The organism is Arthrobacter sp. zg-Y1110, from assembly GCF_025244865.1.
Classification (GTDB): domain Bacteria; phylum Actinomycetota; class Actinomycetes; order Actinomycetales; family Micrococcaceae; genus Arthrobacter_B.
The window spans coordinates 2735935-2793605 of sequence record NZ_CP104272.1 but is presented as its reverse complement, the minus strand read 5'-3'; the positions used below and the strand labels follow the sequence as shown (position 1 = coordinate 2793605).

Below are 57671 nucleotides of genomic sequence, written 5' to 3'. Positions count from 1 at the left end.
CCGGGTTCTGGGCCCTCGACCGCCCCCTCAACGACGCCGACGGCGGGCCCGGCCTGGTTCCGGCGGATATCGTGCCGGCGCTCCGCAGCGCTGACGAGGTCGAGGAGCTGCGCAACGACGCCGGTGGTTTCGATATCACCGCCACCATCGTGCACCCCGGAGGCATCGCTGAGCTGTATTACGGGCAGATCAAGGGACCGCAGATCCAGTTGAGCACCGATGTGGTGATGCGCGGCGTGAACTCCAAGGAATACTCCGCAGCCACCCGGATCTACGGACTGGTCAACGGCGACCTTTACTGGCGCTGGGACGTTGCCTCCGAGGGCGAGGCCCTGAAGGCCCATGCCTCGGCCATCCTGAACAAGACCTCCTAAAACAAAACCGGCAAAGCCGGCCGGAGGAATAGGCCCGAGCCGCTAGGACGTTGCACCTGATATGACGTATTCCAGCCCCCTGCTTTCCCGCCACGGCGCCGTTGAAGCCGGCGGACTCGACGCCGGTACGGCCTCGCACTACGGCGATCCGCTCCGTGAACAGCGCGACCTTGCACGCGGCAGCGCCGTCGTCGACCTTTCCTTCCGCGGCGTGGTCACCGTGTCCGGCCCCGACCGCCTCAGCTGGCTGAACACGCTGTCCTCCCAGCAGGTGGCGGATCTTCAGCCAGGCGTGAGCTCGGAGCTGCTGCTGCTCAGCGTGCAGGGTCGGATCGACTATGACGCGCGGATCATCGACGACGGCGCCACGTCCTGGCTGCTCGTCGAATCCGCTGAAGCGCCGGGCCTGACCGAGTGGCTGCAGCGCATGAAGTTCATGCTCCGGGTCGAAATCGCAGACGTCACGGACCAGTGGGCCGTGGCCGGTGCGACGGTTGAGGTGCCGCAGTGGGAGCAGTACCTGCGGTGGACCGATCCCTGGCCGCACATTGGTGCCGGCGGGTTTGCCTACACCGCCGTGCCGGAAGAGGCCCACCCCGGGCTGGAGCGGCCCTGGTACGAGTACCTGATTCCGCGGGCGGAGTTCGAGGCCGCAATGGACGCTTCCGGGCGCACCCTGGCCGGCTCCATGGCTTCCGAGGCACTGCGCATCGCCGCCTGGCGCCCACGGCTGGGAGCGGAGACGGACGAGAAAACCATCCCGCACGAGCTGGACCTGATCCGCACCGCCGTGCACCTGGCCAAGGGCTGCTACAAAGGCCAGGAAACCGTGGCGCGGGTACACAACCTGGGCCACCCGCCCCGCCGGCTGGTCTTCCTGCAGCTGGACGGTTCGCAGCACACCCTTCCGGCCGCCGGCAGCCCGGTTCTGCTGGGGGAGCGGCAGATCGGCACGCTGACCTCGGTTGGTGCCCACTACGAAATGGGCCCCGTGGGCCTGGCAGTGGTGAAGCGGTCCGTGGATCCGTCCGTGCAGCTGGTAGTGAACGACGACGGAGAGCTCTACGCCGCCGCGCAGGAACCCATCGTGGCGCCGGATGCGGGAGCCGTGGTGGGACGCGCCTCGGGCTTCCTGAAGGCACCGCGGCGCTGACCGCAAGCTTCTTTTCCGCAAAAATGACAGCCAGAAAAATCAATACCCCCAGGAGCACCATGAGCACCCCCGAATCCCGCCCCCAAATCGATGATGATGTTATCGAGCTCGCAGGCTTGGTTTTCGATGCTGCGCGTGCCGGCGATACCGAAGGGATCCGCCGCTACCTCGACGCCGGCGTGCCCGTGAACCTGACGAACGGCTCGGGAGACAACCTGCTGATGCTGGCCTCGTACCACGGCCACGCGGAGCTGACCGCCCTGCTGGTGGAACGGGGTGCGGATGTCAACACGCAGAATGACCGCGGCCAGACACCGCTTGCCGGTGCCGCGTTCAAGGGGTACGTGGAGATCTTCCGCATCCTGGCGGAAGCCGGTGCGGATCCCGATGCGGGATCGCCCACCGGGCGGGACACTGCCGGGTTCTTCAAGCGGCAGGAAATGCTGGACCTGCTCGGTTAGCGCGGGTGCGTCGCGCCTAGGCGTTCAGAGCCACGGAGGTGCGGCTGCCGGCGGGGATGAAACCGGAGCCCACTGCGGTCCTGGCGGCGCCTACGTTGTCCAGCCGGGCCCGCCACTGCGGGATCAAGCCGCCTGCCATGGCATCCTCGAGGGCCACCGAACTGATGTAGCTGCCCAGCCCGCGCAACCGGTGGCCCGGGGCGGTCAGAACGCTCATGTCCGCCAGGATTCCGTCGGTGATGCTGTATCCCGCACCTGCCACGGGACGCGGTTCGTCCTGGGTGTCATCCACCAGGACAAAGACTTCTTCCTTCTCCGCCAGGCCGGCCTCCGCCACGTCGTCCGGAGGGCAGAGCCGTTCGAGGGCGACGGCGAGGGCCGGTTCGTTGCTGACGGCAAGCTCGTCGAGCGGAATGACGCTCGGGAAAGCGTCAGCGAAAAACAGCTGCTCCGCGCCCAGGACCCGTCCGCCGTGTTCCATGGACATCTGGATCAGCCCTGAGTTGCGGGTCAGCTGCGCAGCGCTTTGGGTCCGGGCGCGGTCGGCAGCCCATTCGGGGCCGCTGAAAACCTCGGCGCCGAAAAGGCGCAGGAAGCATGCTGTGTCGGCCTGGTCCTGAACGCTGTAGATGCGTTCGCCGGTGTCCGTCTCCGCCAGGGCATTATCTGCCAAGCCCAGATGGCGGGACCAGGCCAGCTGGATAATCGCGATGGTTCCCGAGTCCAGATTCATGGTTTTCAACCTACACCGGGACAGTTGCGGCGACACAAACGCCTTGCCGCCGCAAACGGAATCCTCAGCAAATGCACAGGAACTCCCGAACCGGCAGCGGCTAGCCGAACCGGCAGCGCCTAACCGAACAGGATGGCGGCCTCGTCGTAGCGGTGCTCGGGGACCGTTTTGAGATTGCCGAGGGCCTTTTCGAAGCCCACGTGCACAATGTCCGTACCGTGCAGCGACACCATGGTTCCCCACAGGCTGTCCACCACCGAATCCACTGCAGCCATACCCAGTCGGGTGGCAAGGACCCGGTCGTAGGCCGTAGGTACACCGCCGCGCTGGATGTGGCCAAGAACCGTGGCACGGGTTTCAATGCCGGTCCGCGCTTCGATTTCCGGCGCCAGCAGTTCTCCGATGCCGCCAAGCCGCGGGCGGCCGAAACTGTCGAGGCCCCGCTCCGAGTGCGGCGTTTCCATATCAGTGGTGACGAAACCTTCGGCAACAACCACCAACGGGGCACGGCCGCGGTCTCGGGCATCGCTGACCCACTGGGCAATCTGGTCGATGCTGACCGGGTGCTCGGGAATCAGGATGGCGTGGGCACCGGCTGCCATGCCGGAGTGCAGGGCAATCCAGCCCACGTGCCGGCCCATGACTTCGGCCACCATGCAGCGGTGGTGGGATTCGCCGGTGGTCCGCAGGCGGTCGCAGGCCTCGGTGGCAATTTCCACTGCGGTATCGAACCCGAAGGTGTAATCGGTGGCGTCGAGATCGTTGTCCACGGTCTTGGGCACGCCGACAATTTTCAGGCCGGCGTCCGTGAGCCGCTGGGCGGCTGCGAGGGTGCCTTCACCGCCGATGGCGATAACGGCGTCGATCCCGAGGCGTTCCAGCGTGGCCTTGATCTTCTCCGGCCCGCCGTTCGGACCTTCAAACGGGTTGGTGCGGGACGTCCCGAGGATCGTCCCGCCCTGCTTGGAGATGCCGCGGACGCGGGAGCGGGGCAGGTCCATGATGTCGCCGTCGACCACCCCGCGCCAGCCGTCACGGAAACCAACGAACTCGATGTCCTCGTATTCCTTGATGCCTTTGAGGACGGCACCGCGGATCACGGCGTTCAGCCCGGGGCAGTCCCCTCCGCTGGTGAGGATACCGATCTTCATGTCATTACCCCTGGATCTGCTGGCTGTGGTTATGTCCTGGCTTTGATTCTAGCCAGCAGACCGGTGGAGGACTAAGCGCGGGGGCTCACCAGGCGTTGCAGGATGATGGTTCCATCCGTCTTCGGCAGCAGCAGCCATGCCACGACGTACGTGCCCAGGCCTACAAACGGCAGCAGGAAACTGAGGAGGACGCCGATCCGGACCAGGGAAACATCCCACCCGTAGGTGGCCGCGATGCCGGCGCAGACTCCGCCGACCCAGCCTCTCTGCCTTTTGATGGGGGAGGAGCGCACGATGCTGAAGAACTTTTCCATGTACTAAGCCTTATCTGATGGTGTCGAAATAGGGAAATAGGGGTGCCGGACCGGTCCGCCGATACGGTGACCGGGATCCGCCGTCAGCGGGATCGGCTCCGCTGAAGGCCGGAAAGGAACCCGCCCAGCAGGAGGGCCAGTCCCGCACCAAGGGTGAGGCAGAGGACCAGCAGGACAGGATCCACCGACAGGTTCACGGTGTTCACCAGCAGCAGGAGGACGGCGAGGACGGTCAGGACCAGGCCCCACACCACCGTGCCTACCTGCAGTGCGCGGGGCGGGACGGCAGCCGGGTTGTCATCGGTCTCCACCGCCGGTGCAGCGGAGCCGCGGGACTCCGCCGGGTCTGTTTCGGGACTGCGGGGACCCGGGTCCGGTGCCGACGGGCGGTCCGGGGCTTCGTAGCTTCCGGGTCCGTACTGGCGTCCCAGATAATCCCTCTCGTTGTCCTGTTCCATGGCTAGAGATCGCTTTCTTCAGTCGTGACGAGTACGTTGCCCGCGAGTCCGCGGACATCAATGGTGATCCGGTCTCCGTCGGCGCCGTCGTTGAGCGTGCGCTCGTCGGATGGCTGCCACAGTCCGCTGTATTCCTGCCGGTCCGACCCGTCGTTGACCTCGACATTTCCCGCAGCCATGCCGAACTTGATGGTTACCGGCGCGTCCTCGGGAACGAGGATGGCGAGGTTCCCTGCGGCGACGCTGGCCGGGACCTCGAAGTTCCCCGAAGTCTCGGTCTCGCGCAGGTCGACTGTGCCGTTGGCGGCGATCACGGTGTAGCCGCCGCCCGCCTGGGCAGCGTCCCGGGGCACCCAGTCCGCATTGCTGGCCACCAGCAGGTTGTCGTTGACCATGCTGCCCTGGGTCAGGAGGGAGGCGACGAGTGCCGCCACCGCCGCCGTGCCGATCCCGCCGGAGTGCCTGCCGACTACGCCCAGGATCACGATGCCGAGGCCCAGGACCGCAGCGGCGGCCGCCAAGGCAACGGAGACCGGTGCGCCGAGGGAAAGGACGTTGAGGTAATCCATGGCGAGGACGGTTCCGCCTGCGAGCAGGGCGGCACCGAACAGAGCCGCTGCGAAGGACCCGGGGGCTCCCGGGACGCGCTTTGCCTTGCATTCCGCGTTCCGCTGCGTTTCGGCTGCCGGTGAAGGCACCGGTCCGGACGGAACGGCAAACCCGCGGAGCGGTACGGCAGTGAAGGGAGCTGTGCCGCCGGCAGGTGCAGAACCGGCAGGGTCGGTGCCGGTGGCGGCCATGCCGGGTTTGGCAAGCGATACGGGCTTCCCGGGACCGGCTTCCGGCGCGTTGGCTCCGGCACCGGCGGGAGGAGCGAAGGCGACGGTGCTGTCCGGGTCCCCGGACGCATCCGCAGCGGCCCCATGGCCGGAAAGGTGGAACCGGCCCTTGCCCGTGGAGAACCAGTAAACGGCGGCCACACCCGCGCCGATCCAGAACAGTGTCCAGACGACGGCGCCGAACCAGCCGTCCGCGCCGAGGAAGGAAGCACCGGGACCGCCCATTCCGAGGATGGCGAAAATGAGTGCTCCGGTCATGCCGGATGTCCAGTCGCCGCGGATCGCCTCTTCGAGATGGATCCTGCCGTCCGGTTCCGGGAGCAGTGCCCAGGCGACTCCGTAAACCAGCAACCCGATGCCAAAAGCGCCGAGGACTACGAACAGGCCGCGGACAAGCACGGGGTCCAGCCCGGTGCGTGCCGCGATCCCGGTCGCGACACCGCCGAACCAGCGGTCGCCGCCGCGCGGGAGGCCGAGGGAGCGGATCCAGTTAAAGAAACCGCTGTGCAATCCGCCGGATGACGGTGCGCCGGGTCCTCCCGCAGCGGTCGCACCGGTGCTCGTGGAACCGTTGCCTGCCGCATGGCTGCCTGCAGGGGCCGGCGGGTGCTCAGCGGAAGGTCGCGCTGCGGGGCCGTGGGCCCCGGAATCAGGGGATGGGGAAGGGTTCATGCCTCCAGTCTTCTCCGGCTGCAGCGATACTGCATCAGGGACTACCCTGACCCGCCCCTGAACGGCCCCTGAAGAAAAGGGATTATTGCCGTCAGGGCCGGTGCCCGGCGGCTTCCCCGTGTTTGGATAGGTCCATGAGAGAACCCCTGGTGCGTCCCCGCGAACGGATCATTGCCGGCGTCTGCGCCGGGCTGGCCGCACACTTGGGCTGGCCCGTGAAGCTGACCCGGATCATCATGGCCGTGCTGGTGCTTGGCGCTGGAAGCGGCTTCATCCTCTACGGGTGGCTGTGGATCATGGTTCCGACCCAGGAGGAGCAGGAGAAGAAGGAACAGGTATCCGCCAACCCGCGCAGCATCGCCGAGAACTATGCAAGGCAGCTTCGGGAAGGTGCGGTCCCCGCCCCGCAGCCGGGTAAGACCGGGCACCGGGAGGTGGCGGCAGGCCTTGCCCTGCTGCTGGTGGCAGCTGCCTTTATTGCCCAGCGGTTGGGTGCCAACCTGAACTGGGGCTTGTTTATTCCGGTCGCGGCCATTGCCGGCGGTGCGGTGCTGGCATGGATGCAGCTGGACGAGAGCCGGCGGGCCGGGCTGATGAACAGTGCCGGAGCCGACCGGGCCTCGGGCATGATCCGCTTGGCGGCGGGCCTCCTGCTGGTGGTCGCCGGGGTGCTGGTGGTGGTCTCGGGTGCGGTGAGCTGGGATGTCCTGATGTCGGGGCTGTTGGCGTCCGCTGCCGTGCTGGCCGGCGTGGCACTGGTGTTCACTCCGTGGGCGATAAAGCACTGGCGGGACCTGGAAGCCGAGCGGTCGGGACGGATTCGGCAGACCGAGCGGGCCGAAATTGCGGCCCACCTGCACGATTCGGTGCTGCAGACCCTGGCCCTGATCCAGAAGCGCGCCGGCTCCGAGCAGGACGTCATCCGGCTTGCCCGCGCCCAGGAAAGGGAGCTGAGGCAATGGTTGTATTCCGACCGTGCCCGGGCCGAAGACCACCTCGTGGAATGCATGCGCCGGATTGCAGCAGAAATCGAGGACGCCTACGGCCACCCGATTGAACTGGTGGCAGTCTCGGATGCCGCACTGGATGAGCGGACCGAAGCCCTGGCCTCCGCTACGCGGGCTGCCATGCTGAACGCCGCCCAGCATGCCGGCGGCACGGTTTCGGTCTATGTTGAATGCAGGCCGGAGCAGCTCGAAGTCTTCGTGCGGGACCGCGGCTCCGGATTCGACCTGGACGCTGTGCCTGCCGACCGGATCGGCGTGCGCGGATCCATCATCGGACGGATGCAGCGTGCAGGTGGCAGTGCGGCCATCCGCAGCACCGCCGACGGCACCGAGGTCCGGCTGGTGCTGCCGCTGCCGAAAGGCACGGAAAACGGTTCCCGTGACGACGCGCCCGGCGCGGCGAACAGCACGGGTAACAGCAGCACGGGCAACGGCAGCACGGCCGACGCCGGTGCAACACAGAAGAGCCCCTCGACGGACAACCGCGTATCAAGCAACGGAGCACAACCTAAATGACGGTCCACCCCTCGCCGCCGATCGACGTCGTCGTGGTTGATGACCATGCCATCTTCCGCTCCGGCCTCCGCGCAGACCTCGACGCCCGCATCAACGTGGTGGCGGAAGCGGACAGCGTCGAAACCGCGATCGCAGCGATCACGGCCCGGCGTCCCGCCGTCGTCCTCCTCGATGTCCACCTGCCCGGCGGCAACGGCGGCGGAGGAGCGGAAGTGCTGGCGGGGTGCGCCGGGCTGCTCGGGGTGACCCGCTTCCTGGCGCTGAGCGTCTCCGATGCCGCCGAAGACGTGGTCACGGTCATCCGGGCCGGGGCCCGCGGTTACGTCACTAAGACCATTTCGGGACCGGAGATTTCCGACGCCGTCCTGCGGGTGGCCGGCGGCGACGCGGTGTTCTCGCCGCGCCTGGCGGGATTCGTGCTGGACGCCTTCGGCACGGCGAGCGTGGCCGCAGTGGATGACGAACTGGACCGCCTCTCGGCCCGTGAGCTCGAGGTCATGCGGCTGATCGCCCGCGGCTACAGCTACAAGGAGGTGGCCCGCGAGCTGTTCATTTCCGTGAAGACGGTGGAAACCCACGTCTCCTCGGTGCTGCGCAAGCTCCAGCTCTCCTCACGCCACGAGCTCACCCGCTGGGCCGCGGACCGCCGGCTGCTCTAGCAGTCCTTACCGGCCCTTGCCGAGGAAGTCCTGCAGGCGCTCCATCCCGGTGGCGAGGTCTTCGTCGCCCAGGGCATAGGAGAGGCGGAGGTAGCCCGAGGGGCCGAACGCTTCACCCGGAACCACGGCAACCTCAACGGTGTCCAGGATCAGTGCCGCGAGCTCGGCGGACGTCTGCGGCCGGACCGGGCCTTCCTTGCCCGGGAACTCGCGCCCAAGCAGGCCGCGGACGTCTGCATACGCGTAGAACGCGCCTTCGGGCATGGGGCATTCGACGCCGTCGATGGCGTTGAGGGCCGACACCATGGTGCGGCGGCGGCGGTCAAAGGCCTGCTTCATTTCATCCACGGCCGTAAGCGGTCCGGACACAGCGGCCAGGGCGGCCATCTGCGACACGTTGGACACGTTGGAGGACAGGTGGGACTGCAGGTTGGTGGCGGCCTTGATGACGTCAGCGGCGGCAATCATCCAGCCGACCCGCCAGCCGGTCATGGCGTAGGTCTTGGCGACGCCGTTCAGCACCACAACCTTGTCGCCCAGCTCAGGGGCCGCGGTGGCGATCGAGGTGAAGGGCACGCCGTCGTACGTCAGGTGCTCGTAGATTTCATCCGTGATGACCCACAGCCCGTGCTCTGCCGCCCAGCGGCCGATTTCGGCGACCTGCTCCGGGGGGTATACGGCGCCGGTGGGGTTGGACGGGGAAACGAAGAGCAGGACCTTGGTGGCCCCGGTGCGGGCGGCCTCAAGCTGCTCGACGCTCACCAGGTAGCCCTGCTCCGGGCCGGCAAAAACCTCTACCGGGACACCGCCGGCGAGCCGGATGGCCTCCGGGTACGTGGTCCAGTACGGGGTGGGAACCAGGACTTCGTCACCCGGGTTCAGCAGCGTCGCGAAGGATTCGTAGACGGCCTGCTTGCCGCCGTTGGTCACCAGGACCTGGGCGGGGTCTACGGCGTAGCCGGAGTCCCGCAGGGTCTTGGCAGCAATCGCCTTCTTGAGCTCAGGGAGCCCGCCGGCGGGGGAGTAGCGGTGGAAACGCGGCTGGCGGGCGGCGTCGACGGCGGCGTCGACAATGTAGTCCGGGGTGGGGAAATCCGGTTCGCCCGCGCCGAAACCGATCACCGGGCGCCCGGCGGCCTTTAATGCCTTGGCCTTGGCGTCCACTGCGAGGGTTGCGGACTCGGCAATGGAAGCGATGCGCTCTGAAATACGGCCGGTTGAAGACATGGGATTCCCGTCTGGTGTGTGGCGGCGGCTAACGTTTGCCGCGTCGGTCCTGCCGGACGACGGCGGCGTTCCCCAGTTTAGGCGCTTGGAATCCCCGCTGCAGGTCAGGACGGCACGCGGCGGACAGGCCCCGGTTCGACGGGACGGCAAAGTTTGCGTAGACTGGTTCTTCGGTGGTTGAGCACACCACGCTGCTTTGTGCCTTTCGATCGGGGAAATAGTCTCCGGTTCGTTACGGCTACAATGGTGGCGGTAGGGTGAGTTTTCCTCCATAGGGTAGTGGCGCAATTGGTAGCGCAGCGGTCTCCAAAACCGCAGGTTGCAGGTTCGAGTCCTGTCTGCCCTGCGCAGAACTGTCATTTCCGGCAGCTCAGCAGTCCTTCATGGAATGAGCAGTCCCAGCGCTTGCTGTGATTGTGAACCGACACAGATGAGTGAGGCGAAGGTGACCGAGACAGCTGCCAGCAGCTCCAAGGGACACCCCTCCAGCGGGCCCAAGAAGCGCGGGTTCTTCGCCGGTATAGCTCTCTTCCTGCGCCAGGTGATTGCCGAGCTGAAAAAGGTGGTCACCCCCACCCGCAAGGAACTGCTGAGGTACACGCTCGTTGTCCTCGCATTCGTGATGGTGATGATGCTTATCGTTACGGCTCTCGACTTTGCCTTTGGCAGGGGCGCACTGTGGATCTTCGGCTCGGGCGGCGGCGAAAGCTAGCCAGAGACCTAAGGTTCCGCCCGCTGGGCGTGGAACCGGAGACCATGAGCTAGTGACAAACCCGATAGTGCTCTGAAGAAGAAAGCAGGAATCTACGTGTCCGAGCAAGAACTCGAATCACAGATCAATGACAACGCTGATCTGGATACCGAGGATCAGATGACCGCAGCCGACGTCGACGAGGCGCCCGCTGCTGTTGATGCTTCGGCAGACGAAGAAAACGCAGCCGAAGAGGCTGCCGATTCCGCAGAAGACGCTGAGCCCGAGGAAGATCCGGCTGTTGCCTTCAAGGCCAAGCTGCGCCGCCAGGAGGGTGACTGGTACGTCATCCACTCCTACGCCGGCTACGAAAACCGCGTGAAGTCCAACCTTGAGACCCGCATCCAGACGCTGGACATGGAAGAGGACATCTTCGAAATCCAGGTCCCGATGGAAGAAGTCGTCGAGATCAAGAACACCACGCGGAAGATCGTCAACCGCGTCCGCATTCCCGGCTACGTCCTGGTGCGCATGAACCTCACCGATGAGTCCTGGGGCGTTGTCCGGCACACCCCCGGCGTGACCGGCTTCGTGGGCAATGCACACAACCCGACTCCGCTGAGCCTGTCCGAGGTGTACTCGATGCTCGAGCACACGATCGTTTCCCCGAAGACCGAGGCCGGCAAGCCTGCACAGCAGCAGTCTTCCAACATTGCCGTTGACTTCGAGATCGGCGAGCCCGTAACGGTCAACGAAGGCCCGTTCGAGACGCTCCAGGCCACCATCTCGGAGATCAAGCCCGAGTCCCAGCAGCTGGTGGTCCTCGTGACCATCTTCGAGCGCGAGACGCCTGTGACCCTCGGCTTCGGCCAGGTCACGAAGCTCCAGTAGCTATCAGATTTCGCTGTCCGCAGGTCCGCTTTAACCTGCAGGCAGCGTCCGGCCGCCAAGCCATGGCGGCCACCGCCCCGGACGGACGCTCCTGTCCTTCGGGAACATAATTTAGAGAAGGACCCTTTCATGGCCCCCAAGAAAAAGGTCACCGGCCTCATCAAGCTGCAGATCAACGCAGGTGCCGCCAACCCGGCTCCTCCGATTGGTCCGGCACTTGGCCAGCACGGTGTCAACATCATGGAATTCTGCAAGGCGTACAACGCTGCAACGGAATCCCAGCGCGGCAACGTTATCCCGGTGGAAATCACCGTCTACGAAGACCGTTCCTTCACCTTCATCACGAAGACTCCTCCGGCTGCACAGCTGATCAAGAAGGCTGCCGGTGTCGCCAAGGGTTCCGCAACCCCGCACACCACCAAGGTTGCCAACCTGACCCAGGCACAGGTCGAAGAGATCGCCACCATGAAGATGGAAGACCTCAACGCCAACGATGTCCAGGCAGCTGCCAAGATCATCGCCGGCACCGCCCGTTCGATGGGCATCACGGTACAGGGCTAAGTCCCCGTACTCGTTTCACATTCACATAACTGCCGCCGACCCTAACGGGCGACGGCGCGTGGCAGGGCCCGGCGCGGTCCGACAGACCACAACTGCACAAGGAGAAAAAGCAGATGGCAAAGCGCAGCAAAGCATATGAAGCAGCTGCAGCCAAGATCGATGCGGACAAGCTGTACGCACCGGTCGAGGCTGTAGAGCTGGCGAAGGACACCAATCCTTCCAAGTTCGACGCAACCGTTGAGGTGGCTTTCCGCCTGGGCGTTGACCCCCGTAAGGCTGACCAGATGGTCCGCGGCACGGTCAACCTGCCCCACGGCACCGGCAAGACGGCCCGCGTCCTCGTTTTCGCGACCGGCGAGAAGGCTGAAGCAGCAATCGCTGCCGGCGCCGACTTCGTTGGTTCCGATGACATGATCGAAAAGGTTGCAGCAGGCTGGACCGACTTCGACGCCGCAGTGGCTACCCCGGACATGATGGGCAAGGTCGGCCGCCTGGGCCGCGTGCTCGGCCCGCGTAACCTCATGCCGAACCCGAAGACCGGCACGGTTACCCCGAACGTGGCCAAGGCCGTTACGGACATCAAGGGTGGCAAGATCGACTTCCGCGTCGACAAGCACTCCAACCTGCACTTCATCATCGGCAAGGTGTCCTTCGACGCCCAGAAGCTGGCTGAGAACTACGCAGCAGCTCTGGAAGAGGTCCTTCGCCTCAAGCCGTCGGCAGCCAAGGGCCGCTACATCTCCAAGGCGACCGTGTCCACCACGTTCGGACCGAGCATCAGCGTTGACCCGAACGTCACCAAGGTTCTCGCCGACGCATAGTCAGCAGTAGTACCTGGGGATACCTCCCCGAAGAGCGGCCGCAGCCTTTGCTGCGGCCGCTCTTTTGTGTCCGGCCGCTGTGCATCCCGCTTCGGCTTTTGAAGCTCGGCGTCCGTGCGGCAGGATGTGTGCCATGACTCAACTGCCCGTGTCCATCGAGCCGATTGCCGTACCGTCCGGCCTGGACGCACCGGGGGCCGCGGATTTCATCGCCGTTGCCGAGCTCCTGAATGCCCAGCTGCGTGAGTTCTGGGGCAATGACGACTTTTACGGCCCGCCGCAGGCGCAGCTTGCCGGCCGTCGCAGTACTCCGACCCGGCGGCGGGAGCTCCTGGTCGCCCGGGCCGGGGCTGACATCGTGGGAGTGGCCCAGATAAACCTCCCGTTGACGGACAACCTGCACAGTGGAACGGTCAACGTTGTGGTTGCACCTTCCGCCCGGCGCCGCGGCGTTGGAACGCAGCTCTACGCCGCGGCGGAGCAACTGGCGGCGGCGGACAACCGGCGCATGCTCATGGCGGAGACGGACCATTTGCCCTCCGGTGAGACGTCGGACCCGATCGCCCATACCCCGTCGCTGGTCCCGCAGGACGCCGCCGCCTTGTTCGCTTCCGCGTTGGGCTTCCGGCTGGAACTGGTGGACCGCGTCAGCCGGCTGGAGCTGGGAAGCGCTGCAGATGATGAAGCCGTGCTGGAGCAGGCGAGGGCCGTAGCCGGATCGGACTACGAACTCGTCTTCTGGAGCGGGGCCTGCCCTCCGGACCTGGTGGATGCCTACGCGCTTCTGCGGCAGAAGATGAGCATCGATGCGCCGATGGGAGGACTGGACCTGGCGGAGGAAGTATGGAACGAAGCACGGGTACGGGAGGCCGAGGCACAGGCCCGCGACATGGACGCCGAGGTCCTGGTCAGTGCCGCACGGCAGGTCGCGACAGGCGAACTTGCCGGGCATACCGTCCTGGAAATCTTCCGCAACAACCCTGCCGTGGTTTATCAGGACGACACCCTGGTGCTGGAAAGCCACCGGGGAAATCGCCTGGGCATGCTGCTCAAGGCCGCGAACCTGGTACGGCTCCGGCAGATGGTGCCCGAAGCACGCCGGGTCTACACCTGGAATGCCGAGGAGAACCGGTACATGCTCTCCATTAACGAGCGGCTTGGCTTCCGGCCCATCGGCTACTCCGGGGAGTGGCAAAAGGAGCTGTCCGCCGAATGACATTCGGGTGGCAGCTGAGTCCGGCCTCTGCCGGATGATGCCGCCGGCCCCCGGGATTTGTTCCCCGTCGCAATCTCCCGTACTCTGGAACTACCAAAGACCGTCGGTCGATGTGCATTCAATCCCACCGTAAGGCTGAACCTTCAGCCCGCCACGTGTGGAACCCGGTTGGACAAACATCCGAAAGTCCCTTGATAGGGCGGCCTGCGCAGGTGAACGAACTGCACTCCGGAACACGTGTCCGTAGAGTGAAGCCCCGTGCATCTGCCCGGGGCGTTTTTTATGTTCGGGACCCGATCCACCGGCACTATTTCCCCGGAAGGAGGGTTATGGCAACGCCAACAAAGGTGTCAGCAGTCGAGGAAATCACCACCGATTTCAAGGAATCGACCGCTGCTGTCCTAACCGAATACCGCGGGCTCACCGTTGCACAGCTCAAGGAGCTGCGTCGTTCGCTCGGCCAGGACACCAAGTACTCGGTCGTAAAGAACACCCTGACTGGCATTGCAGCCAAGGAAGCCGGCATCGACGCGTTCGAAGGCCAGCTTGCCGGACCTACTGCAATTGCCTTCATCAAGGGTGACGCAGTTGCAGCTGCAAAGAGCCTGACGGATTTTGCCAAGACCAACCCGCAGCTCATCATCAAGACCGGTGTCTTCGAGGGCAATGCCCTGGATGCCTCCGGTGTAGCCGCACTGGCTGCCCTTGAGTCCCGTGAGTTCCAGCTTGCACGCGTCGCCGGTGTCCTCAAGGCACCGATGTCCATGCTCGCCCGCACGGCTGATGCACTGCGCATGAAGCTTGAAGAGGAAAGCGGCGCCCCCGCTGCCTCCGCTGCAGAAGAGGCTCCGGCCGCTGCAGAAGAAGCTCCGGCAGCAGAAGCAGCCACCGAAGAGTAATTCCTCTTCTCCATCAATCTCCGGTGCCTGCGTGCACCAACTATAGGAAGGACGCCACACCATGGCGAAGCTCACCAACGAAGAGCTCATTGAAGCTTTCAAGGAACTGTCCATCATCGAGCTCTCCGATTTCGTGAAGCTCTTCGAGGAGACGTTCGACGTCACCGCTGCTGCTGTTGCAGTTGCCGGCCCCGCTGCCGGTGCCGCTGAAGCCGCTGAAGAGAAGACCGAATTCGACGTCATCCTCGAAGCTGCCGGCGACAAGAAGATCGCAGTGATCAAGGAAGTTCGCTCCCTGACCTCGCTGGGTCTGAAGGAAGCCAAGGACCTGGTTGACAGCGCTCCGAAGGCCGTCCTCGAAGGCGCCAACAAGGAAGCCGCTGACAAGGCCAAGGAAGCTCTCGAAGCTGCCGGCGCCACCGTCACCGTCAAGTAGTTTTTACTGCCTCACAGCATAAAAACGCTTAGCAGAAGGCCCCGTTCCGAAAGGAACGGGGCCTTCTGTTTTGATTTCGGGGCGGTCACTCCGGGGCAGCTGCTCCGGGGCGGTTATGCCTCTTCGCGGTAAAGCAGCAGCGCCTCGCCCTGCCCGCCGCCGCCGCAGAGCGCGACGCCGGCCCGGCCGGATCCGCGCCGGGCAAGCTCATGCGCTGCCGTGAGGGCCAGCCGGGCGCCCGAGGCGCCGATCGGATGCCCGAGTGCGATCGCTCCGCCGTGCAGGTTGCACTGTTCAAGGTCCATCCCCAGTTCGTTGAGGGACTGGACCGCCACGGCACCGAAGGCCTCGTTGATCTCGATGAAGTCCAGGTCCGAGGTGCTCCAGCCGGCCCGCCCGAGCGCGGCGAAGAGGGCATTGGAGGGCTGGGAATGCAGCGTGTTGTCCGGGCCCGCGACCTGGCCGGGAAGCCCGACGGCGGCGAGGACATTCAATCCGTTGGCTTCGGCGTAGTCCCGGGTCGTGATGATCAGTGCTGCCGCACCGTCGGACAGGGGAGAGGAGTTGCCTGCCGTGATGGTTCCTTCGGAATCGAACGCCGGACGAAGGCCCGCCAGCGTATCCACGGTGGTGTTGGGCCGCACGCCTTCGTCCGAGGTAAGGACCAGGGGCTCTCCGCGGCGCTGCGGCACCGTCACGGGAACGATTTCCGCGTCGAAGATCCCGGAGGCCATGGCGGCTGCCGCACGCCGGTGCGAGGCAGCGGCTACTTCGTCCTGCTCCAGGCGCTTGATGGCCAGCTTCGTGTTTCCCCGCTCGGTGGAAATGCCCATGGAATCGTTGTCGAAGGCATCAGTGAGGCCGTCGTGTGCCACCGAATCCAGTGCGGAAATGTTGCCGTAGTTCCAGCCCTGCCGGGAACCGGGAAGCAGGTGTGGTCCGCGGGTCATGGATTCCTGGCCGCCGGCCACCACCACGGTGGCCTCGCCGCCGCGGATCAGCCGAGCGGCATCAATCACCGCAGCCAGGCCGGACAGGCAGACCTTGTTGACGGTGACCGCCGGGACGTCCCAGCCGATGCCGGCCTTGATGGAGGCCTGGCGGGCGGGGTTCTGCCCGCAGCCGGCCTGCACCACATGCCCCATGATGACGGAGTCGACAGCCGCGGCATCAACGCCGGCTTTGTCCAGCGCGCCCTTGATGGCAAACGCGCCGAGCTCGACGGCCGTGAAGGCGGACAGCTGGCCGTTCAGGCGGCCCTGGGGCGTACGTGCGCCCCCGACAATAACCACTTCGGGAACGGCGGCGCCCTCGCGGGCTGCGGAGGTGCTTGTGGGTGCGTTAGTCACTCGTGCATCGCTTTCGTCGGTGTATTCGTCATTGAAGACAGGGATAAGGCTACGCCACCCCGGCGCGCCGGGGGAGAGCGCCGTCACAGGGGTCCGCGGCACTGCACACCATGCGGGCACGCATAAAAGCGCCGTTGTGCGGTAAGGTATCTGTATCCGATGCGTGAACGGTGCGCCGGTGCAGCCTGTAGCTCCCCCTCGATTCCGGGATTAGTCTCAGATGAGTCAGCCGGAAATTCGATCCCCGGAACATCCTTTCGGAGGGGTTGAGCGAAGCAGGGTTCAGATACCGGGTAGACTTGTCTGCCCATAATGCCCTATAGTGGATATTTGCTTCCTCCTGTTAACCTTCAGCCTTCATATAGCGGTGGGCTTCGTTCCGTGCCGGGCAGTATCCGCAACCTGTGGATAGGCCCCATGCCGGACACTGGGACGCACACGGACTCGGTCCGCATCGTGCAGGGGAGGAGGCGTGAAACACGCCTGAAGGTCTGTGGAAGGATCCCTCTTGGTCGCCTCGAGCACCTCTAATAACGAAACCGCTACTAATCCGGAGAACGCAGCTTCCCGGATTTCATTCGCAAAGATTCACGAACCGCTTGACGTTCCCAATCTTCTTGCCCTGCAGACGGACAGCTTTGACTGGCTCGTCGGCAACGAGCGCTGGAAGGCGCGCGTTGAAAAGGCGCGGGAGACCGGCGAACAGGGTATTGCCACCACTTCCGGCCTGGCTGACATCTTCGAGGAAATCTCCCCGATTGAAGACTTCCAGGGCACCATGTCCCTGAGCTTCTCGGAGCCGGAGTTTGCCGACCCGAAGTACACCATGGCGGAGTGCAAGGACCGGGACGCTACGTACTCGGCCCCGTTGTACGTTAAAGCCGAATTCATGAACAACAACACGGGTGAAATCAAGCAGCAGACCGTGTTCATGGGCGACTTCCCCCTCATGACCAACAAGGGAACGTTCGTCATCAACGGCACCGAGCGTGTTGTTGTTTCCCAGCTGGTCCGTTCCCCGGGCGCATACTTCGAGCGCACCGCGGACAAGACCAGTGACAAGGACATCTACACCGCGAAGATCATTCCTTCCCGCGGTGCATGGTTTGAACTTGAGATCGACAAGCGTGACCAGGTGGGCGTCCGCCTGGACCGCAAGCGCAAGCAGTCCGTCACCGTGCTGCTCAAGGCACTGGGCTGGACCGAAGGCCAGATCCTCGAGACCTTCGGCGAGTACGACTCCATTCGGGCCACCCTGGAAAAGGACCCGACGGAAACCCGCGAAGATGCCCTGCTGGACATCTACCGCAAGCTCCGTCCGGGCGAGCCGCCCACGGTCGAGGCTGCCCAGACCCTGCTGGACAACCTGTACTTCAACCCGAAGCGTTACGATCTGGCCAAGGTTGGCCGTTACAAGATCAACCGCAAGCTGGGCATCGACAAGCCTCTGACGGATTCCGATGCTTCGGTACTGAACAATGACGACATCGTCGCCATGATCAAGTTCCTCGTAGCACTGCACGCCGGCGAGAAGACGGTTCCGGGCAAGCGCAACGGCGACGACGTCGACATCCGCGTTGAGGTCGACGACATCGACCACTTCGGCAACCGCCGCATCCGCGCCGTCGGCGAACTGATCGAAAACCAGATCCGCACGGGCCTGTCCCGTATGGAGCGCGTAGTCCGCGAACGGATGACCACCCAGGACGTCGAGGCCATCACGCCGCAGACCCTGATCAACATCCGTCCCGTTGTTGCTGCAATCAAGGAGTTCTTCGGAACCTCCCAGCTCTCGCAGTTCATGGACCAGAACAACCCGCTTGCCGGCCTGACGCACAAGCGCCGCCTGTCCGCGCTGGGCCCGGGCGGTTTGTCCCGTGACCGCGCAGGCATGGAAGTCCGAGATGTGCACCCGTCCCACTACGGACGTATGTGCCCCATCGAAACCCCTGAAGGCCCGAACATCGGCCTGATCGGTTCGCTGGCTTCCTACGGCCGCATCAACGCGTTCGGCTTCATCGAAACCCCGTACCGCAAGGTCGAGGAAGGCGTAGTCACCGACAAGGTTGACTACCTGACCGCCGATGACGAAGTTGAGCGCACCATTGCCCAGGCAAACGCTCCGCTGCGCGCCGACCAGCACTTCGCCGAGGACCTCGTCCTTGTCCGTGCCCGCGGCGGCTCCGGTGAGCCCGTCCTCGTTGAGCCCAACGAGGTCGAGTACATGGACGTCTCCCCGCGCCAGATGGTGTCGGTGGCTACGGCCCTGATTCCGTTCCTCGAGCATGACGATGCCAACCGCGCCCTTATGGGTGCGAACATGCAGCGCCAGGCTGTGCCGCTGCTCCGTTCCGAGCGTCCCGTCGTGGGCACCGGCATGGAGAAGTACACCGCCGTTGACGCCGGCGACTCCGTGACCGCCAAGAAACCCGGTGTTGTCACCGAGGTTTCCGCTGACCTCGTCACCGTCATGAACGACGACGGCACCGAGACCAGCTACCCGATCATGAAGTTCGAGCGCTCCAACCAGGGCAACGCCTACAACCAGCGCGTGCTGGTCTCCGAAGGTGCCCGGGTTGAGGTCAACAGCATCATCGCCGACGGTCCCGCAACGGACCAGGGTGAACTGGCCCTTGGTAAGAACCTGCTCGTGGCATTCATGTCATGGGAAGGCCACAACTACGAAGATGCCATCATCCTGTCCCAGCGCATGGTCTCCGACGATGTCCTGACCTCCATCCACATTGAGGAGCACGAGGTTGACGCCCGCGACACCAAGCTTGGTGCCGAGGAAATCACCCGCGACATCCCCAACGTCTCCGAAGAGGTGCTCTCGCAGCTCGACGAGCGCGGCATCATCCACATCGGTGCCGAGGTTGAAGCCGGCGACATCCTGGTTGGCCGCGTCACCCCGAAGGGCGAAACGGAACTGACCCCGGAGGAGCGCCTGCTGCGCGCAATCTTCGGCGAGAAGAGCCGCGAAGTCCGCGACACGTCCCTGAAGGTGCCCCACGGCGAGTCCGGCACCGTCATCGGCGTCCGCATCTTCGACCGTGACAACGACGACGAGCTGCCCCCGGGCGTCAACCAGCTGGTCCGCGTCTACGTGGCCCACAAGCGCAAGATCACCGACGGTGACAAGCTGGCCGGCCGCCACGGCAACAAGGGCGTCATCTCCAAGATCCTCCCGATCGAAGACATGCCGTTCATGGAAGACGGAACCCCCGTCGACATCATCCTGAACCCGCTGGGTGTTCCGGGCCGAATGAACGTCGGACAGGTCCTGGAAATCCACCTGGGCTGGGCTGCCAAGCAGGGCTGGAAGATCGAAGGCGAGCCGGACTGGGTCAAGGACCTGCCGAACCTGCCCCGTGAGACCGGTCCCACCACTGTCGCCACCCCGGTGTTCGACGGCGCCAGCGAGGACGAGATCACCAACCTGCTCGACTCCACCAACGTGACCCGTGACGGCAACCGCCTGATCGGTGCATCGGGCAAGGCCCGGATGTACGACGGCCGCTCCGGCCAGCCGTTCCCGGACCCGATCTCGGTCGGCTACATGTACATCCTGAAGCTGCACCACCTGGTGGACGACAAGATCCACGCACGCTCCACCGGTCCGTACTCCATGATCACGCAGCAGCCGCTGGGTGGTAAGGCACAGTTCGGCGGACAGCGCTTCGGTGAAATGGAAGTCTGGGCCCTGGAAGCGTACGGCGCCGCCTACACGCTGCAGGAACTGCTCACGATCAAGTCCGATGACATCCATGGCCGCGTGAAGGTCTACGAAGCCATCGTCAAGGGTGAGAACATCCCGGAGCCCGGCGTTCCGGAATCGTTCAAGGTCCTGATCAAGGAAATGCAGTCGCTCTGCCTGAATGTGGAAGTCCTCTCCACCGAAGGCAACACGATTGAAATGCGTGACTCGGATGAAGAAGTCTTCCGGGCCGCGGAGGAACTGGGTATCGATCTGTCCCGCGCAGAGCCCAGCTCCGTCGAAGAGGTTTAGCAGTATCACCGTCCCGGCTGGCGCCGGGACGGTCCGGAACGGCGGCAACGAAATTCCGCGGCTCGCAGAGCTCGCAACGGAATATTAAAGCCGCCTAACCCGGACCGCCTGGCGCCAGTGGGATGGTCACCTAGAGCTCTTTCCGTACCCCGAGACATTCAGATTTAGAGAACAAGAGAGAACAGGGACCCATGTCCAACGATTCCACGTTCGGCCTCATGCGAATCGGCCTTGCCACCGCGGATGAAATCCGCGGCTGGTCATACGGCGAAGTCAAGAAGCCGGAAACCATCAACTACCGAACCCTGAAGCCGGAGAAGGACGGTCTTTTCTGCGAAAAGATCTTCGGTCCTTCCCGCGACTGGGAATGCTACTGCGGTAAGTACAAGCGCGTCCGCTTCAAGGGCATCATCTGTGAGCGCTGCGGCGTCGAGGTCACCCGTGCCAAGGTGCGCCGCGAACGCATGGGCCACATTGAGCTCGCCGCTCCGGTCACCCACATCTGGTACTTCAAGGGTGTTCCGTCCCGCCTGGGCTACCTGCTGGACCTGGCACCGAAGGACCTTGAGAAGGTCATCTACTTCGCTGCCTATATGATCACCTCGGTGGACGAAGAGAACCGCCACGCGGAACTGCCGAACCTGCAGGCCGAGCACGACGTGGAGCGCAAGCACCTCGTCGACCAGCGCGACTCCGACATTGCCGCGATCGCCAAGGACCTGGAAGGCGAGCTTGCCCGCCTCGAGGGCGAAGGCGCCAAGGCTGCCGATAAGAAGAAGGCACGCGACTCCGCCGACCGCCAGATGGCCAAGGTCCGCCGCGACGCCGACAACAACATCGAGCGCCTCGAGCAGGTCTGGGACCGGTTCAAGAACCTCAAGGTCGGCGACCTGGAGGGCGACGAAGGCCTCTACCGCGAACTGCGTGACCGTTACGGTCTGTACTTCGAAGGCTCCATGGGTGCCGAAGCCATCAAGAAGCGTCTTGAAGACTTCGACATGCAGGCCGAGTCCGAGAACCTGCGCGACATCATCCAGAACGGCAAGGGCCAGCGCAAGACGCGTGCCCTGAAGCGCCTGAAGGTTGTCAACGCGTTCCTGACCACCACGAACAGCCCGCTGGGCATGGTCCTGGACGCCGTTCCGGTTATCCCGCCGGAACTGCGCCCGATGGTCCAGCTCGACGGCGGCCGCTTCGCGACGTCGGACCTTAACGACCTGTACCGCCGCGTGATCAACCGCAACAACCGCCTGAAGCGCCTGCTGGATCTCGGTGCCCCCGAGATCATCGTGAACAACGAAAAGCGGATGCTCCAGGAAGCTGTTGACTCCCTGTTCGACAACGGCCGCCGCGGCCGTCCGGTCACCGGACCGGGCAACCGTCCGCTGAAGTCGCTGTCCGACATGCTCAAGGGCAAGCAGGGCCGCTTCCGCCAGAACCTGCTGGGTAAGCGCGTTGACTACTCCGGCCGTTCCGTTATCGTCGTTGGCCCGCAGCTGAAGCTGCACCAGTGCGGCCTGCCGAAGCAGATGGCACTGGAGCTCTTCAAGCCGTTCGTGATGAAGCGCCTGGTTGACCTCAACCACGCCCAGAACATCAAGAGCGCCAAGCGCATGGTCGAGCGTTTCCGTCCGCAGGTCTGGGACGTACTGGAAGAGATCATCACCGAACACCCGGTGCTGCTCAACCGTGCACCCACCCTGCACCGCCTCGGCATCCAGGCCTTCGAGCCGCAGCTCGTTGAAGGTAAGGCCCTTCAGCTGCACCCGCTGGTCTGCGGCGCCTTCAACGCTGACTTCGACGGCGACCAGATGGCAGTCCACCTGCCGCTGAGCCCCGAAGCCCAGGCTGAAGCACGCATCCTGATGCTGTCCTCGAACAACATCCTGAAGCCGTCCGACGGCCGCCCGGTCACCCTGCCCTCGCAGGATATGATCATCGGCCTGCACCACCTGACCACGAAGCGGAACGGTGCTGCCGGTGAAGGCCGCGTGTTCGGTTCCATGGCCGAAGCCATCATGGCCTTCGACATGGGCGAGCTGCACCTGAACGCACTGGTGAAGATGCGCGTGGACGGCTTCGTCCCCAGCGCAGGCCAGCCGGCACCGGAAGGTTGGGAAGAGGGCACTCCTGCCCTCATCGAAACCTCCCTCGGCCAGGTCATCTTCAACCAGACGCTGCCCGCGGACTACCCGTGGGTGAAGGAAGTTGCCGATAAGGGCCAGCTCTCCGCGATCGTCAACGATCTGGCTGAGCGCTACCCGAAGGTCGTCACGGCTGCAACGCTGGACAACCTGAAGGACGCCGGTTTCTACTGGGCCACCCGCTCGGGCGTTACCGTTGCCATCTCCGATATCGCGGCTCCGATCGACAAGCCCGCCATTATGGAAGGCTACGAAGCGCAGGCTGCCAAGGTTGAAAGCCAGTACGGCAAGGGCCTGATCGCTGAAGACGAGCGCCGCCAGGAACTGATCGACATCTGGAACAAGGCCACCAACGAGGTTGCTGCTGCAATGCGGGCGAACATGCCCGAGTTCAACAACATCAACCGCATGGTGTCCTCCGGTGCCCGTGGTAACTGGCTGCAGGTCCGCCAGATTGCCGGTATCCGTGGCCTGGTGGCCAACCCTAAGGGCGAGATCATCCCGCGCCCGATCAAGTCCTCCTACCGTGAGGGCCTGTCGGTGCTGGAATACTTCATCGCCACCCACGGTGCCCGTAAGGGTCTCGCCGATACCGCTCTGCGTACCGCCAACTCGGGTTACCTGACCCGTCGTCTGGTGGACGTTTCCCAGGACGTCATTGTCCGCGAGGAAGACTGCGGCACCGAGCGCGGCCTGAACGTAACCATCGCGGTTCCGGACTCCAACGGTGAACTGCAGCTGCACGAAGAGGTCGAGAACTCGGCGTACGCCCGTACGCTGGCCACCGACGTCACCGATGCACAGGGCAACGTCCTGGCCAAGGGCGGCGACGATGTGGGCGACGTCCTCATCGCCAAGCTGTTCGAAGCCGGCGTCACCGACATCAAGGTCCGCTCCGTACTCACCTGTGAGTCCGCCGTCGGTACCTGTGCACTTTGCTACGGCCGCTCCCTGGCCACGGGTAAGACCGTGGACATCGGCGAGGCCGTGGGCATCATTGCCGCACAGTCCATTGGTGAGCCGGGTACCCAGCTGACCATGCGTACCTTCCACACCGGTGGTGTTGCTTCCGCTGAGGACATCACCCAGGGTCTGCCCCGTATCCAGGAGCTCTTCGAAGCACGTACGCCTAAGGGTGTTGCTCCGATCTCCGAGACCGCGGGTCGGGTCACGCTGGAAGAGACCGACCGCCAGATGCGTCTGGTTGTCACTCCCGACGACGGCTCCGAGGAAATCGCGTACCCGGTCCTGCGCCGTGCCCGCCTGCTGGTTGCCGACGGCGACCACGTAGAGGTTGGCCAGCAGCTGGTCTTCGGTGCGGTGGATCCCAAGCAGATCCTCCGTATCCTCGGCCCGCGCAAGGCACAGGAATTCCTGGTGGACGAAGTCCAGCGCGTGTACCGCAGCCAGGGTGTGGGCATCCACGACAAGCACGTCGAGGTTATTGTCCGCCAGATGCTGCGCCGCGTAACCGTGATCGAGTCCGGCGATTCCGATCTGCTCCCGGGTGAGCTGACCGAACGCCGCCGCTTCGAAAGCGAGAACCGCCGCGTCGTTTCGGAAGGCAAGAAGCCTGCTTCGGGCCGTCCGGAACTCATGGGTATCACCAAGGCCTCCCTGGCCACCGAGTCCTGGCTGTCCGCAGCTTCCTTCCAGGAGACAACCCGCGTCCTGACGCAGGCTGCCATGGAAGGCAAGAGCGATCCGCTGCTCGGCCTCAAGGAGAACGTCATCATCGGTAAGCTGATCCCGGCCGGAACGGGCCTGCCCCGTTACACCGAGGTCACTGTCGAGCCGACCGAAGAAGCAAAGGCCAATCTCTTCACCGGCCCGAGCGCCTTCAGCGACTTCGACTACGCCGGCGTTGACGGCGGCCTGAGCCCTGAGTTCCACGCCATCCCGCTGGATGACTACGACATGGGCAGCGACTTCCGCTAACCAAGGCAACCGGCGCCGCATGTAGTGCGCAGCGTCAACGGCAGGTCCCGCACCCCCAGGGTGCGGGACCTGCCGCGTTTAACGGCTAGGCCGGGATAGTCGCCGTGCCGGATATTGGCTGTGCGAGACTTAAACAATGGCCAATTCCCCGAGCGGCGAGTCCATGACCAGCCGGATCGTGCGGGTCATCAGTGCCTTCGACGAAACCCACCAGGCCATGCCCATCGCCATGCTGGCCCGCCGCGCCGGGCTGCCGCTGTCCACCGCGCACCGGATCGTGAACGAATTGATGGGGCACGGCTTCCTGCAGCGGGAGGCCGACGGCGGCGTCCGTCTGGGCCTTCGCCTGTGGGAACTGGCCAACCGCAGCTCCGCCGCCCTCGGCCTCAAACAGATTGCCATGCCGTTTATGGAAGACATCCAGGCAGTGGTTCGGCAGCACACCCAGCTGTCCGTGCTGCGCCAGGATGAGGTGCTGTTCATCGAACGCCTCTCCAGCCACGGATCGGTGCTGAACCACGCGAAGGTCGCCGGCCGGCTCCCTGTCCACGTCTCCTCATCGGGGATGGTGATGATGGCCCACTCGCCGCGGCACGTACAGGAGGAGTACCTGGCGCAGCAGAACCCGGATGCCTCCGAGGAAAAGCGGCTGCGTTCTTCCTGGGCAAAAATGCGCCTGGAAGGCAGCGCAAGCCTGCCCGGCGCCGTCGTTCCGGACACCACGGGAATAGCCGTGCCCGTCTTCGGCCCGGGCGGCACGGCCGTGGCCGCGATCGGAGTCGTGGTGCCCACCGGCAGCGAACACATCTCTTCGACCATCCCGGCGCTGATGACTGCTGCCCGCGGAATCTCCCGCGGCCTGGGCGTCCGGGCAGAGGCCGCAGGACCCCACTACCAGCGCTGACCCACCGGCCGGGCATGGCCGGAACCGGCCGTGCCGCGTGGCGCTGCAGGCCGGCGGCGGACTTCCGGGTAATAGTAGTGCCGGGCCGGCAGCACATCCTGCCGGGACCTTCTCCGGCACTTCCGTGCCGGCACCAAACGGAGCGGCACAACGGGGGACAGAGTGGCAAAATCAGGGGCGGGCGTCTGGGCGCTGCCTGCTTTCCGCGGCCTGTGGCTGGCTACCACTGCGGTGCACGCCGGCCGTGATGTCGCCGTGTTTGCCGTGTCTGTGGGAATGATCTCCGTGCTCGGCGCTACGCCGTTCCAAGCCGGGCTGGCCGCACCCCTAAGCAGCGCCGGGCCGCTGCTCTTCGGGCTGGTGGCAGGGGTGGCTGTTGACCGGTGGGGGCAGCGGCGGACCATGCTCGCCATGACCTGGGTCCGTGCAGCAGCCTATGCCTGGGCCGTTGCGTCGTTCTTCCTGGGCTGGCTGGAGGCATGGCAGCTGCTGCTCGTGATCCTGGTGGTCGGGATTGCCGACGTGTTCTTTATGGCCGCCCATACCTCGGTATTGCCGAGGCTGGTGGGACGGCACCGGATCGCCGATGCCGCATCTTCGCTGATGGCCTCCGAGCAGGTGGTGTCCCTGGCCGGTCCGGCGGCCGGCGGGATACTGGTGCGGCTTCTCCCGGCGCCGGCCGTGCTTGCCGTAAGCGCAGCCACACAGCTGGTCGCCGCCGCGGGACTGGCCCGGCTGCCCCCGGACAACCCGGCCCCGCCGAAGACGGATCGGCCGGGCATCCGGGAAGCCGTCGCGACGGGGGTCAGGTTCATCGCCGGCCATCGCGTTCTGCTGGCACTGATCATGACTACCACTACCAACAACTTCGCCGCCGGTCTCTACCAGGCTGCCGAGTCCTGGTTCATCCTTCACGATCTGGCAATGGACCCGGCGCTCTTCGGTGCCATCTGGTCCGTCAGCGCCGTCGGCGGAATCGTCGGTGCGGTGCTGGCCCCGCGTATTGGGAAGGCGATCGGCCCGCTCCGCGCCATGCTGCTGGCAGCGCTGATGATGCCGCTGAACTTCGCGCTCGTGCCGCTCACTGCACTGTGGCCGCATCTCGCGGTGCTGAGCATCGGGGTATCGTTCACCCTTTTCGGCCTCGCTCTTGGCCTGATGATGGTGAACAGCTCGGCCCTGACCACTGCACTGATCCCGGATGACCTTCTGGCCCGCGTTTCGTCCACCCGTCGCACCCTCACCCAGGGCTCCGTTGTGCTGGGCGGTGTCCTCGGAGCGGTGCTGCTGGGCTGGATCGGTGCTGTGCCGACCCTTTGGCTGGCCGTGGCCGTGGCATTGGGCCAGTGCGTGTTCCTGCTGCTGATAGGGGTGCCCCGGCGGGGTGCGCTGCTGGCCTCGGAGCTTCCCGCGGAGCCGGAGCCACTGCCCGCCCCCGGACGGCAAACCGGTCCCTAAACCGGACCCGTGAACCGCGCCCTGACTATCCGCGGCGCCGGATACCCACCGATTTCCCATTCAATGAGAATCACTTTGCTGCTCCCCGTGTGCCGGCAGTCACACTGGGAGGTAGTGTCCGCTACAAAGTTTTCAAGGGAGTAATAGATGGGTGCAGAGCGCACTATCCTCAAGACGCAGGTCGGCATTGTGGGCGGCGGCCCTGCCGGACTGATGCTTTCGCACCTGCTGTCGAAGTCCGGCATCGACAATATCGTGGTGGAGAAGCGGGACCGCGAGACCATCCGCACCACCCACCGGGCCGGCATCCTGGAGCATGGAAGTGTCCGCATGCTGACCGACACCGGGGTAAGCAACCGGGTGCTTACGGAGGGGTACCGCCACGAGGGCATCGACCTGCGCTTCGGCGGTGAGAGCCACCGGATCGATTTTGAAGACCTGGTGGGGGAGTCCGTGTGGCTGTACCCGCAGAACGAGGTCTTCACGGACCTGGCCGCCGCCCGGGAACGGGACCACGGCGATGTCCGCTACGGAGTCAGCGAAACATCCGTCGCGGACCTGGCGACGGAAACCCCCAAAATCCTGTTCACAGACAGCGACGGCCGGGACTTTGAAATCCATTGTGAAATCCTGGTGGGCTCCGACGGCTCCGGCGGAATCTGCAAGCGCTCCATCCCCAAGGAAGCGCGCACGGATAACTTCATCGAATACCCCTTCGCCTGGTTCGGCATCCTCACCAAGGCCGCACCCAGTGCCCCGGAACTGATCTATGCCAATTCCGACCGCGGCTTTGCCCTGATCAGCCAGCGCAACGACTCCGTCCAGCGGATGTACTTCCAGTGTGATCCGAACGAGGACGCGGATGCGTGGAGCGAGGACCGCATCTGGGACGAACTCCAGGCGCGGGTGGACGGCCCGGACGGCTTCGAGCTGACGCGGGGCCCCATCTTCGAAAAGACCGTCCTGAAGTTCCGCAGCTATGTGTGTGAACCCCTGCGGTACGGCAACCTGTTCCTGGCGGGCGACGCCGGACACACGGTTCCGCCCACCGGCGCCAAGGGCCTCAACCTTGCCCTGGCCGACGTGAAGGTACTGTTCGAGGCCATTGACTCGTTCTACGCCACCAAGTCCCCTGACCTGCTGGACGGGTACAGTGACAAGGCACTCGAGCGGGTCTGGCGCGCGCAGAACTTCTCCTATTGGATGACGTCGATGCTGCACACCCGGGCGGACGCCAGCCCCTTCGAACGCAAGCGTGCGCTGGGAGAGCTCAGCGGCGTCGTCTCCTCCCGGCACGGCAGCGCCTACCTGGCCGAGGCCTACACGGGCTGGCCGCACGACTAGCGTTCGCATAACGAACATCTGTACATCCAACGAACAGGCGGTGTAACGTGGTCTCGACCACGTGGATGCTTGGAAAGCCGGAGCGCAAGGGTGCGCTTCATTGAAAGGAAAACCCATGGAAATGGAAGAGAACCTTTTCTCGAACAGCCATGTCATCGAGAAGCTGGACGCAGCCGAGGCCTCACAGGACCAGATCTCCGCTGAAATCGCCGCGGTCCACGCCGAGTACTCCAAGGGGGTGGACGACGGCGCCGCAGAGGAAACCCAGCCCCGCATCGATTTCACTCCCTACCGCAGTTCGCTCCTGCGCCACCCCACCAAGGATCCGCACCACGTGGACCCCGAAACCATCGAGCTGTGGTCCCCGGCATTCGGCCACCAGGACGTCCACGCGCTCGAGAGCGATCTGACCATCCAGCACAACGGCGAACCGATGGGGGAGCGGATCATCGTCCGCGGACGCATCCTCGACGGCGACGGGCACCCCGTCCGCAACCAGCTGGTGGAAATCTGGCAGGCCAACTCCGCCGGCCGCTACATCCACAAGCGCGACCAGCACCCGGCCCCGCTGGACCCGAACTTCACCGGCGTCGGCCGCTGCATCACCACCGACGACGGTTCCTACGAGTTCACCACCATCAAGCCCGGTCCGTACCCGTGGAAGAACCACTACAACGCCTGGCGGCCGGCGCACATCCACTTCTCACTCTTCGGCACCGACTTCACCCAGCGCATGATCACCCAGATGTACTTCCCCGGGGATCCGCTTTTCGCGCTGGATCCGATCTACCAGTCGATTACGGACTCCAAGGCGCGCGACCGCCTCGTGGCCACGTACGACCACAACATCACCTCGCATGAGTGGGCCACCGGCTACAACTGGGACATCGTGCTCACCGGCAGCAACCGCACCTGGATGGAAGACGAGGACGCAGAGTAATGAACGAGCAGAAGCTAACCGCCACGCCCGGGCAAACCATCGGCCCGTTCTACGGCTACGCCCTCCCCTTCGAGAAGGACAACCAGCTGCTGTCCCCGGGCATGCCCGGCAGCGTCCGCCTCCAGGGCACCGTGACCGACGGCGCCGGAGACACCATTCCGGATGCCCTGCTGGAAATCTGGCAGGCCGACGCCGACGGCAATATCCCCCAGCGGACCGGATCCCTGGTCCGTGACGGCTACACCTTCACCGGCTGGGGCCGCACCGCCGTCGACAATGCCGGCAACTACACCTTCACCACGGTCAACCCGGGCCCTACGGAAGAGGGATCGGCCCCCTTCATTTCCGTCGTCATCTTCGCCCGCGGCCTGCTCAACAAGCTGCACACCCGGATGTACCTGCCGGACGACGAAGAGGCCCTGGCCCGCGACGCCCTGCTGTCCTCGCTGCCCGAGGAACGCCGGCGCACCCTGATCGCCACCCGCGAAGCAGACGGCGGACTCCGCTGGAACATCTGCCTGCAGGGCGAAGGCGAAACCGTCTTCCTCACCTACCCCGGGGCGTAACCGGTGGGTGCAGCGGACAGCGCGGACTACGGGCTGCTCTCCCCGGCCTGGGCGGGTACCCGGGTCGCGGAACTGACCGGGGACCGACAGCTGCTCCAGGCCCTCCTGGACGTGGAGCTCGAATGGGTGCGCGTGCTGGCCTCCGCCGGCCTGGCCGATCCGGAAGCACCCGCCGCGGTGGCCGCCGTCAGCGACGCTTCCCGGTACGACGCCGCGTCCCTGGCCGAGCGGGCGCAGGGCGGCGGCAATCCCGTGATTCCGCTGCTGGCCGACCTCCGGGCCCAGGCACGGGAATCTTCGCCCAAAGCCGCGGCCGCCATCCACCGCGGCGCCACCAGCCAGGACATCATGGACACCGCCCTGATGCTGCTGGCCCGCCGCGCCCTGGACACCATCATCGCGGATGCCGACCGGGCCGCCGCTGCCCTGGGTGCCACCGCCCGGCGCCACGCAGCGACCCTGTGCGTGGCCCGGACCCTGACCCAGCACTCGCTGCCCTCCACCTTCGGCCTGCGCGCCGCCCAGTGGCTGCACGGGGTGGGCAGCGCCGCCCAGGGACTGCGTACCGCCGCCGGCAACCTCCAGCTGCAGTGGGGAGGCGCCTCCGGAACACTGGCGGCACTCACCCTCGCTGCCGGTTCCGCCGCACAGACCGGTTCCGCGGCACAGCCGGGCGACGGCGCCCAGGCCGGCTCCGGCGCACCGTTGACCGCCTTCGACCTCACCGCACGGCTGGCACACGGCCTCGGCCTGGCCGACCCCGTGGCACCCTGGCAGACCAACCGGCTGCCGGTGACCGCCCTCGGCGCTGCACTGCAGGACTTCACCGCCGCGGCCGGAAAGGTTGCCAACGACGTCCTGCTGCTCAGCCGGCCGGAAATCGGCGAGGTCTCCGAACCCCGCGCCGCCGGCCGCGGAGGATCCTCCGCCATGCCGCAGAAGCAGAACCCCGTCCTGTCCGTCCTGATCCGCAGTGCGGCCCTGGCCGCACCCGGCTACGGCATGCAGCTGAACGCCGCTGCCGCAGCCGCGGACGATGAGCGGCCCAGCGGCTCCTGGCACGTGGAATGGCAGGCCCTGCGCTCCCTGCTGCGCCTCGCCGGGGGAGCCGCTGCCAAGCTGGCCGAACTGGCCGAGGGCCTGCAGGTCTCCACGGACGCGCTGGCCCGCAACCTGGAATCCGCCGGGCCGCTTGTGGTCAGTGAGAAAATCATGGCCGTGGCCGCCCCGCTGCTCGACGACGGCGTGCCCGGACGCGGCAAGGAAATCATCGCCGACACCGTGGCCCGCTCGCTGTCCTCCGGCGAGCCCTTCGAAGAGCTGCTGCGCGCAGCGGTCCCCCCGGAAGTCCTTTCCGATACGGAACTCAAGAGCATCCTCGACCCCGCCGAATACCTAGGGGAGGCCACCGCCCTCATTGAGCGGATCACCGCGGCCTACCCCGGAAAGCCCTCAGCATGAGCATCCCCGCCATCAAGGCCTCCCGCCTTTCCAACGCCGGCCCCGCCGCACCCGTCCTGATCGCCGGCCCGTCGCTGGGCACTGCGTCCATGCCATTGTGGAGCCGGGCAGCGGCCGCCCTGGACACCTTCACGGTCATCGCCTGGGACCTGCCCGGCCACGGTGCCAGCCCCGCTGCAGGGGAATCCTTCAGCATCGCGGACCTGGCCGCCGCCGTCGCGGCGATGGTCACCGCAGCCCGCAACGCCGGAGACATTCCCGCAGATGTCCCGGTCTTTTACGCCGGGGTATCGCTGGGCGGCGCCGTCGGACTCCAGCTCGGCCTGGACCACGGGTCGCTGTTCGACGGCGTGGCCGTCCTCTGCTCCGGTGCCAAGATCGGCGAAACCGGAGCCTGGGAGGAACGCGCGGAAACGGTGCGCCTCCAGGGCACGCCCACCCAGGTGGTCGGCTCGGGGCAGCGCTGGTTCGCCCCGGGCTTTATGGACCGGGAGCCCGCTGCCGCTGCCGCCCTGCTCCACTCGCTGCAGGACGCGGACCGCTTCTCCTACGCCCTCTGCTGCCGGGCACTGGCGACCTTCGATGTCCGGGGACGGCTGCCGGACATCACGGTCCCCGTGCTCGCGGTAGCCGGTGCCGACGACGTCGTCACGCCGCCGTCGTTCGCGCAGCTCATTGCCGACCGGGTGGCCAACGGAACCGCCGCCGTCGTCGACGACGCCGCGCACCTGGTCCCGGTGGAGCAGCCGGCCGTAACCGCAGAACTGCTGAAGGACTTCTTCGGCGCCCAGTACCTTGAAGGGAAATGACGCAGTGATCGCAGATGCCAACAAGAGCCGGCAGGACGTGTACAACGAGGGCATGGCGGTACGCCGCGAAGTCCTCGGCGCCGAGCATGTGGACCGCGCCAACGCGGGCAAGGACGAGTTCACCACCGACTTCCAGGACCTGATCACCCAGTACGCCTGGGGCACCATCTGGACCCGTCCGGGCCTGCCGCGCACCATGCGCAGCGCCATCACCCTGACGGCACTGATAGCGCACGGCCACCTGGAGGAGTTCGCCATGCACGTCCGGGCAGCGCTGCGCAACGGCCTGGACCGCGACGAGATCAAGGAGATCGTGCTGCAGTCCGCCATCTACTGCGGCGTCCCCTCCGCCAACTCCGCCTTCAAGGTGGCCCAGGGCGTCTTCCGCGAGATTGACGCCGCGGCCTGAGCCGGCGGCAGCCCTTCCCCATCCCGGCCCTTCCCCCTCTTCCAGTTTTCGCTTTCCAGTTCAAGGAGCACCCGTGAACCAGGCCTACATCTACGACGCAGTCCGCACCCCCTTCGGCAAATTCGGCGGAGCCCTCGCCGGCGTCCGCCCGGACGACCTGGCCGCCCAGGTCCTGAAGGCCTCCGTGTCCCGGGCCCCCGGCCTTGACCCCGAGCGGATCGACGAAGTGGTCTTCGGCAACGCCAACGGTGCCGGCGAGGAAAACCGCAATGTTGCCCGGATGGCCACGCTGCTGGCCGGCCTGCCCACCTCGATCCCGGGCACCACGGTCAACCGCCTCTGCGGCTCGTCCCTCGACGCAGCACTGATCGCCTCGCGGCAGATCAACACCGGTGAAGCGGACCTGATGCTGATCGGCGGCGTCGAGTCCATGAGCCGTGCCCCCTGGGTGCTGCCCAAGAACGAGAAGCCCTATCCCGCCGGAGACCAGACCCTGGCCTCCACCACGCTGGGCTGGCGGCTGGTCAACCCGGCCATGCCGAAGGAATGGACTGTCTCCCTGGGGGAGGCCACCGAGCAGCTGCGCGAGAAGTACGGCATTACCCGGGAACGCCAGGATGAGTTCGCCGCAGCCTCGCACGCCCTCGCCGCAAAGGCGTGGGACGAGGGCAAATACGCGAACCTGACCGTCGCCGTCGACGGCGTGGACCTGGACCGGGACGAGAGCATCCGCGCCGGCTCCACGGTCGAGAAGCTCGCCACGCTGCGCACCGTTTTCCGGCCGGCGTCGGAGGACGTCTCCGGCGGCACCGTCACCGCCGGCAACGCTTCCCCCCTGAACGACGGCGCCTCCGCGGCCTGGCTGGGCAGCGAAAACGCCGCCGGCATCCTGGGCCTGGACCCGCTGGCCCGGATCGCCGGCCGCGGCGCTGCCGCCAACGAGCCGCAGTACTTCGGTTACGCTCCGGTGGAAGCGGCCAACACGGCGCTGAAGCGTGCCGGCATCAGCTGGAGCGACGTCGGCGCCATTGAACTCAACGAGGCCTTCGCAGCCCAGTCCCTGGCCTGCCTGGACGCCTGGGATGTGGACCCGGCCATCGTCAACGCCTGGGGCGGCGCTGTCGCCATCGGACACCCGCTCGGCGCTTCCGGCACCCGCATCCTCGGCACCCTGGCCCGCCGGCTGCAGGAGTCGGGGGAGCGCTGGGGCGTGGCCGCAATCTGCATCGGCGTGGGCCAGGGCCTCGCCGTCGTGCTCGAAAACGCCAACTGAGAATCCAGTTCCCGAAGACGTAAGGAAAAACCGTGCTCAACATTGTGCAGGACGTTGATGAGGCCGTTGCGCCCATCCACGACGGCGCCACCGTCATGATCGGCGGGTTCGGCCAGGCCGGACAGCCCGTGGAGCTCATCGAGGCGCTGCTGCGCCAGGGTGCCAGGGACCTGACCGTGGTCAACAACAACGCCGGCAACGGAGAACAGGGCCTGGCCGCCCTGATCGGTGCCGGCCGGGTGAAGAAGATCATCTGCTCCTTCCCGCGCCAGTCCGACTCGCAGATCTTCGACGCGAAGTACCGCGCCGGGGAGATTGAACTGGAACTGGTACCCCAGGGCAACCTCGCGGAACGCATTCGCGCCGCCGGTGCAGGCATCGGCGGGTTCTTTACTCCCACCGCCTACGGCACCCCGCTGGCCGAAGGCAAGGAAACCCGGATGATCGACGGCCGCGGCTACGTCTTCGAAACTCCGCTGCACGCCGACTTCGCACTGGTGAAGGCACTGCGGGCCGATAAGGCAGGGAACCTGGTCTACCGGAAGACCGCCCGGAACTTCGGACCGATCATGGCCGCCGCCGCGAAGACCGCAATCGTGCAGGTCCGCGAGATCGTGGACATAGGAGAAATGGACCCCGAAGTCGTGGTCACCCCGGGAATCTACGTCAACACCCTGGTCCGCGTGGACCGGGAGAAAGCGCCGGCTGCAGCATGAGCAACCAGACCGAAAAACTGGGCAAGAACGACCTCGCTGCGCTGGTGGCGGCCGATATTGCCCCGGGGTCCTTCGTGAACCTTGGCATCGGCCAGCCCACCCTGGTCTCCAACTACCTGCAGCCGGAACAGCACATCACCCTGCATACCGAAAACGGGATGCTGGGCATGGGCCCCGAAGCCTCCGGGGACGAGGTGGACCCGGACCTGATCAATGCCGGGAAGATTCCGGTGACCGAACTGCCGGGCGCCGCCTACTTCCACCATGCCGATTCCTTCGCGATCATGCGCGGCGGGCACCTGGACGTCTGTGTCCTGGGTGCCTTCCAGGTCTCCGCCTCCGGGGACCTGGCCAACTGGCATACCGGCGCTCCCGACGCCATTCCCGCAGTGGGCGGCGCCATGGACCTGGCCACCGGCGCCAAGGACGTCTACGTCATGATGTCGCTGTTCACCAAGGACGGCCTCAGTAAGCTGGTGAAGGAATGCAGCTACCCGCTCACCGGCGTCGGATGCGTTACCCGCGTCTACACTAATGAAGCGGTCTTCCTGCTGAAGGAAGACGGCGTCCACGTCCGCGACACCTTCGGAACCACGTTCGAGGAACTGGCGGCAAAGATGGACATCCCGCTGATCCGCGCCGCGGCCAACAGCCAGCAGTAACCGACAACATAGGGGACACGTGAGCGAGACGGCATCGGCCAGCGACCAGTTCGTACAGTCGCTGGCCCGCGGCCTCACGGTGATCCGGGCCTTCGACGCCGACAACGTGCAGATGACCCTGAGCGAGGTTTCCCGCCGGACCGGACTGACCCGGGCCACCGCCCGCCGCTTCCTGCTTACCCTCGTGGAACTCGGCTACGTGCGCACCGACGGGCGGACTTTCGAACTGACCGCCCTGGTCCTGCAGCTGGGTTACTCCTACCTGTCCGGCCAGTCCCTTCCCCAGCTTGCGCAGCCGGTACTGGAGGACCTGTCCAGGGAAATCTCGGAATCGACGTCGGCGTCGGTGCTCGACGGCGACGAGATCGTCTACATCGCCCGGATCCATACCCGGCGGCTGATGACAGTCGGGATCAGCGTTGGGACCCGGTTCCCGGCCTACGCCACCTCCATGGGCAGGGTCCTGCTGGCGGGGCTCCCCGAGGACCGGTTCGACGATTACCTGTCCAAAGCCAGCCTGAGTCCCCTGACGGAGCGCACGGTCACGGACCCGGACCGCCTGCGCACCCTCGTGGCGCGGGCACGGGAACAGGGCTGGGCCGTCGTGGACCAGGAACTGGAACTCGGGCTGCGCTCCGTGGCCGTTCCCGTCCTGGACCCGCGGGGGAACGTGGTCGCCGCCCTGAACACGTCCATGCAGGCCACCATGGGGCTTACTCTGGAAGAGGCAGCCGCACGCGTGCTGCCGCACCTGCAGCAGGCTTCGGCCACGATTACCGCGGCCCTGAGTGCCCGCAGCTAGTGACGCTGCTCGCACTTTCCGCCGGGAGTCGTTAAGTCTGCTAGACTGAAAACCAATTGTTTGTGTGGCAGTGGATGAAGGCCGCTCGCGTGCCCTCCGTGGAGAGATACTCGGAGGAATGCATTCCGTAAGGAATGGGCGGGCCTGTTTCCGGGTTGCGGGGTCCTTGCGCAACGAATGCCACACTTTTGCACGCCTACGGTCGCTTTCGGCGAGAACATCGGAACTTCTCGGGGCATTGCGGCAACGACTTGAAGCGCGCCGCCCCTTTAGTTGGTTTCAGCCGGCAGCGGGGCGGGGCAACCAGAGAATTATCTCGAGAAAAAACGGAGAACACGAAAGTGCCTACGATTCAGCAGCTGGTCCGCAAGGGCCGCTCACCCAAGGTCTCCAAGACCAAGGCTCCTGCCCTCAAGGGCAGCCCGATGCGCCGTGGTGTCTGCACCCGCGTTTACACCACCACCCCGAAGAAGCCGAACTCGGCTCTGCGTAAGGTTGCACGTGTCCGCCTCAACGGCGGCATCGAAGTAACCGCTTACATCCCCGGTGTGGGTCACAACCTTCAGGAACACTCCATCGTGCTGGTGCGCGGCGGTCGTGTGAAGGACCTTCCCGGTGTCCGCTACAAGATTGTCCGCGGTGCCCTCGATACCCAGGGTGTCAAGAACCGCAAGCAGGCTCGCAGCCGCTACGGCGCGAAGATGGAGAAGAAGTAATATGCCCCGCAAGGGTCCGGCCCCCAAGCGGCCGCTCGTACTGGATCCCGTCTACGGCTCCCCGCTGGTCACGCAGCTGATCAACAAGGTTCTGGTAGACGGCAAGAAGTCCACCGCAGAGCGCATCGTTTACGGTGCACTTGCAGGCGCTCAGGAGAAGACCGGACAGGATCCGGTTGCAGCCCTGAAGAAGGCCATGGACAACATCAAGCCGAGCCTTGAGGTCAAGTCCCGCCGCGTTGGCGGCGCTACTTACCAGGTTCCGGTCGAGGTCAAGCCGGGCCGTGCAACTGCACTGGCCCTGCGCTGGCTGGTCGGCTACTCCAAGGCCCGCCGCGAAAAGACGATGACTGAGCGTCTGCGCAACGAAATCCTGGACGCTTCCAACGGTCTTGGTGCAGCTGTGAAGCGCCGCGAGGACACCCACAAGATGGCCGAGTCCAACAAGGCCTTCGCCCACTACCGCTGGTAATACGCCAAGCTGACGGCAGCCGCTGACGGCCCTGTGGCCCGCATTTGCGGGCCGCAGGGCTTCAGCCGGATAAGCGCCGTTGACGGAAGCAACCAAAAAAGGGAGAAACCGTGGCACTTGACGTGCTTACCGACCTGAATAAGGTCCGCAACATCGGCATCATGGCCCACATCGATGCCGGCAAGACAACTACCACTGAGCGCATCCTGTTCTACACGGGTGTCAACCACAAGATCGGCGAGACCCACGACGGTGCGTCCACGATGGACTGGATGGCACAGGAGCAGGAGCGGGGCATCACCATCACCTCCGCAGCTACCACGTGCTACTGGGACAACAACCAGATCAACATCATCGACACCCCGGGTCACGTTGACTTCACTGTCGAGGTTGAGCGGTCCCTGCGCGTCCTCGACGGCGCCGTTGCTGTCTTCGACGGCAAGGAAGGCGTTGAGCCGCAGTCCGAGACTGTCTGGCGCCAGGCCGACAAGTACGACGTTCCGCGTATCTGCTTCGTCAACAAGATGGACAAGCTGGGCGCTGACTTCTACTTCACCGTAGACACGATCATCAACCGCCTCGGCGCCAAGCCGCTGGTCCTCCAGCTGCCGATCGGCTCCGAAAGCGAATTCGAAGGCGTCGTTGACCTCCTCGAAATGCGTGCACTCACCTGGCGCGGCGACGCCAAGGGTGACGTGACCATGGGTGCCAAGTACGAAATCGAACCGATCCCCGCAGAACTGCAGGAAAAGGCCGAAGAGTACCGCGCACAGCTCGTCGAGACCGTTGCTGAAGCCAGCGACGAACTGATGAACAAGTACCTTGAAGGCGAAGAGATCAGCATTCCCGAGCTGAAGGCCGGCATTCGTAAGCTGACCATCAACTCCGATGTCTACCCGGTTCTGTGTGGCTCTGCCTTCAAGAACCGCGGTGTGCAGCCGATGCTGGACGCCGTCGTCGACTACCTGCCCAGCCCGCTTGACGTCCCGAACATCAAGGGCCACGACATCCGCGACGAAGAGGTCATCCTCGAACGTGCCGCTGATGCCAAGGCTCCGTTCTCGGCTCTGGCATTCAAGGTTGTGACGCACCCGTTCTTCGGCCGTCTGACCTACATCCGCGTGTACTCCGGTCACGCTGCTTCCGGCGCCCAGGTCATGAACGCGACCAAGCAGAAGAAGGAGCGCATCGGAAAGCTCTTCCAGATGCACGCCAACAAGGAGAACCCGGTCGAGGAAATCACGACGGGCCACATTTACGCCGCCATCGGCCTGAAGGACACCACCACGGGCGATACCCTGTGCGACCTTCAGGAGCCGATCGTGCTGGAATCCATGAGCTTCCCGGAGCCCGTGATTTCCGTGGCCATCGAGCCGAAGACCAAGGGTGACCAGGAGAAGCTCTCCACGGCCATCCAGAAGCTCTCCGAAGAGGATCCGACCTTCCAGGTCTCCCTCGACGAAGACACCGGCCAGACCATCATCGCCGGCATGGGCGAGCTCCACCTGGACATCCTGGTGGACCGCATGCGCCGCGAGTTCCGCGTCGAGGCAAACGTGGGCAAGCCCCAGGTTGCCTACCGCGAAACGATCCGCCGTGCAGTCGCCAAGCACGACTACACGCACAAGAAGCAGACCGGTGGTTCGGGTCAGTTCGCTAAGATCCAGATCGCCATCGAGCCGCTGGATACGTCCGACGGCACGTTCTACGAATTCGAGAACAAGGTCACCGGTGGTCGCGTTCCGCGCGAATACATCCCCAGCGTTGACCAGGGTATCCAGAGCGCGCTTACTGACGGTGTGCTCGCCGGTTACCCGGTTGTCGGCATCAAGGCCACGCTGCTTGACGGCGCGTACCACGACGTCGACTCCTCGGAAATGGCGTTCAAGATTGCCGGACGGCAGGCTTTCAAGGAAGCCGCACGTATGGCAAGCCCTGTCCTGCTTGAACCGCTGATGGATGTTGAAGTCCGCACCCCTGAGGAATACATGGGTGAAGTTATCGGTGACATCAACTCCCGTCGCGGCCAGATGCAGTCCATGGAAGATGCAGCCGGCGTAAAGGTCATCCGGGCGCACGTCCCGCTGTCCGGCATGTTCGGCTACATCGGCGACCTGCGGTCGAAGACCCAGGGCCGCGCCGTATACTCCATGTCCTTCAACAGCTACGCCGAGGTCCCGAAGGCAGTTGCCGACGAGATCATCCAGAAGACGCGCGGCGAGTAAAACTTGGAGGGTGGACCGGTTTACGCCGGGCCACCCACCGTGTGCGGCTGGTCCGGGCTTCGGCCCGGACCGGGCGCATAGCCAGACTGAGCGGCCTTGCGAGGCTGCTGCGGAAATCGGCAATTTCATCAAATAAACAGCCCCAAGTAGACTTACATCAGTTTCAGTTGCGAAAAGCGCGGCTGGAGATTGAGTCTTCTAACTCTCTAGGAGGAACCCGTGGCGAAGGCAAAGTTCGAGCGGACTAAGCCGCACGTCAACATCGGCACCATTGGTCACGTTGACCATGGAAAGACGACGTTGACCGCTGCCATTTCGAAGGTGCTTGCTGACAAGTACCCTGATCTGAACGAAAAGCGCGATTTCGCTGCTATCGACTCTGCACCTGAAGAGCGCCAGCGCGGCATCACCATCAACATCTCGCACATCGAGTACCAGACCGAGAAGCGCCACTACGCACACGTAGACGCCCCCGGCCACGCTGACTACATCAAGAACATGATCACTGGTGCAGCTCAGATGGACGGCGCAATCCTCGTGGTTGCCGCTACCGACGGTCCGATGGCACAGACCCGCGAGCACGTCCTGCTCGCCCGCCAGGTTGGTGTTCCCTACCTGCTGGTCGCACTGAACAAGTCCGACATGGTTGACGACGAAGAACTGCTCGACCTCGTGGAAATGGAAGTTCGCGAACTGCTGAGCTCCCAGGACTTCGACGGCGACAACGCTCCCGTCGTCCGCGTTTCCGGCCTGAAGGCTCTCGAAGGCGACCCCAAGTGGGTTGCAGCCGTCGAAGAGCTCATGGAAGCCGTTGACAACAACGTGCCGGACCCCGTTCGCGACAAGGACAAGCCGTTCCTGATGCCGATCGAGGACGTCTTCACGATCACCGGTCGTGGAACCGTTGTCACGGGCCGCGCCGAGCGCGGTACCCTCGCCATCAACTCCGAGGTCGAGATCGTCGGCATCCGTCCGGTCCAGAAGACCACGGTTACCGGTATCGAGATGTTCCACAAGCAGCTTGACGAAGCATGGGCCGGCGAGAACTGTGGCCTGCTGCTCCGCGGTATCAAGCGCGAAGACGTAGAGCGTGGCCAGGTTGTCGTGAAGCCGGGTTCCATTACCCCGCACACCGACTTCGAAGCCAACGTCTACATCCTGTCCAAGGATGAAGGCGGACGCCACAACCCGTTCTACTCGAACTACCGCCCGCAGTTCTACTTCCGTACCACGGACGTAACCGGCGTCATCACCCTCCCCGAGGGCACTGAAATGGTTATGCCCGGCGATAACACTGAGATGACCGTTGAGCTCATCCAGCCGATCGCTATGGAAGAGGGCCTCGGCTTCGCTATCCGCGAAGGCGGCCGCACCGTTGGATCAGGCCGCGTCACCAAGATCATCAAGTAATTTGATGGTTTAGCCTGAACCTCATCGGTTCTTAGCAGGGCCCCGTTGCTTATGGCAGCGGGGCCCTGCTGCTTTTAAGCCGTGGCCCGTCCTTCGGTTCATGCGGGTCGAGTAGGCGTGCCACGGCGGTGCCGGCCGCCAGCCCCTGTTCGAAGGCACGGACCGCGTTCAGGTCCGAGGCGTCCAGCGCGCCGCCGATCACCGTACCGGGCAAGCCCCGGGCGTCGAGCTGTAAGCGGAGCGGGTTGAACGGTACCTGTCCGGCAGCCAGGACGACGGCGTCAGCCGGCAGGAGCGCCGTCGTGCCGTCCGGGTTCCGGACCCGGAGGCCGAGGGGAGTGACTTCCAGCGGCGTGGTCCCCGCCAGGGCCCGGACGCCGGCAGCTCGGATTTCCTGCAGCACGGCCCACCGCGTGGACAGGCCGATGCCCTGGCCGATTCGGGCTCCCCGGCGCATTATCGTTACGTCCCGGGGACCGCCCGCGACGCCGGCATCCGCCAGCAGGTGTGCAAGGTCCACTGCAATGCCGCCGGCACCGACGATGACTACCCGGCGGCCCAGCGGTGCCGGGTCCGCGAAGGCCTGCCGGTAGTCCAGTACAGGGAGCAGGCCGGCGCCGGGCAGATGAACGGTCCGGGGCCGGACACCGGTGGCCAGCACCAGGTGTGCATAACCGGCCAGTTGCGCGGCTTCGGGGGCGGTGCCGGTCAGGACGCGGACGCCCAGCCGGGCCAGTTCATGGGTGAAGTAGCGGATTGTCTGCAGGAAGTCTGCCTTGCCCGGCACTTTGCCGGCCAGCCGGAACTGCCCGCCGATGGAGCTGTCCTGTTCATAAAGGTCCACGGGGAGTCCGGCCTGCGCCAGCGTTGCCGCTGCCTGCATCCCCGCCGGGCCGGCGCCCACCACGGCAACCCGGGCGGAGGCGCTCACGGGCCGCCGGGGTGGCCGCAGCGGGAGCGGAAATTCTGTTTCACGGCCGGCCCGCGGGTTGACCAGGCAGGAGACAGGTTCGGCGCCCAGCGAACGGTCGATGCAGGCCTCGTTGCAGGCTATGCAGGTGTTGACGAGGTCCGACTCTCCGCGCCGGGTCTTGGCCACGATCGCCGGGTCGGCGAGGAAGGGACGGGCCATCGAAACCAGGTCCGCGTGTCCGGCGGCCAGGGCCCGCTCTGCAAGCTCCAGCGAGTTGATCCGGTTGCCGGCGATGACCGGCACGGGCACTCCCGCAGCTGCCAGGTCCGCGCGGATCTGCCCTGCAATCTCCATCCAGCGGCCGTGCGGAACCATACCCTGCACGGACGGCACCTTGGACTCGTGCCAGCCGATGCCGATGTTGACGGCATCGGCCCCCTCCCGGGCCAGTGCCACCGCCAGGGTTGCCGATTCCTCCCGGGAGCTCGATCCGGCGACGAAGTCGGCGCCCGATGTCCGGTAGATGACCGGGTAGTCGGGCCCTACGGCGTCCCGGACCGCCTGCAGCACCGCCAGTGGAAAAGCCTGCCTGCGCTGCGGGTTCCCGCCCCAGCGGTCCTGTCGCAGGTTGGTCAGGGGCGAGGCGAACTGGTTGATCAGGTAACCCTCGGAGCCCATGATTTCCACGGCGTCGAAGCCCAGGGCGCGGGCGGCAGCGGCACCCGCGGCGAAGTCCGCAAGTGTGTCTGCGATCTGCGCCGGCGTGAGTGCGCGGGGCAGCGTCCGTGAAAAGTCCGAATACACCTCCGACGGCGCGGCCGGACGCAGCCCGTATGTGCTCTCCCGGGCGTAGCGTCCCGCGTGGAACAGCTGAAGGGCAAGTCTGCCGCCCGCATCGTGCACCGCGTTGAGCATCGGGGAAACCCGAGCGGCGGCTTCCGGCTCATTGATCAGCAGGTAGTTGGGCCCGCCGGCGCCGGCGCGGTTCACTGCCGCTCCGCCCGTGACGATCAGCCCGGCTCCGGCGGCCGCACGTTCCGCATAGAACGCGGCCAGGGCGCGGGGGTGATCCTCCCGGTTCAGGTGCATTGAACCCATGATGATCCGGTGGTCCAGACGCAGCGTCCCAAGGGAAACGGGGGAGAAGACCCGGTCCAGCATGCCGGCGTCAGGGGCGGGCGGCGGGTGCCGCAGACGGATCGGGAGACGGATCGGGAGACGGATCGGGAATGGGCAGCGCGGCGTCGGACCTCGGTGTCTGGTCCCGGCGGAAGATACCGCGGGCAATCACGGTTTTCTGGATCTCATTCGTTCCCTCTTCGAAGCGCTGCGCCCGCGCGTCGCGGTACACCCGCTCGATGGGCGCGGTTTTCCAGTAGCCGATGCCGCCGTGGACCTGAAGGGCCTTGTCGGTTACGCGGGTGAGCATATCGACGGCGGTCAGCTTGGCCATGGAGGACAGGGCCCCGGCGTCGGGAGCGCCGTCCTGCCAGGCCGAAGCTGCGTGCAGGGTCAAAGCGCGGGCAGCCTCGATATCGGCGGCGTTTTCCGCCAGCGCAAAGGCGATGGCCTGCCGTGCGGCGAGCGGCTTCCCGAAGGTGGTGCGCTCCAGGGCATGGGCGACTGCGAGCTGCTGGGCGCGTTGGGCCAGCCCGACGCAGCTCATCGCCACGGAGATCCGGCTGGGGGTGAGGAAGCCGCCGAGGGCAACGGCGAGTCCGTCTCCCTCCGCTCCGAGGCGGTTGGCAACGGGGACGGGAGTATCCCTGAAAGCGAGGGAGGCATGGTCGGTGCCGCGGACCCCCATGGTCTGCGAGGTGTCTTCCACTTCGACGCCGGGCGCATGCCGGTCCACCAGCAGCGCCACCGTTCCGCCGCTGCCGGAACTGCCCTCCAGCCGGGCAAAAAGCAGCCAGTAGTCGCAGCGCACACCGAAAGTGATCAGATGCTTGCGGCCGGTCAGGTAGTAGGTGTCGCCGACCCGCCGGACACTCGAGGTGATATCCGCTCCCGTGCCGTTGCCCGGTTCCGTCAGCGTGAAAGCGACAAGCAGCTCTCCTGCCACGGAGGGAAGGACGAATTTCCTTCGCTGCGCCCCGTCGGCATGCGGATTCATGGCCCGCCAGGTGCCGTTGACCACGTGCACGATCATGCGGACCGAAGCGTGTGAACGGGAGAAGACCTCCATCAGCCCCATCCACTGGACAAAGCTCAGCCCCCGGCCGCCCAGTTCCACAGGTGCCGCCAGGGAGAGGAAGCCGGCCTCGCGGAGTTCCTTCCACAGGGCATCGGGTGCGGTACCACTGGTTTCGATGCGGTCTGCCCATGCCTCGCCGGCGCCCTCGACCCACTCGGTAACGGACGTGAGCAGGTCTCGGTATTCGGGGTCCGGGATACTGCTGCCCCGTCCGTCGGCTGCGATGGCTGCAGTGCTCACGGGCTGCTCCGATCCGGTGTGCCGGGCTCCGGCGGTCCGCCGCCGGCGGGAAAGCTGCGGGCCCTGTCCCGCAGCAGGAACTTCTGCACCTTGCCCACCGCATTGCGGGGGAGGGCGTCGACCAGTTCGAGGCGTTCGGGCCAGTAATGCCTGGCGACGCGGTGCCGGTCGAGGAACGCGGTGAGATCCGCCAGCTGCGGGCGCATCCCCGTCACGGGAACGACAAAGGCGCAGGCCCGCTCGCCCAGCCGGTCATCGGGCATGGCGGCCACTGCTACGTCCCGTACGGCAGGATGCCGGTAGAGCAGCTGCTCGATCTCGGCCACCGGGATTTTCTCCCCTCCACGGTTGATGATGTCGCGAACCCGTCCGGTGATGCGCAGGTACCCGGCATCATCGAGGATGGCGGTGTCTCCCGTGCGGTACCAGCCGTCTTCGGTAAAGACTTCCTTGGTCAGGTCCGGACGGTCAAGGTACCCGTCAAAGACGGTGGGACTGAGAAGTTCGAAGTTACCTTCCACGCCGGGCGGCAGGAGGAGGCCGTCGTCGTCGACTATCCGGGTCCGCACACCCTCCAGGGCCCGCCCGTCGGTGCCCCACACTTTTACCGGTTCGTCCCCGGGCGATGCCAGGGTGGCCAGGCAGGTTTCAGTGGTTCCAAACGCACCGCAGATACCCGCGCCCAGGACGCGTGTGGCGCGCTCGGCGAGGTGCCGGGGGACGGCGGCGCCTGTCGCAACGAAGATACGCAGGCTGGGCGGAGCGGCGGTACCCGCGTCTACGGCGGCAACCAGGTCGGTGAGGAACGGGGTGGCTGCCTGGACGAAGGTGGCGCGCCATCCGCGCATGAGTTTCACGGCCCGTTCCGCGTCCCAGACCGGCTGCAGGATCTGCGGGCAGCCGAGGACGAACGAGAGCCACATTCCGTACAGGAAGCCGGTCTGGTGGGCCAGGGGTGACGGGATGAAGACGGCGTCATCACTGGTGAGGCCCAGATGCGCCGCTTCCATGGCCGCAGCGCGGCTAAGCGTTCCATGACGGTGCACCACACCCTTGGGCTCCCCGGAGGTGCCGGATGTGAAAAGCAACTGTGCAGCATCCCCGGCGGTTGGCACAGCACCGTGACGGAGCACAGCCGCAGGGCTAACGGGGCCCAGCAGCGCGTCCCAGTCATGGAACCGCGGGCCGCCGGCCACGGAGGGGAGGGGACGCCGCGGCTCGGCATTCCGCAGCACGAAAACATCCGCCACCTTGGGGGCGGGCACCGCATCGGCTCGGTCCGTGCGCTGCAGCAGCCCGGCCAGTTCCTCCGCCGGCCGGCGTCCGCGGAACTCCTCGACGGCAACGAAGACGCGGGCACGGGCCCGGTGCAGTGCCAGCGCCACCTCCCGTTCCCGGAAGATCGGCATCACGGGTGCGGCGACCGCGCCGAGGCGGAGGACAGCCACGGTGAGGACAACGAACTCGCTTCGGTTGGGGAGCTGGAAAGCCACCCGGTCGCCCGGCCGCACCCCCAGCTCCAGCAGTGCTGCGGCGACGCGGTCGGCCTGCGTGTCGAGTTCGGACCAGGTGAGGTGCCCCGATACCCGCGGGCCGCCGTCGACCACCGCTGTTTCGTTGGGGCGTTCCGTCGCCCAGCGCCGTACCCAGTCCGGACCCGTGACGGACGCTGCCGCCTCCACTGCGGCCGGTCCGGAAATGCTTCGGGAGCGGCTTCCGCGTGCGGTCCGGGCCGGCCGGCTGGGGCGGGGACGCCGGATCACGCCGTCCTCGACCTTCATGCGCAGCCCGAAAGCGGTCATGGCCGTCAGATATTCGGGGTAGGAAATGCGGTAGGCGTTGGGATAGGTGAGGGTGCTGCGTCCTTCTGCCGCGGAGGCCGCCACGGCCAGGGACATCAGGACCCGGTGGTCATTGAAAGAGGAAAGATCGGCCCCGTCCAAGCTGCCGACTCCGCGGACCACCAAGGTAGAACCCTCCACGGTGAGGTCCGCGCCCATGGAGTTCAGCTGCAGCATGGCGGCCACCCGATCGGACTCCTTCATCCGCACGTGGTCGATGTTGCGGAAAACGCTCCGCCCCCTGGCGAGGCACGCCATCACGGACAGCACCGGAAGCATGTCCGGGACGCGGCGGCAGTCGACGTCCACGGGTTGCAGGTCCAGGCCCTGATGGCGGACCCTCACCGCGTCGGTTGCCTGGTCGTAGTCCATGGGCACACCCATCTGCGCGGCCAGGTCCAGGAAGTCAGCTTCGGGATGGTCGGATCCGGTTGAGGTGGTGGCACTGAGCCCGGTAAGGGAAATATCTGCCGGATGCAGGGCCGCCGCCGCGAATCCGAAGGCCGCCGATCCGATATCCGGGGGGAGCCGCAGGTCCGCGGGGACTGCCTGCTGGTCCGCCGGGATCCGGAAGCGCCTGAGGTCCTCGGAGGCCTCCACCTGCAATCCGAACCGCGCCATCATGGCGAGGGTCAGTTCCACATAGCTGGTTTCATTCTGCAGGCCCTCCACCACCACGGTGGTTTCGGAGCGGGCAAACGGTGCCAGCAGCAGCAGTCCGGAAATCCACTGCGAGAGGGTTCCGGAGATATGGACTTCACCGCCGCGCGGCCGCCCGTGGGCAACCTGCAGGGGAGGGCAGTCGTCGCTCGAGGAGATGTCGACGCCCATCTCGCGGAGGGCGGCCAGCAAGGCGCCGATGGGACGGCGCTGGAAGTATTTCTGTCCGGTGACGACGACGTCGCGTGTCCCCAGCGAGGCGAGTCCGGCCATGAAGTACAACGTGGTTCCGGAGCTGCCGGCGGAGACAACGGCACGCCGTGGACGGTACGGCCCGCCGTGGACAATAAAGGTGTCATCCTGCACCTCTATTCCGGTACCGAGCTGGCGGAGCGCGGCCACCGTGTACTGCACGTGGCGGGCATCGGTCAGCCCGGAGATGCGGCTCGTGCCCGGAGCAAGGGAAGCCAGGATCAGCGCCCGGTGGGCGTGGTATTTGGAGTTGGGAACCTGCACCGAACCGGAGATGCCGGAGTGCGTTCCGAGGACCGAAAGATACATGGCCGCAAGGCCCTTTCCGTTCGTCTGGGCGCCTTCCCCCTGGCTCCTCGTGCGCCGACGCTACCAGTTGGTTATCCGGGCCGGAACAGCCCTTGCCTCAGATCGGCAGCCGGGGGCACATTTCCGCCGGGGACCGCTGTGCCGCCTTCAGGGTCCGGACCGCGGTCCGGCGGCCTTGGCCGCGCGCATGCGGGGACTGTTCCTGCACAGGGCGCCCGGGTGCGGCCGGCACGGAATAGATACACACACCGGCGTCGAACAGATAACGGGTTGTGAGGTGCGGCACCCTAGGATGGTCTCCAGTCGAACTTGAACCGGAAGGTAGCAGTTTCATGGGGGTCTTTCTCTTATTCCTGGCCGCAGCCGCAGCCAGTTTCGCCGTCGGGCGGGCGGTAGGTAAAAAAGCCGCCCGACCCGTGGACGGCCAGGGCCGGCCGCTGCCGCCGCCGGCCCAAATCTATGAGGACGGCTACCGGGCGGGATTCAACGACGCAGCAGTGCGGTTCCGGCCACCCGCGACCGTCCACGTTCCAGAGGGCTCTGCAGCTTCGGGTGCTGCCGCCGTCGCACCGGCTCCGGCTGCACCTGCCCCCGGTGCTCCTGCCGCACCTGCCCCCGGTGCTCCTGCCGCACCTGCCGCCGCTGCAGCGGCCCCCGCTCCAGCCCCGGCACCCACTGCTTCGTATGTCACTTCCTACGCTGTTCCCTCGTCTCCGTCCCACTCTCGGTCAGCAGCTGTGCCCCCTCCCGGCGAGCCGGCCGGCCACCCGTCCACCGTCGCCCCCGTGCCCGCCGCCCCGAACCGGAACGTTCCCGTCCCGCCCAGGCCGGCTCCGCCCAGGCCGGCTCCGCCCAGGCCGGCTCCGCCGGTCAAGACCGAAGCCGAGCTGAAGGAAGAAAAACGCCGCCGGGACCTGCGCAATATCAACATCACGCTCTACTCCGCCAGCCTCCTCCTGGTGGCTGCCGCGGCATTGTTCATCGGGCTCGCCATCCCGGCAGAGGCCCGCTTCTTCGGAGTTGTCGCTGTCACGGCCCTGTTCTACGTTTCAGGACTGGTCATCCATGCCCGGAGCGCCCGCCTTCGACCGGCAGCCGTAGCATTTACGGGTACGGGCCTTGCCTTGATCCCCGTGGTCGGACTCGCCCTGTTCAATTTCGTGCTTCCGGACGGCCCGGCAGCCTGGCTTGTTACCTCGGTGGTTGGAACCGCGGCGTTTGCCTACGCCGCTGCAAAGATTGAAAGCCGGGTAGTCACCTATCTCGCCTTGACGTTCCTGCTGTCCTCGGGCCTGGCTTCCGGAGCGGCACTGCGCTGGGGAATCGTCTGGTACTTCCTCTTCACCGTCATTCTCGCCACCCTGATCAGCCTCGCGGCGATCCGGCGTCCGGGTTGGCTGAACAATCTCTATGTGGATGCATTTGTCCGCTCCCACCGCTATCTGGTTCCGGCTACAGCCATCGCCTCCGTCCAGATCTCCGGCCAGCTGAGCGCGGCGCAGTTGGGGATCCTCTTCCTCGCATTCGCCCTCTACTACGCAGTAATGCTTTGGCAGGGCCCCGCCCGCCACCAGCTCGTCAACAGCTACGGGCTGCGGGCCGCCGGCACCGTGGGACTTACGTCCCTGTTCTATTCCTTTACGGACAGCACCCAGCTGACGTTGCTCGCTTTCGCGGTGCAGGTTGCGGTCCAGACGGCAGGGGTCCTGGCGCGCCGCCCCATGTACGGGGCCGCGGCCCTACTGCAGGTGGCTGCCAAGAGCACCGGGCTGCCTTTGGACCGGGAGAGCGACGAGCGTCCCCGCCCGGAGGCCGGCGCTGACTCAACAGGGGATTCCGCTCCGCTGGGAACGGCAGCGGGACAGGGCGAAAAGGCCGTGCCACTGTCGGCACCACCGGCACCGCCGGCACCGTCATCTCCCGCCGCGTTCACGCCCGCCCCGGCATCCGATTCCGTGGCTGCAGCGGCGGCAACCGTCAGCCTCAAGAAACCGGCGGTCGCCCCCGAAGAGGCTGCGCGCAGGTTCTTCCGCGTCGATGTGGCCGCCCTGCTGGTTCTGCAGGCGTGCACCGCACTGGCAGCCGGACTCTGGCACGTGGTTCGCGAGTGGGAGTCTTCGGGCAGTTCCGCTGCCTTCGCCGGAACCGCCGTCGTGGTCCTTGTGACGTATCTGGCCGCGGCATGGAAACTGGGCGGGCGCCTTGAGTATGCCGTCCTGGTGCCGGCCGCCCTCGCCTTCGTGCCCAACACGCTGATGCCCGGTGACGCACTGTGGCCGGGTGTCCTGTCCACCGCAGTCCTCGCTGGGTATCTGGTGGTCCGTGCGGTGCGGGGCGGCGCGGCGGAACGCCTGGTATTCGTCCTCGCCGCACGTGCTGCGGCCATCCTGCTGGTGGCCCTGACTGTCCTTGCATCCCTTGCCGGAATACCCGGTGTGAATGCCGGAGCCTGGGCCCTCGCCACCGCGGTGCTCGCACTGACGGCCAACCAGGCCGTGTCAGTTGTCCGTACCCGGCGCGCAAAACCCGAACGCTTCCCGGGTGCCGCCATCACCGCTGCGGCTGCTGCCGCAGCGGTCCTGACCCTGCTGCTCCGCTTCCAGGAATCGCCGGGGCTGGTGTTGACCTTGCTCGGCCTGTGGACCGTTGTGGCCGGAAACGTTTTGACATCCACGCTCCGGCCCGGCGGAAGGTACCTCATTGCTGCGCCGGCCGGTTTCGCCGCTGCCGCACTTATGGGTGCGGGCGTCCTGGGCGTCAGGGGCTACGAACTGCTTGCAGCCGCTGCTCTTTGCTACTGTGCCGTCCTGGCCTGGAAGCTGGCACCCAGGACGCACCGGACCTACTACCTGGCGGCAGGACAGACCCAGCTGACTGCGTTGTCTGCCCTGATTGCCGCAGACCTCGGAGCCGGGGTGCACGGGATCTTCATTGCCATGGCGGTCTGCCTGGCTGCCCAGCACCTCCTGCGGGTTCTCCTGGACCGGAAACTCCGCGGGCTCGGACTCTCCCAGACACTCCTGTGGGCAACCGTCACCGTGCTGGCGGTGCTGCCCCCGCTCTATTACCTCCTCACCTACACGGCGGCACGTTCGGAGACCGGTGTCGTCCTGCTGCTCATCGGTGTCGGGTCCGCGGTCCTTACCCAGGGTGCCTACACACTTGCGGCGACGGGACGGACGTGCTTCGGTGAACGCGGCGCGGCCGGTACCGGTTTGCCGGGGCCAGCTGCCGCAGCTTCCGGCGGGACCGCCGGCGTTACCGGCCGTATGAGGGTCTCCGGCACCAAGGCTTCTATCGGCGCTGCCGCTGCAGCAGGACTGGTGCTGCTGCTGGAGATCGGAGTACGGGCGGCGGAAGGCAACGGAGCAGTTGCCACCGTGGCCGTCCTCGCAGCGGCGCTTGCTGTCAACGTGTTTACGGCGCTGATGCTCCGCCGCAGCTGGCCGGCCCTGACTGCACCCGCCGGCTTCACCGCAGTCGCCGTCGTCGGCGCGGGAGTCCTGGGGATCAGGGGGTACGAGATCCTCGTGCTGGCAGCCCTTGCCTACTGCACTTACCTCGTTTTGGGACGCAGCAATCCCCTCCGTGGTGCCTATCTCCTGGCTGCCCACATCCTGGCGGTTGTCCTGGCCGGGCTGGCGGCGGCCGACCTGACCGGGGACGTGCACCAGGTCTTCGCTGCCGTGGCCGTCGGCATTGCTGTCGGACAGGTGCTGCGGACCGTCTTTGCAAGGCTGCTGGAACCCCTGGGGCTTGCATCGTGGGCGCGGTGGGGCGGCCTGGCGGCATCAACAGGAGTTCCGCTGGCATATATCGGACTGCAGGGGCCGGCAGCGCAAAGCGGCATGCTGATGTTCCTTGTCCTCTGCGCCGCCGGCGTGGCAGTGTTCAGCCAATTGGCCGCCGTCGTCCGGGTACGGAGGGGAAGGCCGCTGAAATTTGCTGCCGAGTTCCTCTGCGCCGCCGCACTGGTGGCGCTGCTGGCTACTGCCGCATCCCGCGGGGTCGAGGGCCACGGGACCGGCTGGACCTTGGCGTTGCTCTGGACCGCGCTGGCCGCAAACGCAGCCACATCGCTCTTGCTTCCCGATCGGTATGAAGCAGCGGCGCTGGCAGGATTCGCTGCTGCAGCGGCCGTAGGTGCCGGAGTGCTGGGGCTGCGCGGCTACGAACTGCTGGTGCTGGCAGCGCTGGCCTACTCTGCGTACCTTGCACTGAAGCGCTCGGAACCCAACCGCGGTCTCTATCTCCTCGGCGTGCAGGGCCTCCTGGTGGTCCAGACGGTGCTCGTAGCTGCCGACCTCGGCGTCGGCATGCATGGTCTGTACATTGCCGGGGCAATGGCGCTGGCAATACAGCAATTGATCCGTACCCTGCTGCATCGCCGGCTCGACGCGCATGGATACTCGGAAACGTCGCAGTGGCTGAGCATCGCCTTGCTGGCCCTGCTTCCGATCCCCTACGGATTCCTTGCCGGAACGGCAATCCAACGGGACGTCGTCGCTCTGCACCTGTTCCTGCTGCTCATCACGGCCGCGGCGGCGTTCACCCGGCGCCGGGCGGAGGGTCACCCGAGATCAGCCTGGGTTGTTTATCCCGCCGCGTACGCTTTGGGTGCGCTTGGGCTGGTCCTCGCCAACCTGCTGGAGTTCAGCAGCCGGGGGGCAATTCCGGAACCGCTGCTCGCAACCGGCGCAGCAGGATCGATTCTGCTCATCCTCGCAGCGGCGGCATTGTGCGGGGAAGCGCGCCGGTCCCTCGACGAGCCCACCCGTACGGCACTGCTGGCAGCTGCCATCGGCTATACCGCTGCGGTCCTTGCGGTCAGCCCGGCCGCAGATAGCCGATTCCTGCCGGCTGCTGCCTTCGTCCTGGGTGCAGCGATCTTCCTGGTTGTTTCCTCTACCCGCAGCCTTACCTGGCTGGCCGTGGGGACGCCGGTCCTGCTCACCGTAGGAATGCTGTTCCTGTTCCGGGGACTCTTCGACACTGTCCTGGCCGGCAGCTGGGACACCGGCTTCGCTTCGCTGCTGCCGCTCTGGGTGACCGCAGCCGTTCTCCAAGCGATCCGCCTCCTTACCCCCGCCCGTCCGGTCGAAGCGTCCTTGCCCGGTGGCGCGGCGGCCCGGATTTCGCCCTCGCAGCTCCGCCGGCGCATCCTGGGTTCGGCCTCGGCTCTTATCCCGGCTCTGGCCGCCATACCGGCGATGGCCCCCGACTCGTCAGCCGCAGCCGGTGCACTGACCGTGGTTGCTGCGTTGGCGCTGGCCCTCCTGGAGGTTCCAGCCCGGTTCCGGGAGCCGGCCGTGCAGGCCGCCGTACTGGTGACTGCACTCGCAGTGCAGCGGATGGGCTGGCTCGTCCTGGGCAACGTCAACGGATTCTGGTCCCTGCAGTACTGGGCCACTGTCCTGGCCGGATTGGCGGCTTACGAGTTCCTTCGCAAACGTGACCAGAGGGGCACCGCGGTCCTGGTGGTTTCGGCTGTCATTCTTTCCGCCAGCGGTCTGTCCACGGTCATCTTCGGTGGAGGCGGAAAACAGCTCTGGGCGCTGGTGGCACATGCCGGGCTCCTTGCCTTCGGCCTCCTGGCCAGCAGAAGGCTGTTCACCCTGTGGGGCGCGGCGGGTGTGGTGCTGGCGGTGCTTTGGTACCTGCGCGGTTACACGTTCCTGCTCCTGGCCCTGCTGGGTATCGGGCTGATCGCCCTGGCCGTCTGGCGGCTCACCCGCGTGCGGACCGATGACCCGGGGAATCCACCTGTTCAAACTACGCAGGGGACCCCACCGGCCATTCCGGTGCCGGTGCCTTCACCGGCGAGTACGTCACCCGGCAACATGCCGGCGGTGTCGGCGCTCGGGTACGGGCCGATGGATGGGGCCAACGGATCCGCTGCGCCGGGTTCGGCAACGGGGTTCACTCCGCCGGGTTCGGCGCCCGGGTTTGCTCCGCCGGCGCCACCGGCGGCGGTGTACCCGGCGCAGGGGAGTGCCCCGGCGGTCTCCGGCCCCGCCACCACCGGCGGTGCCGATGGAGTCGGGCCTGCACCGGGCGGCAACACCGGACCCGGAACGGATGCACACGGTCCGGGCCGCAGGCAGGGCCCGGAAGAGGACCGCACGCACTGACGTCCCGGCGGATCCTGGACGCGTGCAGCGCAGGGGAGAGGCTGTTCTCCGGCCCGGCCCGGGCCGGAGACGGCGGGGATGGATCAGCAACGATCCCGTGCAAGGCGCAGACCGCCGCGCGCAGACCAGGGAGGAGCCCCGTGCCGCTGACGCCGGGCCATGGCTCCGCTAGGCTCGGAACATGGAATTCCTTATCCTTCTGGTGATCGTGGCCGCAGTGGTGGCAGGTGTCGGGTGGTCCCGTAAGCGGTTCCGCCCGGAAATCGAACGGGCCAAGCGCATCCGCCGGTCCAACCGGGACGGCCGCGCCTGACTTTCAAAAGTGCCGCTGGCTGTGCGTTAGACTGGTGGAAGTTAACACGCTGCCCGTTGAGGGGTTTACCCCGGGAGCAGCGTGCACGGACTTGGGCGGACCGGCGTCGGGACCCTGGAGGGAGACCTCCGGAGACAGATGCCTGATTAGCCATCTGTGCCCGAGTCTGGCAGACTAGAGAAGTTGTTCAAGCGCTTTTGTGCCCACACGCGCCCATGTTCCTGCGAACAGCAGGGGCCAGGCAGTGGTGAGATTTCGTCCCGGTCAGGATAATGCCTGATGCAGGGTCGGATCCTTCAGGGAAAGAGCCCATATATAACCCGCCCCTAATCCTGCTCGGCGTCGTTGGCCTCAACACCGCGACACGCCCGAGCGCGGGGGTCGGAGCCTCGGCAGGGTGAGGAACCCGGAATTATCCGGATTCAGTCTGTTGGAGGGGCGCCAGGCCGTAAGGCAGTTCGGTGCAAAAACTGTACAGAGAGCATTACTCGAAGAAAGAGGCACGACGCCATGGCGGGACAAAAAATCCGCATCCGGCTGAAGTCGTATGACCACGAGGTCATTGACGTATCAGCACGGAAGATCGTTGAGACGGTCACGCGTGCAGGCGCAACGGTAGTAGGCCCTGTGCCGCTGCCCACGGAAAAGAACGTTTACGTTGTTATCCGTTCGCCGCACAAGTACAAGGACAGCCGCGAGCACTTTGAAATGCGCACGCACAAGCGCCTGATCGACATCATTGACCCCACGCCTAAGGCCGTTGACTCGCTCATGCGTCTCGACCTGCCTGCCGACGTGAACATCGAAATCAAGCTGTAGGGGGGGAGCGGATACTTATGTCTACTTCACTTACACGCCAGGTAAAGGGACTGCTGGGCACCAAGCTCGGCATGACCCAGGTTTGGGACGAGAACAACAAACTCATCCCCGTAACCGTCGTCCAGGCTGACTCCAACGTCATCACGCAGCTGCGCAACGCGGAAAAGGACGGCTACACCGCCGTTCAGATCGGCTACGGCCAGATCGACCCGCGCAAGGTGACCAAGCCGCTGGCCGGCCACTTTGAAAAGGCCGGCGTTACGCCGCGCCGCCACGTAGTTGAACTGCGTACCGCCGATGCCGACACTTACGAGCTGGGCCAGGAACTCTCCGTTGAGATGTTCGCAGCCGGCCAGAAGGTCGACGTCACCGGAACCTCCAAGGGTAAGGGCTTTGCCGGTGTCATGAAGCGTCACGGCTTCCATGGCGTTGGTGCCTCCCACGGTGCACACAAGAACCACCGTAAGCCGGGTTCCATCGGTGGCGCATCCACCCCGGGCCGCGTCTTCAAGGGCGTTCGGATGGCGGGCCGCATGGGCGGCGTCCGTCACACCACCATGAACCTCACGGTTCACGGTGTGGACGCCGAGAAGTCGCTCCTGCTGATCAAGGGTGCCGTTCCCGGCGCCCGCGGCCAGGTCGTCCTCGTACGCTCTGCCGTGAAGGGAGATTAGTCTCATGGCTAACGAAACCACTGTTGAATTCCCCGCAGAGATCTTCGACGTTCAGACGAACGTACCGCTGCTCCACCAGGTGGTAGTTGCTCAGCTTGCAGCTGCCCGCCAGGGTACGCACAAGACGAAGACGCGTGCCGAGGTAAGCGGCGCAGGCCGCAAGCCGTTCAAGCAGAAGGGCACCGGCCGGGCTCGTCAGGGCTCCATCCGTGCTCCTCACATGACCGGCGGCGGCGTAGTCCACGGACCGACGCCCCGCGATTACAGCCAGCGCACCCCCAAGAAGATGAAGGCTGCTGCACTGCGCGGCGCCCTGTCGGACCGGGCACGCAACGGCCGTATCCACGTCCTCGAATCCCTGGTTGAAGGCACCAAGCCTTCCACCAAGGACGCACTGAGCGCCCTGCGTTCGGTTTCCGACCGCAAGAACCTGCTCGTTGTTATCGAGCGCGCCAACGATGTTGCCGCACTTTCCGTGCGCAACGTTCCGGCTGTTCACGTGATCTACGTAGATCAGCTGAACACCTATGACGTGCTTGTTGCCGACGACGTGGTCTTCACCAAGGCTGCCTACGACGAGTTCGTCGGCAAGAACACAGTCAAGGAGGACGCCAAGTGAGCGCGACCACCGCTAAGGATCCGCGCGACGTAGTGCTTGCACCCGTCGTCTCGGAAAAGAGCTACGGCCTGATCGACGAAGGTAAGTACACCTTCCTGGTCGACCCCCGCTCCAACAAGACCGAGATCAAGCTGGCCGTGGAGAAAATCTTCTCCGTCAAGGTCGACTCGATCAACACCATCAACCGTGCCGGTAAGCGTAAGCGCACCAAGTTCGGATGGGGACAGCGCAAGAACACCAAGCGCGCCATTGTCACCCTCAAGGACGGCACAATCGACATCTTCGGCGGTCCGCTCAGCTAGGGCGGAGACCACTTTAACGAGGAATAAATAATGGGAATCCGTAAATACAAGCCGACTACCCCGGGCCGTCGCGGCTCGAGCGTAGCCGACTTCACCGAAATCACGCGGTCGACGCCGGAAAAGTCGTTGGTACGTCCGCTGCCCAAAAAGGGCGGCCGTAACAACACCGGTAAGATCACGACCAGGCACAAGGGTGGTGGACACAAGCGTCAGTACCGTCTGATCGACTTCCGCCGCCACGACAAGGACGGCGTCAACGCACGCGTTGCCGAGATCGAATACGATCCGAACCGTACCGCCCGCATTGCCCTGCTGCACTACGTTGATGGCACCAAGCGTTACATCATTGCTCCGAACAAGCTCAAGCAGGGCGACTTCGTAGAGGCCGGCGCCGGCGCTGATATCAAGCCCGGCAACAACCTGCCCCTGCGCAACATCCCCGTGGGTACCACCATCCACGCCGTTGAACTTCGTCCGGGCGGCGGTGCCAAGATGGCCCGCTCCGCCGGTGCATCCGTTCAGCTCGTTGCCAAGGAAGGCCGCTTCGCCCAGCTGCGTCTGCCCTCCGGCGAAATCCGCAACGTTGATGTGCGCTGCCGCGCCACGATCGGCGAGGTCGGCAACGCCGAGCAGTCGAACATCAACTGGGGCAAGGCCGGCCGTATGCGCTGGAAGGGCGTACGCCCGACCGTCCGTGGTGTCGCCATGAACCCGGTCGATCACCCGCACGGTGGTGGTGAAGGTAAGACCTCCGGTGGACGCCACCCGGTCAACCCGAACGGTAAGCGCGAAGGCCGTACCCGCCGTCCCAATAAAGAGAGCGACAACCTCATTGTGCGTCGCCGTCGTTCCGGCAAGAACAAGCGATAGGAGCCTGGAAACATGCCACGCAGCCTGAAGAAAGGCCCCTTCGTCGACCAGCACCTGTTTCTCAAGGTAGCGGCCGAAAACGAAAAGGGCACCAAGAACGTCATCAAGACGTGGTCCCGCCGTTCGATGATCATCCCCGACATGCTCGGGCACACGATCGCCGTACACGACGGACGTAAGCACATTCCGGTGTTTGTCACCGAGTCGATGGTCGGGCACAAGCTCGGCGAATTCGCTCTGACGCGGACATTCCGCGGCCATGTGAAGGACGACCGCAAGGGCAAGCGCCGCTAGGCGCTGCTCTTTCGGCAGAAGACGAGAGAAGGAAAGCAATGGAAGCCAAGGCAATTGCGCGTCATATCCGCGTAACGCCTATGAAGGCCCGGCGCGTCGTCAACCTTGTTCGTGGCAAGCAAGCGAATGAGGCTCTGGCAATTCTGAAGTTTGCCCCCCAGGCAGCTTCGGAGCCGGTACTTAAGGTAATTCAGTCGGCTATGGCCAATGCACGTGTCCTCGCGGACCGTGACGGCGTGGCCTTCGACGAGGGTGACCTCTTCGTCAGCGAAGCATTCGTTGATGAAGGACCCACCATGAAGCGGTTCCAGCCGCGGGCCCAGGGCCGCGCCTACCGCATCAACAAGCGGACCAGCCACGTCACCGTGGTAGTCGCAACCCCTACGATCGAGGAGGAACGCTAAGTGGGACAGAAGGTAAACCCGCACGGGTTCCGACTCGGCATCACCACTGACCACGTATCGCACTGGTTTGCTGACAGCAACAAGCCGGGCCAGCGTTACAAGGACTTCGTCCGCGAGGACATCAAGATCCGTCAGCTGATGTCCACC

The 57671-nt window shown here is 65.5% G+C and carries 50 protein-coding genes and 1 tRNA gene (2 of these 51 only partly in view); 41 read left to right on the top strand and 10 right to left on the bottom strand.

Going from position 1 to position 57671, the window contains the following annotated elements:
* From N2K99_RS13020 to N2K99_RS13010, 3 genes are all read left to right on the top strand, one after another.
* Positions 1–374, top strand: partial view of an FABP family protein gene (locus N2K99_RS13020; RefSeq protein ID WP_227918809.1) — the 3' portion only. The gene continues 226 nt to the left of window position 1, outside the view; 374 of the gene's 600 nt are visible here — the last part of the coding sequence; its start codon lies off the left edge, out of view; it ends in the stop codon at positions 372–374.
* 61 nt (positions 375–435) lie between these two features.
* Complete coding sequence (locus N2K99_RS13015) at positions 436–1527, top strand: folate-binding protein YgfZ (protein ID WP_227918808.1); 1092 nt, start codon at positions 436–438, stop codon at positions 1525–1527.
* Positions 1528–1586: 59 nt separating this feature from the next.
* Positions 1587–1988, top strand: a complete 402-nt coding sequence (locus tag N2K99_RS13010) for an ankyrin repeat domain-containing protein (protein WP_227918806.1) — start codon at positions 1587–1589, stop codon at positions 1986–1988.
* Between the two features lie 16 nt (positions 1989–2004).
* Here N2K99_RS13010 and N2K99_RS13005 read toward each other — a convergent pair whose 3' ends face one another.
* From N2K99_RS13005 to N2K99_RS12985, 5 genes are all read right to left on the bottom strand, one after another.
* Positions 2005–2721 (bottom strand): GNAT family N-acetyltransferase, encoded by a 717-nt coding sequence (locus N2K99_RS13005; RefSeq protein ID WP_227918804.1) that lies wholly within the window; start codon positions 2719–2721, stop codon positions 2005–2007.
* Between the two features lie 119 nt (positions 2722–2840).
* Positions 2841–3872 carry a 6-phosphofructokinase gene (locus tag N2K99_RS13000; protein WP_227918801.1) on the bottom strand — a complete coding sequence of 344 codons (1032 nt, stop codon included), beginning with the start codon at positions 3870–3872 and terminating at the stop codon, positions 2841–2843.
* Positions 3873–3943: 71 nt separating this feature from the next.
* Complete coding sequence (locus N2K99_RS12995; protein WP_227918799.1) at positions 3944–4186, bottom strand: PspC domain-containing protein; 243 nt, start codon at positions 4184–4186, stop codon at positions 3944–3946.
* A gap of 83 nt (positions 4187–4269) precedes the next feature.
* Positions 4270–4644 carry a hypothetical protein gene (locus tag N2K99_RS12990; protein WP_227918797.1) on the bottom strand — a complete coding sequence of 125 codons (375 nt, stop codon included), beginning with the start codon at positions 4642–4644 and terminating at the stop codon, positions 4270–4272.
* Positions 4645–4646: 2 nt separating this feature from the next.
* Positions 4647–6155: a PspC domain-containing protein gene (locus tag N2K99_RS12985; RefSeq protein ID WP_227918795.1), complete on the bottom strand. Its 1509-nt coding sequence runs from the start codon at positions 6153–6155 to the stop codon at positions 4647–4649.
* A 134-nt stretch (positions 6156–6289) separates the two neighbouring features.
* On the opposite strand from N2K99_RS12985, the gene N2K99_RS12980 reads away from it, so the two are divergent.
* Both N2K99_RS12980 and N2K99_RS12975 read left to right on the top strand, forming a co-directional pair.
* Entirely contained in the window at positions 6290–7678 is a 1389-nt protein-coding gene (locus N2K99_RS12980; protein WP_227918792.1) for an ATP-binding protein, read from the top strand.
* Positions 7675–8337 carry a response regulator transcription factor gene (locus tag N2K99_RS12975; RefSeq protein ID WP_227918790.1) on the top strand — a complete coding sequence of 221 codons (663 nt, stop codon included), beginning with the start codon at positions 7675–7677 and terminating at the stop codon, positions 8335–8337. Before N2K99_RS12980 ends, N2K99_RS12975 begins: the two co-directional genes overlap by 4 nt.
* A gap of 6 nt (positions 8338–8343) precedes the next feature.
* Here the strand turns inward: N2K99_RS12975 and N2K99_RS12970 are convergent, their stop codons facing one another.
* Positions 8344–9564, bottom strand: a complete 1221-nt coding sequence (locus tag N2K99_RS12970) for a pyridoxal phosphate-dependent aminotransferase (protein ID WP_227918787.1) — start codon at positions 9562–9564, stop codon at positions 8344–8346.
* A 273-nt stretch (positions 9565–9837) separates the two neighbouring features.
* Between N2K99_RS12970 and N2K99_RS12965 the strand changes: the two genes are divergently transcribed.
* The 8 genes from N2K99_RS12965 (at position 9838) to rplL (ending at position 15079) form a co-directional block, all read left to right on the top strand.
* Positions 9838–9910: transfer RNA gene (locus tag N2K99_RS12965), tRNA-Trp, on the top strand.
* Positions 9911–9994: 84 nt separating this feature from the next.
* On the top strand, positions 9995–10276 hold the full coding sequence (secE, locus tag N2K99_RS12960; protein ID WP_227918785.1) for a preprotein translocase subunit SecE: 282 nt from the start codon (positions 9995–9997) through the stop codon (positions 10274–10276).
* A 96-nt stretch (positions 10277–10372) separates the two neighbouring features.
* Entirely contained in the window at positions 10373–11146 is a 774-nt protein-coding gene (gene nusG / locus N2K99_RS12955) for a transcription termination/antitermination protein NusG (protein ID WP_227918783.1), read from the top strand.
* A 129-nt stretch (positions 11147–11275) separates the two neighbouring features.
* Complete coding sequence (gene rplK / locus N2K99_RS12950) at positions 11276–11707, top strand: 50S ribosomal protein L11 (protein ID WP_227918781.1); 432 nt, start codon at positions 11276–11278, stop codon at positions 11705–11707.
* Between the two features lie 113 nt (positions 11708–11820).
* The gene (gene rplA, locus N2K99_RS12945) at positions 11821–12528 is read left to right on the top strand and encodes a 50S ribosomal protein L1 (RefSeq protein ID WP_227918778.1); all 708 of its coding nucleotides are present in this window, start codon (positions 11821–11823) and stop codon (positions 12526–12528) included.
* Positions 12529–12661: 133 nt separating this feature from the next.
* The gene (locus tag N2K99_RS12940) at positions 12662–13744 is read left to right on the top strand and encodes a GNAT family N-acetyltransferase (protein ID WP_227918776.1); all 1083 of its coding nucleotides are present in this window, start codon (positions 12662–12664) and stop codon (positions 13742–13744) included.
* 329 nt (positions 13745–14073) lie between these two features.
* A complete protein-coding gene (rplJ, locus tag N2K99_RS12935; protein WP_227918774.1) occupies positions 14074–14643 on the top strand; it encodes a 50S ribosomal protein L10 in 570 nt (189 codons plus the stop codon).
* A 61-nt stretch (positions 14644–14704) separates the two neighbouring features.
* Positions 14705–15079 (top strand): 50S ribosomal protein L7/L12, encoded by a 375-nt coding sequence (gene rplL, locus N2K99_RS12930; protein WP_227918771.1) that lies wholly within the window; start codon positions 14705–14707, stop codon positions 15077–15079.
* 113 nt (positions 15080–15192) lie between these two features.
* Here rplL and N2K99_RS12925 read toward each other — a convergent pair whose 3' ends face one another.
* Positions 15193–16428 (bottom strand): acetyl-CoA C-acetyltransferase, encoded by a 1236-nt coding sequence (locus N2K99_RS12925; RefSeq protein ID WP_227918769.1) that lies wholly within the window; start codon positions 16426–16428, stop codon positions 15193–15195.
* 508 nt (positions 16429–16936) lie between these two features.
* Here N2K99_RS12925 and rpoB point away from each other — a divergent pair.
* The 18 genes from rpoB to tuf all read left to right on the top strand — a co-directional run bounded on the left by rpoB (position 16937) and on the right by tuf (position 40686).
* The gene (rpoB, locus tag N2K99_RS12920) at positions 16937–20437 is read left to right on the top strand and encodes a DNA-directed RNA polymerase subunit beta (protein WP_227918768.1); all 3501 of its coding nucleotides are present in this window, start codon (positions 16937–16939) and stop codon (positions 20435–20437) included.
* A gap of 191 nt (positions 20438–20628) precedes the next feature.
* Positions 20629–24519 (top strand): DNA-directed RNA polymerase subunit beta', encoded by a 3891-nt coding sequence (locus N2K99_RS12915; protein ID WP_227918767.1) that lies wholly within the window; start codon positions 20629–20631, stop codon positions 24517–24519.
* A gap of 136 nt (positions 24520–24655) precedes the next feature.
* Positions 24656–25423: an IclR family transcriptional regulator gene (locus N2K99_RS12910; protein ID WP_227918766.1), complete on the top strand. Its 768-nt coding sequence runs from the start codon at positions 24656–24658 to the stop codon at positions 25421–25423.
* A 162-nt stretch (positions 25424–25585) separates the two neighbouring features.
* Complete coding sequence (locus N2K99_RS12905) at positions 25586–26881, top strand: MFS transporter (protein WP_227933030.1); 1296 nt, start codon at positions 25586–25588, stop codon at positions 26879–26881.
* A 147-nt stretch (positions 26882–27028) separates the two neighbouring features.
* Positions 27029–28225, top strand: a complete 1197-nt coding sequence (locus N2K99_RS12900; protein ID WP_227918764.1) for a 4-hydroxybenzoate 3-monooxygenase — start codon at positions 27029–27031, stop codon at positions 28223–28225.
* Between the two features lie 115 nt (positions 28226–28340).
* A complete protein-coding gene (gene pcaH / locus N2K99_RS12895) occupies positions 28341–29165 on the top strand; it encodes a protocatechuate 3,4-dioxygenase subunit beta (RefSeq protein ID WP_396127058.1) in 825 nt (274 codons plus the stop codon).
* Positions 29165–29731, top strand: coding sequence for a protocatechuate 3,4-dioxygenase subunit alpha (pcaG, locus tag N2K99_RS12890; RefSeq protein WP_227918762.1), 567 nt, complete (start codon positions 29165–29167; stop codon positions 29729–29731). Before pcaH ends, pcaG begins: the two co-directional genes overlap by 1 nt.
* Before the next feature lie 3 nt (positions 29732–29734).
* Positions 29735–31192 (top strand): lyase family protein, encoded by a 1458-nt coding sequence (locus N2K99_RS12885; protein ID WP_227933031.1) that lies wholly within the window; start codon positions 29735–29737, stop codon positions 31190–31192.
* Entirely contained in the window at positions 31189–32001 is an 813-nt protein-coding gene (locus N2K99_RS12880) for an alpha/beta fold hydrolase (RefSeq protein ID WP_227918760.1), read from the top strand. The genes N2K99_RS12885 and N2K99_RS12880 overlap by 4 nt, the downstream gene beginning before the upstream one ends.
* Positions 32002–32053: 52 nt before the next feature.
* Entirely contained in the window at positions 32054–32410 is a 357-nt protein-coding gene (gene pcaC, locus N2K99_RS12875; RefSeq protein ID WP_146361690.1) for a 4-carboxymuconolactone decarboxylase, read from the top strand.
* Between the two features lie 73 nt (positions 32411–32483).
* Positions 32484–33683, top strand: a complete 1200-nt coding sequence (locus N2K99_RS12870; protein ID WP_227933032.1) for a thiolase family protein — start codon at positions 32484–32486, stop codon at positions 33681–33683.
* A gap of 32 nt (positions 33684–33715) precedes the next feature.
* Positions 33716–34399 carry a 3-oxoacid CoA-transferase subunit A gene (locus tag N2K99_RS12865; protein ID WP_227918754.1) on the top strand — a complete coding sequence of 228 codons (684 nt, stop codon included), beginning with the start codon at positions 33716–33718 and terminating at the stop codon, positions 34397–34399.
* On the top strand, positions 34396–35061 hold the full coding sequence (locus N2K99_RS12860; RefSeq protein WP_227918752.1) for a 3-oxoacid CoA-transferase subunit B: 666 nt from the start codon (positions 34396–34398) through the stop codon (positions 35059–35061). Before N2K99_RS12865 ends, N2K99_RS12860 begins: the two co-directional genes overlap by 4 nt.
* 19 nt (positions 35062–35080) lie before the next feature.
* Positions 35081–35863, top strand: coding sequence for an IclR family transcriptional regulator C-terminal domain-containing protein (locus N2K99_RS12855; RefSeq protein ID WP_227918749.1), 783 nt, complete (start codon positions 35081–35083; stop codon positions 35861–35863).
* A gap of 341 nt (positions 35864–36204) precedes the next feature.
* The gene (gene rpsL / locus N2K99_RS12850) at positions 36205–36579 is read left to right on the top strand and encodes a 30S ribosomal protein S12 (RefSeq protein WP_146361060.1); all 375 of its coding nucleotides are present in this window, start codon (positions 36205–36207) and stop codon (positions 36577–36579) included.
* Between the two features lies 1 nt (position 36580).
* Complete coding sequence (gene rpsG, locus N2K99_RS12845) at positions 36581–37051, top strand: 30S ribosomal protein S7 (protein WP_146361062.1); 471 nt, start codon at positions 36581–36583, stop codon at positions 37049–37051.
* Positions 37052–37161: 110 nt separating this feature from the next.
* Positions 37162–39276: an elongation factor G gene (gene fusA, locus N2K99_RS12840; RefSeq protein ID WP_227918748.1), complete on the top strand. Its 2115-nt coding sequence runs from the start codon at positions 37162–37164 to the stop codon at positions 39274–39276.
* A gap of 219 nt (positions 39277–39495) precedes the next feature.
* The gene (tuf, locus tag N2K99_RS12835; RefSeq protein WP_227918747.1) at positions 39496–40686 is read left to right on the top strand and encodes an elongation factor Tu; all 1191 of its coding nucleotides are present in this window, start codon (positions 39496–39498) and stop codon (positions 40684–40686) included.
* Between the two features lie 49 nt (positions 40687–40735).
* Here tuf and N2K99_RS12830 read toward each other — a convergent pair whose 3' ends face one another.
* The 3 genes from N2K99_RS12830 to aroA are packed head-to-tail and all read right to left on the bottom strand — an operon-like array spanning position 40736 to position 47098.
* Complete coding sequence (locus N2K99_RS12830) at positions 40736–42760, bottom strand: FAD-dependent oxidoreductase (protein WP_227933033.1); 2025 nt, start codon at positions 42758–42760, stop codon at positions 40736–40738.
* A 7-nt stretch (positions 42761–42767) separates the two neighbouring features.
* On the bottom strand, positions 42768–44036 hold the full coding sequence (locus N2K99_RS12825) for an acyl-CoA dehydrogenase family protein (protein WP_227933034.1): 1269 nt from the start codon (positions 44034–44036) through the stop codon (positions 42768–42770).
* Positions 44033–47098, bottom strand: coding sequence for a 3-phosphoshikimate 1-carboxyvinyltransferase (gene aroA / locus N2K99_RS12820; protein ID WP_227933035.1), 3066 nt, complete (start codon positions 47096–47098; stop codon positions 44033–44035). Before aroA ends, N2K99_RS12825 begins: the two co-directional genes overlap by 4 nt.
* 332 nt (positions 47099–47430) lie before the next feature.
* Between aroA and N2K99_RS12815 the strand changes: the two genes are divergently transcribed.
* From N2K99_RS12815 to rpsC, 10 genes are all read left to right on the top strand, one after another.
* Positions 47431–53229: a hypothetical protein gene (locus N2K99_RS12815; protein WP_227933036.1), complete on the top strand. Its 5799-nt coding sequence runs from the start codon at positions 47431–47433 to the stop codon at positions 53227–53229.
* 181 nt (positions 53230–53410) lie between these two features.
* The gene (locus tag N2K99_RS12810; protein ID WP_257793638.1) at positions 53411–53542 is read left to right on the top strand and encodes a hypothetical protein; all 132 of its coding nucleotides are present in this window, start codon (positions 53411–53413) and stop codon (positions 53540–53542) included.
* A gap of 510 nt (positions 53543–54052) precedes the next feature.
* On the top strand, positions 54053–54361 hold the full coding sequence (rpsJ, locus tag N2K99_RS12805; RefSeq protein WP_146361073.1) for a 30S ribosomal protein S10: 309 nt from the start codon (positions 54053–54055) through the stop codon (positions 54359–54361).
* 17 nt (positions 54362–54378) lie between these two features.
* On the top strand, positions 54379–55035 hold the full coding sequence (gene rplC, locus N2K99_RS12800; protein WP_227918739.1) for a 50S ribosomal protein L3: 657 nt from the start codon (positions 54379–54381) through the stop codon (positions 55033–55035).
* Between the two features lie 4 nt (positions 55036–55039).
* Positions 55040–55654, top strand: coding sequence for a 50S ribosomal protein L4 (gene rplD, locus N2K99_RS12795; RefSeq protein ID WP_227918737.1), 615 nt, complete (start codon positions 55040–55042; stop codon positions 55652–55654).
* The gene (gene rplW, locus N2K99_RS12790; RefSeq protein ID WP_104052736.1) at positions 55651–55956 is read left to right on the top strand and encodes a 50S ribosomal protein L23; all 306 of its coding nucleotides are present in this window, start codon (positions 55651–55653) and stop codon (positions 55954–55956) included. The genes rplD and rplW overlap by 4 nt, the downstream gene beginning before the upstream one ends.
* Positions 55957–55986: 30 nt before the next feature.
* Positions 55987–56826, top strand: coding sequence for a 50S ribosomal protein L2 (gene rplB / locus N2K99_RS12785; RefSeq protein ID WP_146361090.1), 840 nt, complete (start codon positions 55987–55989; stop codon positions 56824–56826).
* Between the two features lie 12 nt (positions 56827–56838).
* The gene (rpsS, locus tag N2K99_RS12780; protein WP_104052734.1) at positions 56839–57120 is read left to right on the top strand and encodes a 30S ribosomal protein S19; all 282 of its coding nucleotides are present in this window, start codon (positions 56839–56841) and stop codon (positions 57118–57120) included.
* 38 nt (positions 57121–57158) lie between these two features.
* Positions 57159–57524, top strand: coding sequence for a 50S ribosomal protein L22 (gene rplV / locus N2K99_RS12775; RefSeq protein WP_227918735.1), 366 nt, complete (start codon positions 57159–57161; stop codon positions 57522–57524).
* Positions 57525–57671, top strand: the 5' end (the start) of a protein-coding gene (gene rpsC / locus N2K99_RS12770) for a 30S ribosomal protein S3 (RefSeq protein ID WP_227918732.1). 696 nt of this gene lie beyond the right edge of the window; only the first 147 of its 843 coding nucleotides appear in the window; it begins with the start codon at positions 57525–57527; the stop codon falls past the right edge of the window.

Coding starts and splice junctions, on each gene's coding strand:
- N2K99_RS13015 (WP_227918808.1), top strand. CDS start 436: ATGACGTATTCCAGCCCCCTGCTTTCCCGCCACGGCGCCGTTGAAGCC.
- N2K99_RS13010 (WP_227918806.1), top strand. CDS start 1,587: ATGAGCACCCCCGAATCCCGCCCCCAAATCGATGATGATGTTATCGAG.
- N2K99_RS13005 (WP_227918804.1), bottom strand. CDS start 2,721: ATGAATCTGGACTCGGGAACCATCGCGATTATCCAGCTGGCCTGGTCC.
- N2K99_RS13000 (WP_227918801.1), bottom strand. CDS start 3,872: ATGAAGATCGGTATCCTCACCAGCGGAGGGGACTGCCCCGGGCTGAAC.
- N2K99_RS12995 (WP_227918799.1), bottom strand. CDS start 4,186: ATGGAAAAGTTCTTCAGCATCGTGCGCTCCTCCCCCATCAAAAGGCAG.
- N2K99_RS12990 (WP_227918797.1), bottom strand. CDS start 4,644: ATGGAACAGGACAACGAGAGGGATTATCTGGGACGCCAGTACGGACCC.
- N2K99_RS12985 (WP_227918795.1), bottom strand. CDS start 6,155: ATGAACCCTTCCCCATCCCCTGATTCCGGGGCCCACGGCCCCGCAGCG.
- N2K99_RS12980 (WP_227918792.1), top strand. CDS start 6,290: ATGAGAGAACCCCTGGTGCGTCCCCGCGAACGGATCATTGCCGGCGTC.
- N2K99_RS12975 (WP_227918790.1), top strand. CDS start 7,675: ATGACGGTCCACCCCTCGCCGCCGATCGACGTCGTCGTGGTTGATGAC.
- N2K99_RS12970 (WP_227918787.1), bottom strand. CDS start 9,564: ATGTCTTCAACCGGCCGTATTTCAGAGCGCATCGCTTCCATTGCCGAG.
- secE (WP_227918785.1), top strand. CDS start 9,995: ATGAGTGAGGCGAAGGTGACCGAGACAGCTGCCAGCAGCTCCAAGGGA.
- rplK (WP_227918781.1), top strand. CDS start 11,276: ATGGCCCCCAAGAAAAAGGTCACCGGCCTCATCAAGCTGCAGATCAAC.
- rplA (WP_227918778.1), top strand. CDS start 11,821: ATGGCAAAGCGCAGCAAAGCATATGAAGCAGCTGCAGCCAAGATCGAT.
- N2K99_RS12940 (WP_227918776.1), top strand. CDS start 12,662: ATGACTCAACTGCCCGTGTCCATCGAGCCGATTGCCGTACCGTCCGGC.
- rplJ (WP_227918774.1), top strand. CDS start 14,074: ATGGCAACGCCAACAAAGGTGTCAGCAGTCGAGGAAATCACCACCGAT.
- rplL (WP_227918771.1), top strand. CDS start 14,705: ATGGCGAAGCTCACCAACGAAGAGCTCATTGAAGCTTTCAAGGAACTG.
- N2K99_RS12915 (WP_227918767.1), top strand. CDS start 20,629: ATGTCCAACGATTCCACGTTCGGCCTCATGCGAATCGGCCTTGCCACC.
- N2K99_RS12910 (WP_227918766.1), top strand. CDS start 24,656: ATGGCCAATTCCCCGAGCGGCGAGTCCATGACCAGCCGGATCGTGCGG.
- N2K99_RS12900 (WP_227918764.1), top strand. CDS start 27,029: ATGGGTGCAGAGCGCACTATCCTCAAGACGCAGGTCGGCATTGTGGGC.
- pcaH (WP_396127058.1), top strand. CDS start 28,341: ATGGAAATGGAAGAGAACCTTTTCTCGAACAGCCATGTCATCGAGAAG.
- pcaG (WP_227918762.1), top strand. CDS start 29,165: ATGAACGAGCAGAAGCTAACCGCCACGCCCGGGCAAACCATCGGCCCG.
- N2K99_RS12880 (WP_227918760.1), top strand. CDS start 31,189: ATGAGCATCCCCGCCATCAAGGCCTCCCGCCTTTCCAACGCCGGCCCC.
- pcaC (WP_146361690.1), top strand. CDS start 32,054: ATGGCGGTACGCCGCGAAGTCCTCGGCGCCGAGCATGTGGACCGCGCC.
- N2K99_RS12860 (WP_227918752.1), top strand. CDS start 34,396: ATGAGCAACCAGACCGAAAAACTGGGCAAGAACGACCTCGCTGCGCTG.
- rpsG (WP_146361062.1), top strand. CDS start 36,581: ATGCCCCGCAAGGGTCCGGCCCCCAAGCGGCCGCTCGTACTGGATCCC.
- N2K99_RS12830 (WP_227933033.1), bottom strand. CDS start 42,760: ATGCTGGACCGGGTCTTCTCCCCCGTTTCCCTTGGGACGCTGCGTCTG.
- aroA (WP_227933035.1), bottom strand. CDS start 47,098: ATGTATCTTTCGGTCCTCGGAACGCACTCCGGCATCTCCGGTTCGGTG.
- N2K99_RS12815 (WP_227933036.1), top strand. CDS start 47,431: ATGGGGGTCTTTCTCTTATTCCTGGCCGCAGCCGCAGCCAGTTTCGCC.
- N2K99_RS12810 (WP_257793638.1), top strand. CDS start 53,411: ATGGAATTCCTTATCCTTCTGGTGATCGTGGCCGCAGTGGTGGCAGGT.
- rpsJ (WP_146361073.1), top strand. CDS start 54,053: ATGGCGGGACAAAAAATCCGCATCCGGCTGAAGTCGTATGACCACGAG.
- rplC (WP_227918739.1), top strand. CDS start 54,379: ATGTCTACTTCACTTACACGCCAGGTAAAGGGACTGCTGGGCACCAAG.
- rplD (WP_227918737.1), top strand. CDS start 55,040: ATGGCTAACGAAACCACTGTTGAATTCCCCGCAGAGATCTTCGACGTT.
- rplB (WP_146361090.1), top strand. CDS start 55,987: ATGGGAATCCGTAAATACAAGCCGACTACCCCGGGCCGTCGCGGCTCG.
- rpsS (WP_104052734.1), top strand. CDS start 56,839: ATGCCACGCAGCCTGAAGAAAGGCCCCTTCGTCGACCAGCACCTGTTT.
- rplV (WP_227918735.1), top strand. CDS start 57,159: ATGGAAGCCAAGGCAATTGCGCGTCATATCCGCGTAACGCCTATGAAG.